The sequence below is a fragment of the Pseudonocardia sp. GCM10023141 genome, from assembly GCF_042653605.1.
The window spans coordinates 1-53,299 of record NZ_JBHSIR010000085.1 but is presented as its reverse complement, the minus strand read 5'-3'; the positions used below and the strand labels follow the sequence as shown (position 1 = coordinate 53,299).

General features: G+C 72.6%; 52 protein-coding genes. 22 read left to right on the top strand and 30 right to left on the bottom strand.

Going from position 1 to position 53,299, the window contains the following annotated elements:
• Positions 1 to 324 precede the first annotated feature (324 nt).
• The 3 genes from ACFPFQ_RS46070 to ACFPFQ_RS46060 all read right to left on the bottom strand — a co-directional run bounded on the left by ACFPFQ_RS46070 (position 325) and on the right by ACFPFQ_RS46060 (position 2,416).
• Positions 325 to 705, bottom strand: a complete 381-nt coding sequence (locus tag ACFPFQ_RS46070) for a hypothetical protein (RefSeq protein ID WP_379629640.1) — start codon at positions 703 to 705, stop codon at positions 325 to 327.
• A 73-nt stretch (positions 706 to 778) separates the two neighbouring features.
• Positions 779 to 1,009 (bottom strand): YlcI/YnfO family protein, encoded by a 231-nt coding sequence (locus ACFPFQ_RS46065; protein WP_379629639.1) that lies wholly within the window; start codon positions 1,007 to 1,009, stop codon positions 779 to 781.
• A 57-nt stretch (positions 1,010 to 1,066) separates the two neighbouring features.
• Positions 1,067 to 2,416, bottom strand: coding sequence for a replication-associated recombination protein A (locus ACFPFQ_RS46060; RefSeq protein ID WP_379629638.1), 1,350 nt, complete (start codon positions 2,414 to 2,416; stop codon positions 1,067 to 1,069).
• Positions 2,417 to 2,513: 97 nt separating this feature from the next.
• Here ACFPFQ_RS46060 and ACFPFQ_RS46055 point away from each other — a divergent pair, with 97 nt between their 5' ends.
• The 4 genes from ACFPFQ_RS46055 to ACFPFQ_RS46040 all read left to right on the top strand — a co-directional run bounded on the left by ACFPFQ_RS46055 (position 2,514) and on the right by ACFPFQ_RS46040 (position 5,347).
• The gene (locus tag ACFPFQ_RS46055) at positions 2,514 to 3,074 is read left to right on the top strand and encodes a Uma2 family endonuclease (RefSeq protein ID WP_379629637.1); all 561 of its coding nucleotides are present in this window, start codon (positions 2,514 to 2,516) and stop codon (positions 3,072 to 3,074) included.
• 126 nt (positions 3,075 to 3,200) lie between these two features.
• Positions 3,201 to 3,809: a helix-turn-helix transcriptional regulator gene (locus ACFPFQ_RS46050; protein ID WP_379629636.1), complete on the top strand. Its 609-nt coding sequence runs from the start codon at positions 3,201 to 3,203 to the stop codon at positions 3,807 to 3,809.
• Entirely contained in the window at positions 3,806 to 4,957 is a 1,152-nt protein-coding gene (locus ACFPFQ_RS46045; protein WP_379629635.1) for an aminotransferase class I/II-fold pyridoxal phosphate-dependent enzyme, read from the top strand. Before ACFPFQ_RS46050 ends, ACFPFQ_RS46045 begins: the two co-directional genes overlap by 4 nt.
• 81 nt (positions 4,958 to 5,038) lie before the next feature.
• On the top strand, positions 5,039 to 5,347 hold the full coding sequence (locus ACFPFQ_RS46040) for a hypothetical protein (RefSeq protein WP_379629634.1): 309 nt from the start codon (positions 5,039 to 5,041) through the stop codon (positions 5,345 to 5,347).
• Here the strand turns inward: ACFPFQ_RS46040 and ACFPFQ_RS46035 are convergent.
• A complete protein-coding gene (locus ACFPFQ_RS46035; RefSeq protein ID WP_379629633.1) occupies positions 5,331 to 5,846 on the bottom strand; it encodes an O-acetyl-ADP-ribose deacetylase in 516 nt (171 codons plus the stop codon). The genes ACFPFQ_RS46040 and ACFPFQ_RS46035 overlap by 17 nt on opposite strands.
• A gap of 113 nt (positions 5,847 to 5,959) precedes the next feature.
• Between ACFPFQ_RS46035 and ACFPFQ_RS46030 the strand changes: the two genes are divergently transcribed.
• From ACFPFQ_RS46030 to ACFPFQ_RS46020, 3 genes are all read left to right on the top strand, one after another.
• On the top strand, positions 5,960 to 6,451 hold the full coding sequence (locus tag ACFPFQ_RS46030) for an Lrp/AsnC family transcriptional regulator (RefSeq protein ID WP_379629632.1): 492 nt from the start codon (positions 5,960 to 5,962) through the stop codon (positions 6,449 to 6,451).
• Positions 6,448 to 7,602 (top strand): aminotransferase class I/II-fold pyridoxal phosphate-dependent enzyme, encoded by a 1,155-nt coding sequence (locus ACFPFQ_RS46025; protein ID WP_379629631.1) that lies wholly within the window; start codon positions 6,448 to 6,450, stop codon positions 7,600 to 7,602. The genes ACFPFQ_RS46030 and ACFPFQ_RS46025 overlap by 4 nt, the downstream gene beginning before the upstream one ends.
• A gap of 95 nt (positions 7,603 to 7,697) precedes the next feature.
• Positions 7,698 to 7,904, top strand: coding sequence for a hypothetical protein (locus tag ACFPFQ_RS46020; RefSeq protein WP_379629630.1), 207 nt, complete (start codon positions 7,698 to 7,700; stop codon positions 7,902 to 7,904).
• A 27-nt stretch (positions 7,905 to 7,931) separates the two neighbouring features.
• On the opposite strand, the gene ACFPFQ_RS46015 is transcribed toward ACFPFQ_RS46020, so the two are convergent.
• The 5 genes from ACFPFQ_RS46015 to ACFPFQ_RS45995 form a co-directional block, all read right to left on the bottom strand.
• Positions 7,932 to 8,780: an SGNH/GDSL hydrolase family protein gene (locus ACFPFQ_RS46015; RefSeq protein ID WP_379629629.1), complete on the bottom strand. Its 849-nt coding sequence runs from the start codon at positions 8,778 to 8,780 to the stop codon at positions 7,932 to 7,934.
• 128 nt (positions 8,781 to 8,908) lie between these two features.
• Positions 8,909 to 10,099 (bottom strand): hypothetical protein, encoded by a 1,191-nt coding sequence (locus ACFPFQ_RS46010; protein ID WP_379629628.1) that lies wholly within the window; start codon positions 10,097 to 10,099, stop codon positions 8,909 to 8,911.
• An 11-nt stretch (positions 10,100 to 10,110) separates the two neighbouring features.
• A complete protein-coding gene (locus tag ACFPFQ_RS46005; protein ID WP_379629627.1) occupies positions 10,111 to 11,052 on the bottom strand; it encodes a DUF389 domain-containing protein in 942 nt (313 codons plus the stop codon).
• Between the two features lie 12 nt (positions 11,053 to 11,064).
• Entirely contained in the window at positions 11,065 to 12,858 is a 1,794-nt protein-coding gene (gene aspS, locus ACFPFQ_RS46000) for an aspartate--tRNA ligase (RefSeq protein WP_379629626.1), read from the bottom strand.
• 31 nt (positions 12,859 to 12,889) lie between these two features.
• Positions 12,890 to 14,926 (bottom strand): intein-containing Rv2578c family radical SAM protein, encoded by a 2,037-nt coding sequence (locus ACFPFQ_RS45995; RefSeq protein WP_379629625.1) that lies wholly within the window; start codon positions 14,924 to 14,926, stop codon positions 12,890 to 12,892.
• A 69-nt stretch (positions 14,927 to 14,995) separates the two neighbouring features.
• On the opposite strand from ACFPFQ_RS45995, the gene ACFPFQ_RS45990 reads away from it, so the two are divergent.
• Positions 14,996 to 15,511 carry a gluconokinase gene (locus ACFPFQ_RS45990; protein ID WP_379629624.1) on the top strand — a complete coding sequence of 172 codons (516 nt, stop codon included), beginning with the start codon at positions 14,996 to 14,998 and terminating at the stop codon, positions 15,509 to 15,511.
• Positions 15,512 to 15,577: 66 nt separating this feature from the next.
• Positions 15,578 to 17,269: a YibE/F family protein gene (locus ACFPFQ_RS45985; RefSeq protein WP_379629623.1), complete on the top strand. Its 1,692-nt coding sequence runs from the start codon at positions 15,578 to 15,580 to the stop codon at positions 17,267 to 17,269.
• 37 nt (positions 17,270 to 17,306) lie between these two features.
• Here the strand turns inward: ACFPFQ_RS45985 and ACFPFQ_RS45980 are convergent, their stop codons facing one another.
• Genes ACFPFQ_RS45980 through ACFPFQ_RS45970 form a run of 3 tightly spaced genes read right to left on the bottom strand, consistent with a single transcriptional unit; the run spans position 17,307 to position 19,877 of the window.
• A complete protein-coding gene (locus ACFPFQ_RS45980) occupies positions 17,307 to 17,849 on the bottom strand; it encodes a class I SAM-dependent methyltransferase (RefSeq protein ID WP_379629622.1) in 543 nt (180 codons plus the stop codon).
• 7 nt (positions 17,850 to 17,856) lie between these two features.
• Positions 17,857 to 19,131, bottom strand: a complete 1,275-nt coding sequence (hisS, locus tag ACFPFQ_RS45975) for a histidine--tRNA ligase (protein ID WP_379629621.1) — start codon at positions 19,129 to 19,131, stop codon at positions 17,857 to 17,859.
• A gap of 56 nt (positions 19,132 to 19,187) precedes the next feature.
• The gene (locus tag ACFPFQ_RS45970) at positions 19,188 to 19,877 is read right to left on the bottom strand and encodes an MBL fold metallo-hydrolase (protein ID WP_379629620.1); all 690 of its coding nucleotides are present in this window, start codon (positions 19,875 to 19,877) and stop codon (positions 19,188 to 19,190) included.
• A gap of 105 nt (positions 19,878 to 19,982) precedes the next feature.
• Here ACFPFQ_RS45970 and ACFPFQ_RS45965 point away from each other — a divergent pair, with 105 nt between their 5' ends.
• Together ACFPFQ_RS45965 and ACFPFQ_RS45960 are read left to right on the top strand one after the other, a co-directional pair.
• The gene (locus ACFPFQ_RS45965; RefSeq protein ID WP_379629619.1) at positions 19,983 to 20,861 is read left to right on the top strand and encodes a peptidylprolyl isomerase; all 879 of its coding nucleotides are present in this window, start codon (positions 19,983 to 19,985) and stop codon (positions 20,859 to 20,861) included.
• A 26-nt stretch (positions 20,862 to 20,887) separates the two neighbouring features.
• Positions 20,888 to 22,495 (top strand): carboxylesterase/lipase family protein, encoded by a 1,608-nt coding sequence (locus ACFPFQ_RS45960; RefSeq protein WP_379629618.1) that lies wholly within the window; start codon positions 20,888 to 20,890, stop codon positions 22,493 to 22,495.
• A 104-nt stretch (positions 22,496 to 22,599) separates the two neighbouring features.
• Here the strand turns inward: ACFPFQ_RS45960 and ACFPFQ_RS45955 are convergent, their stop codons facing one another.
• Entirely contained in the window at positions 22,600 to 23,433 is an 834-nt protein-coding gene (locus tag ACFPFQ_RS45955) for a Glu/Leu/Phe/Val dehydrogenase dimerization domain-containing protein (RefSeq protein ID WP_379629617.1), read from the bottom strand.
• Between the two features lie 79 nt (positions 23,434 to 23,512).
• On the opposite strand from ACFPFQ_RS45955, the gene ACFPFQ_RS45950 reads away from it, so the two are divergent.
• Complete coding sequence (locus ACFPFQ_RS45950; RefSeq protein WP_379629616.1) at positions 23,513 to 23,965, top strand: Lrp/AsnC family transcriptional regulator; 453 nt, start codon at positions 23,513 to 23,515, stop codon at positions 23,963 to 23,965.
• On the opposite strand, the gene ACFPFQ_RS45945 is transcribed toward ACFPFQ_RS45950, so the two are convergent.
• From ACFPFQ_RS45945 to ACFPFQ_RS45895, 11 genes are all read right to left on the bottom strand, one after another.
• The gene (locus ACFPFQ_RS45945) at positions 23,962 to 26,295 is read right to left on the bottom strand and encodes a RelA/SpoT family protein (protein WP_379629615.1); all 2,334 of its coding nucleotides are present in this window, start codon (positions 26,293 to 26,295) and stop codon (positions 23,962 to 23,964) included. The two genes, ACFPFQ_RS45950 and ACFPFQ_RS45945, sit on opposite strands and share 4 nt — an antisense overlap.
• A gap of 109 nt (positions 26,296 to 26,404) precedes the next feature.
• Positions 26,405 to 26,968 (bottom strand): adenine phosphoribosyltransferase, encoded by a 564-nt coding sequence (locus tag ACFPFQ_RS45940; RefSeq protein ID WP_379629614.1) that lies wholly within the window; start codon positions 26,966 to 26,968, stop codon positions 26,405 to 26,407.
• A complete protein-coding gene (gene secF, locus ACFPFQ_RS45935) occupies positions 26,965 to 28,197 on the bottom strand; it encodes a protein translocase subunit SecF (protein ID WP_379629613.1) in 1,233 nt (410 codons plus the stop codon). The genes ACFPFQ_RS45940 and secF overlap by 4 nt, the downstream gene beginning before the upstream one ends.
• A gap of 1 nt (position 28,198) precedes the next feature.
• A complete protein-coding gene (secD, locus tag ACFPFQ_RS45930) occupies positions 28,199 to 29,953 on the bottom strand; it encodes a protein translocase subunit SecD (protein ID WP_379629612.1) in 1,755 nt (584 codons plus the stop codon).
• Between the two features lie 50 nt (positions 29,954 to 30,003).
• Positions 30,004 to 30,456, bottom strand: a complete 453-nt coding sequence (gene yajC / locus ACFPFQ_RS45925) for a preprotein translocase subunit YajC (protein WP_379629611.1) — start codon at positions 30,454 to 30,456, stop codon at positions 30,004 to 30,006.
• A gap of 50 nt (positions 30,457 to 30,506) precedes the next feature.
• Complete coding sequence (gene ruvB, locus ACFPFQ_RS45920) at positions 30,507 to 31,532, bottom strand: Holliday junction branch migration DNA helicase RuvB (RefSeq protein ID WP_379629610.1); 1,026 nt, start codon at positions 31,530 to 31,532, stop codon at positions 30,507 to 30,509.
• A gap of 16 nt (positions 31,533 to 31,548) precedes the next feature.
• A complete protein-coding gene (gene ruvA / locus ACFPFQ_RS45915) occupies positions 31,549 to 32,142 on the bottom strand; it encodes a Holliday junction branch migration protein RuvA (protein WP_379629609.1) in 594 nt (197 codons plus the stop codon).
• Entirely contained in the window at positions 32,139 to 32,708 is a 570-nt protein-coding gene (ruvC, locus tag ACFPFQ_RS45910) for a crossover junction endodeoxyribonuclease RuvC (protein WP_379629608.1), read from the bottom strand. Before ruvC ends, ruvA begins: the two co-directional genes overlap by 4 nt.
• A gap of 111 nt (positions 32,709 to 32,819) precedes the next feature.
• Positions 32,820 to 33,197 (bottom strand): VOC family protein, encoded by a 378-nt coding sequence (locus tag ACFPFQ_RS45905; RefSeq protein ID WP_379629607.1) that lies wholly within the window; start codon positions 33,195 to 33,197, stop codon positions 32,820 to 32,822.
• Positions 33,194 to 33,634 carry a VOC family protein gene (locus ACFPFQ_RS45900; RefSeq protein ID WP_379629606.1) on the bottom strand — a complete coding sequence of 147 codons (441 nt, stop codon included), beginning with the start codon at positions 33,632 to 33,634 and terminating at the stop codon, positions 33,194 to 33,196. The genes ACFPFQ_RS45905 and ACFPFQ_RS45900 overlap by 4 nt, the downstream gene beginning before the upstream one ends.
• A gap of 10 nt (positions 33,635 to 33,644) precedes the next feature.
• On the bottom strand, positions 33,645 to 34,091 hold the full coding sequence (locus tag ACFPFQ_RS45895; RefSeq protein WP_379629605.1) for a helix-turn-helix domain-containing protein: 447 nt from the start codon (positions 34,089 to 34,091) through the stop codon (positions 33,645 to 33,647).
• A 53-nt stretch (positions 34,092 to 34,144) separates the two neighbouring features.
• Between ACFPFQ_RS45895 and ACFPFQ_RS45890 the strand changes: the two genes are divergently transcribed.
• The gene (locus ACFPFQ_RS45890; protein ID WP_379629604.1) at positions 34,145 to 35,275 is read left to right on the top strand and encodes a threonine aldolase family protein; all 1,131 of its coding nucleotides are present in this window, start codon (positions 34,145 to 34,147) and stop codon (positions 35,273 to 35,275) included.
• 108 nt (positions 35,276 to 35,383) lie between these two features.
• Here the strand turns inward: ACFPFQ_RS45890 and polA are convergent, their stop codons facing one another.
• Positions 35,384 to 38,188: a DNA polymerase I gene (gene polA, locus ACFPFQ_RS45885; RefSeq protein ID WP_379629603.1), complete on the bottom strand. Its 2,805-nt coding sequence runs from the start codon at positions 38,186 to 38,188 to the stop codon at positions 35,384 to 35,386.
• Between the two features lie 373 nt (positions 38,189 to 38,561).
• Here polA and ACFPFQ_RS45880 point away from each other — a divergent pair, with 373 nt between their 5' ends.
• From ACFPFQ_RS45880 to ACFPFQ_RS45850, 7 genes are all read left to right on the top strand, one after another.
• Positions 38,562 to 39,137: a TerD family protein gene (locus ACFPFQ_RS45880; protein WP_379629602.1), complete on the top strand. Its 576-nt coding sequence runs from the start codon at positions 38,562 to 38,564 to the stop codon at positions 39,135 to 39,137.
• Between the two features lie 10 nt (positions 39,138 to 39,147).
• Positions 39,148 to 39,867, top strand: coding sequence for a TerD family protein (locus ACFPFQ_RS45875; protein ID WP_379629601.1), 720 nt, complete (start codon positions 39,148 to 39,150; stop codon positions 39,865 to 39,867).
• 62 nt (positions 39,868 to 39,929) lie between these two features.
• Positions 39,930 to 41,099, top strand: coding sequence for an HpcH/HpaI aldolase/citrate lyase family protein (locus ACFPFQ_RS45870; RefSeq protein WP_379629600.1), 1,170 nt, complete (start codon positions 39,930 to 39,932; stop codon positions 41,097 to 41,099).
• Positions 41,096 to 42,436, top strand: coding sequence for a phosphoribosyltransferase family protein (locus tag ACFPFQ_RS45865; protein WP_379629599.1), 1,341 nt, complete (start codon positions 41,096 to 41,098; stop codon positions 42,434 to 42,436). Before ACFPFQ_RS45870 ends, ACFPFQ_RS45865 begins: the two co-directional genes overlap by 4 nt.
• Complete coding sequence (locus ACFPFQ_RS45860) at positions 42,433 to 43,572, top strand: cysteine protease StiP family protein (RefSeq protein ID WP_379629598.1); 1,140 nt, start codon at positions 42,433 to 42,435, stop codon at positions 43,570 to 43,572. Before ACFPFQ_RS45865 ends, ACFPFQ_RS45860 begins: the two co-directional genes overlap by 4 nt.
• Complete coding sequence (locus ACFPFQ_RS45855; RefSeq protein WP_379629597.1) at positions 43,569 to 44,414, top strand: HAD family hydrolase; 846 nt, start codon at positions 43,569 to 43,571, stop codon at positions 44,412 to 44,414. The genes ACFPFQ_RS45860 and ACFPFQ_RS45855 overlap by 4 nt, the downstream gene beginning before the upstream one ends.
• A gap of 28 nt (positions 44,415 to 44,442) precedes the next feature.
• A complete protein-coding gene (locus tag ACFPFQ_RS45850; protein WP_379629596.1) occupies positions 44,443 to 44,898 on the top strand; it encodes a tellurite resistance TerB family protein in 456 nt (151 codons plus the stop codon).
• 76 nt (positions 44,899 to 44,974) lie between these two features.
• Here ACFPFQ_RS45850 and ACFPFQ_RS45845 read toward each other — a convergent pair whose 3' ends face one another.
• The 4 genes from ACFPFQ_RS45845 to ACFPFQ_RS45830 form a co-directional block, all read right to left on the bottom strand.
• A complete protein-coding gene (locus tag ACFPFQ_RS45845; RefSeq protein WP_379629595.1) occupies positions 44,975 to 45,559 on the bottom strand; it encodes a TerD family protein in 585 nt (194 codons plus the stop codon).
• 60 nt (positions 45,560 to 45,619) lie between these two features.
• Complete coding sequence (locus ACFPFQ_RS45840; RefSeq protein ID WP_379629594.1) at positions 45,620 to 46,756, bottom strand: DUF475 domain-containing protein; 1,137 nt, start codon at positions 46,754 to 46,756, stop codon at positions 45,620 to 45,622.
• A 161-nt stretch (positions 46,757 to 46,917) separates the two neighbouring features.
• A complete protein-coding gene (locus ACFPFQ_RS45835) occupies positions 46,918 to 49,080 on the bottom strand; it encodes a hypothetical protein (RefSeq protein WP_379629593.1) in 2,163 nt (720 codons plus the stop codon).
• A 6-nt stretch (positions 49,081 to 49,086) separates the two neighbouring features.
• Positions 49,087 to 50,766 (bottom strand): Hsp70 family protein, encoded by a 1,680-nt coding sequence (locus ACFPFQ_RS45830; RefSeq protein ID WP_379629592.1) that lies wholly within the window; start codon positions 50,764 to 50,766, stop codon positions 49,087 to 49,089.
• A 35-nt stretch (positions 50,767 to 50,801) separates the two neighbouring features.
• Between ACFPFQ_RS45830 and grpE the strand changes: the two genes are divergently transcribed.
• Positions 50,802 to 51,248, top strand: a complete 447-nt coding sequence (gene grpE / locus ACFPFQ_RS45825) for a nucleotide exchange factor GrpE (protein WP_379629591.1) — start codon at positions 50,802 to 50,804, stop codon at positions 51,246 to 51,248.
• A gap of 19 nt (positions 51,249 to 51,267) precedes the next feature.
• On the opposite strand, the gene ACFPFQ_RS45820 is transcribed toward grpE, so the two are convergent.
• Positions 51,268 to 52,020, bottom strand: a complete 753-nt coding sequence (locus tag ACFPFQ_RS45820) for a YebC/PmpR family DNA-binding transcriptional regulator (protein WP_379629590.1) — start codon at positions 52,018 to 52,020, stop codon at positions 51,268 to 51,270.
• A 234-nt stretch (positions 52,021 to 52,254) separates the two neighbouring features.
• On the opposite strand from ACFPFQ_RS45820, the gene ACFPFQ_RS45815 reads away from it, so the two are divergent.
• Positions 52,255 to 53,007: a siderophore-interacting protein gene (locus ACFPFQ_RS45815; protein ID WP_379629589.1), complete on the top strand. Its 753-nt coding sequence runs from the start codon at positions 52,255 to 52,257 to the stop codon at positions 53,005 to 53,007.
• Positions 53,008 to 53,299: the final 292 nt, after the last annotated feature.

Sequence of the window (53,299 nt, the reverse complement as noted above, 5' to 3'; positions counted from 1 at the left end):
GGCATAAAAAACCAATTCATGAAAAAGCTCGACACACTGTTGAGTTCTCAAAAGACACCCGCACACCATCCACCACCGTTAAGCAGTGAGCCGGGGCATGTCCACTACTGTACACCCACCAGATCCAAGCGGATCCGAGGGGCCCGAGTAGCTCACCAGCTGGGCCTGTTGACCGGGCCCCTTAGGGGCTTCGTTCTGTCCGGCGCCTCGCTGACAAGAAGAAAGTTACGCGACCCGTTTTCGGCACTGAACACCGCCCCCTGCATGGTGCGCGGCGATGCCTGTGCTAGGCGATCATCACCGCAGGTCGGGCCACATACGGCGTCAGGGCAACGGCTCGATCTCCACGCCGGACAGGTCCATTCCCGCGTACCGCACGGCGTCGCCCGTGACGAGCGGCCAGCCGCGATCGCGGGCGCAGAGCACCGCATGGGCGTCGGCGAGGTCGCCGCCGACGCCGCCGACGGCACGGGCCCGGGACGCGGTCAGCTCGTCGATGACGGTGGCGGGCAGCCGCAGCAGCACCTCGAGCACCGGGTGGTGCTTGTCCCGCAGGAGTGACCAGGCGGCCGCGGCGGACGTGGCGGGCACGGCGAGGACGAGTCCCTCCTCGACGGCGGTCCACACCAGCGCCGCGGCGTAGACGGACGCACCGGAGGCGAACCCGACGACCGCCGACGCGTCCAGTACCCGGCCACCGATCACCGTGCGCCTCCCGGCCCCGCGGGCAGCACTGCGGAGAGGACTCCAGCAACAGCGGTGGACGCGATGGCGACAGTCACGCCGAGACGATGCCCAGATCGCGCCGGACGGTTTCGAGCACCTCGGTGGGCGGGCGGCCGCCGAGCACCCGCTCCAGCTCCGCGAGCGAGCGGGCGCGAGACAGCTGGGTGCGCAACGCCTGCGCGACGAACGCCGACAGGCTCTCCGCGGCTCCGGCCGCCACCGCCTCGCGCGCATCCTCGAGCAGCTCCGGCGGCAAGCTCACCGTCACCCTCTCCGCAGTCATACCGCGAGGGTAGTTCAGTACTACTGCGCAGGCCAGCGGGCTGGCGCAAGACCACCCTCAGGAACCACCACGCACCGCCCGGCGCAGCCGCGGGAGGCGTTCGGACAGCGTGCGCTCGGCCCCGTGCGGCGTGGGCCGGTAGTAGTCCTTCCCGACGAGCCCATCGGGCGGGTACTGCTGGGCCAGCACGCCGTCGGCATGGTTGTGCGGATACCGGTAGCCCACCGCGTTGCCGAGCTTCTCGGCGCCGGCGTAGTGGCCGTCGCGCAGGTGCGCAGGCACCGCACCCGCCATCCCCGCGCGCACGTCGCTCATCGCCTCGTCGATGCCGACGATCACCGCGTTGGACTTCGGTGCCGTGGCCAGGTGCAGCGTGACCTGGGCCAGCGCGAGCCGGCACTCCGGCAGCCCGACGAGCTGCACCACCTGCGCCGCGGCCGCCGCTGCCGGGAGCGCGGTGGGGTCGGCCAGCCCGATGTCCTCGCTGGCGTGCACCATCAGCCGGCGGGCGATGAACCGCGGGTCCTCCCCCGCCACGAGCATCCGCGCCAGGTAGTGCAGCGCGGCGTCGGGATCCGAACCACGGATCGACTTGATGAACGCGCTGATCACGTCGTAGTGCTGATCGCCCGCACGGTCGTAGCGCACGGTGGCCTCGGTGACGGCCCGCTCGACGGCCTCCACATCGATCACCGTGGCGCCCGTGCCCAGCACGCCGTCGGCCGCCGCCTCCAGCGCCGTCAGCGCCCGGCGGGCATCACCGCCGGCGAGCCGGACGATGGCCTCGAGCGCCTCGGCGTCCAGCTCGACCGCGCCGTCGAGACCCCGCTGGTCGGTGACCGCGCGCAGCAGCAGCGCGCGCACGTCCTCCTCGGTGAGCGACTGCAGCTGCAGGATCAGCGAGCGCGACAGCAGCGGAGCCACCACCGAGAACGACGGGTTCTCCGTGGTGGCGGCGACGAGCAGCACCAGCCGGTCCTCGACGGCGCCCAGCAGCGCGTCCTGCTGCGTCTTGGAGAACCGGTGCACCTCGTCGATGAACAGCACCGTCTGCTGATCGTGGTAATCGCGGCGGCGGCGGGCGTCGTCGATGACCGCACGCAGCTCCTTCACCCCCGACGAGAGCGCCGAGAGCGCGACGAAGTGCCGCGAGCCGACGCCGGCCAGCAGCCGCGCGATCGTGGTCTTGCCCGTGCCGGGTGGTCCGTAGAGCAGCACCGACGCCGCCGCGCCACCCTCGACGAGCCGCCGCAGCGGTGCGCCCGCCCGCAGCAGGTGGGCCTGCCCGACCACCTCGTCGACGGTGCGCGGGCGCATGCGCACCGCCAGCGGTGCCGTGGCACGCGCCTGCTGCGGGGCGGGTGCGGACTCCGGCTCGTCGAGCTCGAACAGACCATCGGTACTCATCGCCACCCAGCGTCTCACCGGGCACCGACATCGGCCGAATCGCCCACGACCGTCGGGCCGACGTGGGACGCTGTGCGGGATCGAAAAGGAGCCCGCGATGTCGCTGTCGTGGCCCAGCCACCTCCTCACCCTCGAGGAGTGGGATGCGCTTCCCGAGGACTCGGCGCTGCGTCTGGAGCTCGTGGAGGGTGTCCTGGTGACGTCGCCGAAGCCGTTGTCGTGGCACCAGAAGGCCGCGACCCGGCTGAGCTACCGGATCGACGAGCAGCTGCCCGACGAGATCACGGCCCTCGAGGAGGTCGACGTCCTCGTCACGGTGGAACCGCCGACGATCAGGAATCCGGACGTCCTCGTCACCCGCACCGACCTGTACCTGACCAACCCGCAGCGGTACCGGGCACTCGATGTCCTGCTCGCCGTCGAGATCCTCTCCGCCGGCACCCGGCGCGTCGATCGCGTGCTCAAGTTCTCCGAGTACGCCGAAGCGGGCATCCCCCAGTACTGGATCATCGACATCGGCCGACCCACCACGCTGCTCGCCTACCGCCTCGACGGCGACACCTACCGGTTGTCGGGCGAGTACAGCGGCCACGCCGCCCTCGACGTCGCGGGCCACCCGGTGGCTCTCGACCTGGACGCGCTCATCCGACGCCGCTGAGGGCGGAAGCGAGCCCGTCGCGCGCCGCCACAGTGACGGCCGGCGGCTTGCCCTGCTACGCCCGCGCTGACTCTCGCGCCGACGCCGAGGCCGACGAATCATCTCGACCTGGATAGAATGTCCACCATGTTGCCGGACTGGGCCCAGCCGCACGTCCCCGTCTGCGCGGCGATCGCAGCCCTGTTCACCCCGCACGCGGAGGTGGCGCTGCATGATCTGGGGACCGAGCGGATCGTCGCGCTCTGGAACCCGATCTCCGGCCGCGCGGTGGGCGAGGACTCCCTGCTCGCCGAGCTGCCCGGATCTCCCGACGACACCCCGGTGCTGGGCCCCTACGCGAAGGTGCTTCCCGACGGGAGCGCGTGCACGTCGGTCAGCGCGGTGCTCACCGACGACCGCGGCCGACCGCGGGGCCTGCTGTGCATCAACGTCGACCGCTCGCCGCTGGACCGGATCGCCGAGCTGGCCACCGCACTGCTCTCGGCCCGCACCGAACGCCCGGCCGCCCTGTTCGAGCGCGACTGGCGCGAGCAGCTGACCCTGCGGGTCCAGGAGCTGTGCCGCGACCGCGGCGTGGAGCGCTCCCGCCTCGACCGCACCGCGCGCCGCGACGTGATCGCCGTGCTCGACGCCGAGGGCCTGTTCGCGGTCCGGCACGCGGCCGAGCTGGCCGCACAGGCACTCGGCGTGTCGCGCGCCACCGTCTACGCGCTGCTCAAGGAGACCCGTTCATGATCGCCGCACCGCTGCCGGACTTCCGCCTGGAGCGCTACTTCTCGCGGTGGGAGTTCGCCGCCACCCATCACCTCACGGCCTCGGACGCGGAGACGCTGACGATCCGGGAGCTGCTGGCGCTGGGCACCGACGCCGACCGGGCGGAGTTCGACGAGTTGGGGCTGGGCTACACCGAGACCTGGGGCGGCGCGCGCCTGCGCGCCGCGATCGCCCGCACCTACTCCGGCTGCTCCCCTGCCGACGTGCTCGTCTTCGCCGGCGCGGAGGAGGCGATCTTCTGGACGATGCAGCTACTCGCCGAGCCCGGCCGGCACGTCGTCGTGACGGTGCCCAACTACCAGGCGATGGAGACCATCCCGCGGGCCGCGGGCGCCGACGTCAGCGGGGTGCTGCTCGATGCCGCCGACGGCTGGCGCCTGGATCTCGACGCGGTCCGGGCCGCGCTGCGTCCAGACACCGCGATCGTCGCCGTCAACTTCCCGAACAACCCGACCGGCGCCGTCCCCGACCAGCAGACGTGGCGCGCGCTGGTGGAGCTGTGCACCGAGCGCGGCATCCGGCTGGTGTCCGACGAGGTCTACCGCGGCATCGAGCTCGATCCGGCCCACACGCTGCCCCAGGCCGCGGACCTCTCCCCGACGGCCGCGTCGATCAACGTGATGTCGAAGTCCTACGGGCTGCCGGGGTTGCGGATCGGCTGGGTCGCCTGCCGGGACCACGCCGTGCTGGAGCGGCTGGAGCGCCACAAGCACTACACGTCGATCTGCAGCGCGGGACCGAGCGAGCTGCTCGCCGCGATCGCGCTGGACGCCGGTGCGTGGATCCACGAGCGCAACCGCGGCATCATCGCGGCGAACCTGCCGCTCGTCGAGGCGTTCTTCGCCCGCCACGCCGACCTGTTCGACTGGTCCCAGCCCGACGGCGGGTGCGTCGCGTTCCCCCGCTACCGCGGCGCCGAGGGGGTGGAGGCGTTCTGCCGCGACCTGGTCGAGCAGGCGGGTGTGCTGCTGCTGCCGGCGAGCATCTACGCGTCCGACCTCGCCGCCGGACCCGTCGATCGGTTCCGGATCGGCCTGGGCCGTCGCGACCCGGCACCCGCGCTGGCCGCGTTCGAGCAGTTCCTGACCACGCGCCGACCCGTCCGGTGACGGGTTCGATGACGGGGCCGACGACGGGGCCCCTCGTGCTCGGTCCCGACGCGATCGTCGCTGCCGGCCGCGGTCGACGCCGTGGCGGCCGCGTTCCGGGCGCTCGCCGCCGACGCACTGGTCGTCGCCGTCGGGGCCGACAGCCCCGGCGAGCGCGAGTGTGACACCGCCGTGCTGGAGCGGGCCACGGCGGTGGTCGCCGACGACCGTCAGCAGTCCCGGCAGGTCGGTGAGCTGCAGCACGCCACGTCACCGCTCGAGATCCGCGAGCTCGGCGACATCGTGGCCCGGCCCGGTACGGCGCCACCGTCGGGGATCCGGCTGTGCGACCTCACCGGGCTCGGCGCGCACGACGCCGCCGTGGCGGCGATCGTCATCGGGGCTGGTTGAGCACCTGCTGGGCGAGCTCGAGCCGGGAGTCGTCGAACAGCACGAGCCGCGCCGTCGCCACCCACGTGTCGGCGGCCCGCAGCGCCGTCAGCGCCTGACGGATCGCATCCTGCACCGGCCAGCCGTAGACCCCGGCCGAGATGAGCGGGAACGCCACCGTCGCGGCGCCGAGCACGTCGGCCACACGCAGCGACGCGACGTAGCAGGAGCGCAGCAGCGCCGAGCGGTCGCTGTCGGCCGCGTACACCGGACCGACGGTGTGGATCACCCAGCGCGCCGGGAGCCGGCCCGCTGTGGTGGCCACCGCCTGCCCGGTGGGGAGGCCGTCGCGCAGCGGCCCGGCCCGCAGCTCGCGGCAGGCCGCCAGTACCTCGGGGCCGCCGACCCGGTGGATGGCCCCGTCCACGCCGGCCCCGCCGAGCAGTCCCGAGTTGGCCGCGTTGACGATGGCGTCGACGTGCCGCTCGGTGATGTCGCCTGCCACGAGCTCGATCTGCATGGACACACCTCAGCATGCGACGGCGGGTCCCGGTCGGGTGATGCCCGACGCGGGAACCACCGGCAGGCGCGGCGGGTCACGGGCACGACGCGGGCACGACGTAGGGTCGCCCCGTGCGGCAGATCCTCGAACTGCTGGAGCGCGACGCCCAGCTCAGCCACGACACGATCGCGACGATGACCGGCATCCCGGTCGCCGACGTCAGCGCGGCCATCGCCGCGTGGGAGGCGTCGGGCGCGATCCGGCGCTACCGCGCGGTGGTCGACTGGGACGCCGTCGACGAGGACCCCACGAGCGAGACCGTCACCGCGTTCATCGACGTGGCACTCGCCCCGGCCCGCGGTGTCGGGTTCGACGACGTCGCCGACCGGATCGCCCGGTTCCCGGAGGTGCGCAGCGTCTACCTCGTCTCGGGCAGCCACGACCTGCGGTGCACCGTCACCGGCCGCACGATCCGCGCGGTGTCGGACTTCGTCTCGCAGAAGCTCTCGACGATCGACCGCGTGCAGTCGACCGCCACCCACTTCGTGCTCAAGACCTACAAGCGCGACGGCGACGCGTTCGGTGCGCCGGAGCCCGACCACCGGCTGCGGGTGACGCCGTGAAGGCCCTCAACAGCGTCATCGCGGCCTGCCCGCCCTCGGGGATCCGCCGGTTCTTCGACATCGCCGCGGAGATGGAGGACGTCATCTCCCTCGGGGTCGGCGAGCCCGACTTCGTCACGCCGTGGCGGGTGCGCGAGGCCGGCATCTACGCGCTGGAGCACGGCTACACCACCTACACGTCCAATGCGGGGCTGCCGAAGCTGCGCGAGCTGATCTGCGACGACCTCGCCAAGCGCTACGGGGCCGACTACGCGCCCGTCGACGAGTGCCTGATCACCACCGGGGTGTCGGAGGGGCTCGACCTGGCGCTGCGGGTGCTGCTCAACCCCGGCGACGAGGTGATCGTGCCGGAGCCCTGCTACGTGGCCTACGAGCCGTGCGTCGCGTTCGCGGGCGGCACCCCGGTGCGGGTGCCCACCCGGTGGGAGGACGGCTTCGCCATCGACGCCGATGTCGTCGCGGCCGCGATCACGCCCCGGACGAAGGCGATCCTCATCGGGTCGCCCGCGAACCCGACCGGCGCCGTCCAGCCGCGGGCGGCGCTCGAGGCGCTGGTGCGCCTGGCCGAGCAGCACGACCTGTACCTGATCTCCGACGAGATCTACGACCGGCTCACCTACACCGGCACCCACACCTGCCTCGGCACGCTGCCCGGGGCCCGGGAGCGCACGATCCTGCTCGGCGGGTTCTCCAAGGCCCACGCCATGACGGGCTGGCGCGTCGGCTGGATCTGCGCGCCCGCGCCCGTGGCCGAGCTGTGCGTGCGCGTGCACCAGTACACGATGCTGTGCGCGCCGCACGTGTCGCAGCTCGCCGCCGTCGAGGCCCTCTCGGGTCCCGACGACGACGTCGAGGAGATGATCGCCGACTACGACCGGCGCCGTCGCGTCTTCGTCAAGGGCCTGCGCGAGACGGGGCTGGACTGCCCGGAGCCGGGCGGGGCGTTCTACGCGTTCCCGTCGATCCGCTCGTCCGGGTTGGACTCGGAGACCTTCGCCGAGCGGCTGCTGCACGCCGAGCACGTCGCCGTGGTGCCGGGCAGCGTCTTCGGGCCGTCGGGTGAGGGGCACGTCCGGTGCTCGTACGCCACCGCGCTGCCCCAGCTCGAGGAGGCGCTGGTGCGCATCGACCGGTTCCTCCGCTCGCTATGAGGTCCGTCTGACACCCAGTAGTCGGACGTCAACGCAGCGCAGGTTTCCCACGCCGTTCACAAGGAGGCAAAGCGCGGCAGCCAGGCTCTACGAGCATGAACAGCTGCCCGCTCTGCGCCCTGCCCCACACCCCGACCGATGCCGCCGGCCTGCACTGGAGCAGCCAGCACGAGTCCGACGGCACCATCACGTGGATCTGCCCCACGTGCACCCGCGCCCAGCTCTGGCTGATCGAGGCGCAGATGGTCGTGGCGTCAGCCACCGCTCCGGCCGCCCCCGCCCCGCTGCGCTCGGCGGCCTGACCGGGCTCACGGCCGACGCGCACCCCGTCAGGTCTGCGGTCGGCGCACCAGCTCCGAGACCAGGCCCTGCACGATCACCGGGCCGAGGTCGCCACCGCGGCGCACCAGCCACGGCACACCCTTGAGCACGAGCCACGCCGCCCGCTGCGCCGGCGTCACGGTCCGACCGCCCGCGCACTGCAGGCTGACGGGCTCGACCACGGCGAACCCGGCCCCGCCGAGCAACCCGGCGAACCCCGCCGCGAGCAGCCGGTGCCCGCGCTCGGACGGGTGCAGCCGGTCGACGGCCCACGTCTCCCGCTCGTAGCTCCCCGCCATCGTGTGCAGGTCGAGCACCCCGACACCGCCGGGATGGGCCGATGCGACCGTGTCGACCACGGTGTTGAGGGCCGCGATGCGCCGCAGCAGGGCCTGGCGCAGCAGGGTCGGGAGCCGGAACACCCGCGTGTGATCGTGGTAGCGCAACATCAGCACGTACGCACCCGCGGCCCGCAGCGCGTCGACGATCGCGAACCAGTCGGCCAGCATCCGCGCCGGATCGAAGTCCGAGCGCAGCGTGTCGTTCATCCCCACCGACAGCACCACGACGTCCGGCGCCGCCGCCAGCGCCAGCGGCAGTTGCTCGTGGCGCACATGAGCGACCCGCGCGCCGGTGCGCGCCGGGTTGAGCAGCGTGCACGGCCCCAGCGCTTGGGCGAGCAGCACGGGGAATCCGCGCCAGCGGCCACCGGGCACCGGGTCGCCGAGCCCGACGGGCGTCGAGTCGCCCAGCGTCACCAGGGTGTCGACGCGGCGGCTGTACCGCTCGTCCTCGGGCGACGGCGTGCGGGCGGGACGGGGGCGCGCGACGGCGGGGGCACTGGCCAGCTCGGTCACACCGACACGATCACCGACGCGGGCTCACCTGCGGTGATCGCCCGGTGACGTGTTGAGGGCAGCTCGGGGAACGCTCGGGGCGCACCGCCGTGACCGGGCTGTGGGATCTGAACACCGGGATCGCCGGTTCAGGCCACCGATCGGAAGGCCGGGTACACCGGCAGCCTGTTGGGCGAATCCGGGAACCGGGCGGCGAGCGCGGCCGCCACGGCGTGTCCCAGCTCGGCCGTTGCCGGGCGCCCGTCCTGCGCGGCCACCGCGAGCTGGCGCCAGTAGTGCGCCAGCGCCGTGCTGATCCGCGGGGTGCGCGTCGGGTCCGCGCCGACGAGCTCGTCGCGCTCGTGGATGCGCGGCAGCATCGTCCAGGTGCAGAGCCAGACCCAGAGCAGCTGGGCGTCGAGCAGCCGCTGCTCCAGGCGACCGGACTCGTCGAGATCGGGCCAGACCGCGGCGATCTCGTTGCGCCAGGCCTCGAGCATCGACTCCGCCATGCCGGGCGGCAGCGCGAAGCTGGCCTCGCAGCCCGGGAAGGGGACCCGGAAGTACGCGGCGTCGAGCGCGACGTCGCGGAAGCAGCCCCACTCGAAGTCGACGAACCGCACGCCGCGGCTCGTCACCAGGTTGTTGTCGGGGCAGGTGTCCGACGGGCTGAACGCGCGGTAGCGCGTGCCACCCAGCAGGCGGGCGGTCTCGCGCGCCTCCGCACCGGCGGCGGCCGACGCGTGCACGCCCAGCTCGGTGCTCAGCAGCGACGGGACCTCGGCGAACGCCGCCCGAGCGTCCTCGGCCATCGGATCGCGCCACGCGCGTTCACCGAGCCTGCGCAGCAGTGCCCCGAAGTCGTTCTCCCGCCCGGCCGTGGCCGCCTGCATCCGGCCCAGTGCACGCGCCCAGCTGACCAGGGTGCGCTGGGCGGAGGCCGCATCGGGACCGAACAGCTTGTCGGCCAGCGTCGAGCTGCGTCCGAGGTCCTCGAGCACCAGGAGGCGGGCCTGCGGGTCGTGGGCCAGCAGCGCCGGGCTGGGCCGGGACTCCGCGGGCAGCGCCGTGAACAGCTGGCAGCTGGCCACCTCGTAGTGGAACGGATCGGGGCGGTCGGGCTCCGGGGGCGTCAGGTAGTGCTTGACGACGAGCGTGCGCGGGAGCGAGAACGGGTTGCGCGCCACGCGTGCGCGAGCGACAACCGACCGGACGCTGCCGCCGAGGTCCTCCGGATCGGCCAGCACGACGCTGGCCCCCGCTCGGCGGGTGAGCAACCGCTCGGCCGCAGCCAGCGCAGCGAGCACCGGCCTGGGAAAACTGCCCAGGTCCCGAACCATTGTGAGGGACACTACCCCGCAGACAGCGGGCGTAACCCCCGCCTCCGGTCCGCGGCGCGGCGCGACAGCAGCAGCACCCCCACAGCAGCGATGACGATGCCGGCGAGGTTGACGACCAGTTGCAGCGCCGACCCGCCCGCCTCCGCCCAGCGACCCTCCACCACCGCCACCGACGCGAACGCCGCGGCCGGCACGGTGGTGACCGAGATGAACACCCCGACCAGCGACGCCGACTTGGCCGACGTCATCGCCAGCACCCCGGCCGCACCGGCCAGCAGCGCCACGATGAACGAGAACGGACCGACCTTGTAGATGAAGTCGACCTGGTCGAGGTGATCGAGGGCTCCAGTGGCGAGCAGCCCGGTGGCGTCGAACAGCAGCGCGGCACCGGCCGTCACGGCCATCGCCAGCGGGAACCCGACCCCGATCGCCACGGCGCCCCGCCGCAGCAGGTCACCGCGGCGCAGCACCAGCCCGACGGCAACGGCGGCGAGCGGCCCGAACTCCGGACCGAGCACCATCGCGCCCACGACCGTGACGGACGAGTTCGTGATGGCCCCGATCGCCGCGAGCAGGCAGGCGATCGTCAGGAAGGCCTGGAAGCTGAACGACAGGCGCGACTCCTCGCCCGTGCGGGCGACCAGCTCGTCCCAGATCACCGCGTCGGACGGATCGCCCGGCGCAGCCTCCTCGGCGGCGTCGGCGGCGTCCGACAGCGAGGTGTCGATCGTTTCGAGGGTGATGCCGCCGGCCCGGTCGATGCCGAGCCCGCACAGCTGCTCGAGCACGGCGTCGACCGCCTCGCGCGTGATGTCGGCCTCCACCACGTCGCCGACCGGTTGCAGGGCGACGCCCGGCAGCACCGTGACATGGGTGGCGCCCGGCTCGCCGAGCAGCAGATCCCGGACCGCGCCGGTGGACTCGATCGGCGCGATCACTCTCATGTGCAGCACGTGGCTGCCGGCTCAGCTCGCCGGGGTTGCCGCGGCCGCGGGTGCCGCTGCCGGCTTCGGCGGCGCGGCGTCGACGCCCGCCTCCTTGCGCTGCGCCGCCGTGATCGGCGCGGGAGCGGAGGTGAGAGGGTCGAACCCGCCGCCCGACTTCGGGAAGGCGATCACGTCACGCAGCGAGTCGGCGCCGGTCAGCAGCATGCAGATGCGGTCCCAACCGAAGGCGATGCCGCCGTGCGGCGGCGGCCCGTAGGCGAACGCGTCGAGCAGGAAGCCGAACTTCTCGCGCTGCTCGGCCTCGTCCATGCCCAGCAGCGCGAACACCCGCTCCTGCACGTCGGAGCGGTGGATACGGATGGACCCGCCACCGATCTCGTTGCCGTTGCAGACGATGTCGTAGGCGAAGGCCAGCGCCTGGTCGGGCGCCTCCTCGAAGCGGTTCATCCAGTCCCCGTTGGGCGAGGTGAACGGGTGGTGGACCGCGGTCCACCCCAGCTCGTTGCCCTTGTCGTCGCGGATGCGCTCGAACATGGGTGCGTCGACGATCCAGACGAACGACCACGCGTTCTCGTCGATCAGGCCGCAGCGCTTGGCGATCTCGCCCCGGGCCGCACCCAGCAGCGCGCGGGCGTCGGACGGGTGGCCCGCCGCGAAGAAGATGCAGTCGCCGGGGTTGGCGCCGGTGGCCTTGGCGAGCCCGTCGCGCTCGGCGTCGGAGAGGTTCTTGGCGACGGGGCCGCCGAGCTCACCCTCCTGGTTGATGGTGACGTACGCCAGACCGCGGGCGCCGCGCTGCTTGGCCCACTCCTGCCAGGCGTCGAACTGGCGGCGCGGCTGGTCGGCGCCGCCGGGCATGACCACCGCACCGACGTACGGCGCCTGGAACACGCGGAACGGCGTGCTCGCGAAATACTCGGTGAGCTCGGTGAGCTCGATCGCGAAGCGCAGGTCGGGCTTGTCGGAGCCGTAGCGGGCCATCGACTCGGTGTAGGTGAGGCGCGCGATCGGCCGCGGGATCTCGTGGCCGATCAGCTCCTTCCACAGCGCGGCGGTGACCGTCTCGCCGAGCTCGATGATGTCGTCCTGCTCGACGAAGCTCATCTCGATGTCGAGCTGGGTGAACTCCGGCTGCCGGTCGGCGCGGAAGTCCTCGTCGCGGTAGCAGCGCGCGATCTGGTAGTACCGCTCGGTGCCTGCCACCATCAGCAGCTGCTTGAACAGCTGCGGGCTCTGCGGCAGCGCGTACCAGGAGCCGGGCTTGAGCCGGGCGGGCACCAGGAAGTCGCGAGCACCCTCGGGGGTGGACCGGGTGAGCGTGGGCGTCTCGACCTCGACGAAGTCGCGGTCGTGCAGCACCGTGCGCGCCACGCGGTTGGCCTCGCTGCGCAGGCGCAGTGCGGCCGCGGGCCCGCTGCGGCGCAGGTCGAGGTAGCGGTGCTTGAGGCGGATCTCCTCGCCGACCTCGCTGTACTCACCGATCGGGAACGGCAGCGGGGCCGACTCCGACAGCACGTTCAGCTCCGTCACCGTGACCTCGATGGCCCCGGTGGCGATGTCGGTGTTCTCGTTGCCGGCCGGACGGGCGACGACCTCGCCGATGACCTGCACGCAGAACTCGGCGCGCAGCCGGTGGGCGCGCTCGGCCATCTCGCCCTCGCGGAAGACCACCTGCGCCGACCCGGAGGCGTCGCGCAGGTCGATGAAGATCACGCCACCGTGATCGCGGCGGCGCGCCACCCACCCGGCGAGAGTGACGGTCTGTCCGGCGTGCTCGGCACGCAAGGTGCCGACGGGGTGGGTGCGCATCACCGGGCGAGGTTATCTGTCGACCGTCGGCGGGCTACAACAGGCTCAGCTGCTCGGCCACCGGGGCCGGTGGCGGTGGGGCCTCGATCTGTGACGCCGGGAACGCGCGCACCATCCCACCGGCCAGCCCGTGGCGGCGCAGCAACGGGCGGGCCCGCGCTGCCAACGCCGACCGGTAGGACGGATCGACGTACGCGCCACGCCGGTAGAGCTGCGCGTAGCGCTCCACGAGCTCCGGGTGTTCGCGCTCGAGCCACTGCAGGAACCACTCGCGCGTGCCGGGCCGCAGGTGCAGGGCCATCACGGTGGCACCGGTGGCACCCGCCGCCGCGATCTGCGCGAGCAGCGCGTCGAGCGCCTCCTCGCTGTCGGTGAGCAGCGGCAGGACCGGTGCGACCATCACCCCGCACGGCAGGCCCGCGTCGGTGATGCGACGGATCATGTCCAGCCGGGCGGCCGGCGGCGGGGTGCCCGGTTCGAGCAGCGCCTGCAGTGGCCGGTCGAGCAGCGCGAGCGACACCCCGAGCCCGACCGGCACATCCCGGGCCGCCGCGACCAGCTCCGGGATGTCGCGGGTGAGCACGGTGCCCTTCGTGAGGACCGACAGTGGCGTGCCCGATCGCGCCAGCGCCCCGATGATGCCGGGCATCAGGCGGTAGCGACCCTCCGCGCGCTGGTAGGGATCGGTGTTGGTGCCCATGGCCACGGGCTCACGCCCCCACCCGGGACGGCGCACCTCACGCTCGAGCACCCGGGCGACGTTGACCTTGACGACGATCTGGCTGTCGAAATCCGCGCCGGCGTCCATGTCGAGGTAGGTGTGGGTGTTGCGGGCGAAGCAGTTGTGGCTGACCACGCCCTCGGCGATGAAGTCGCCCGTGCCCGTGGTGATGTCGTACATCGCCATCTCGACGCCGAGCGGGCGCACGTCGACCACGGCGAGCTCGGCACCGCCCATCACGGCCGCGCCGTCGAGATCGCGGTGCCGGCTCACGGCGGGATCGGCGACCTGCAGCAGGCGCAGGTAGGCCCGCAGGCCACCGTGCAACCGGACGGTGGTGGCGGGACCCGTGCCCGGCTCGACGGCGAACCGGAAACCCAGCCGGTGCAGCGCGCCCGCCACCCGGCCGACGATCTCGTGCGAGGGGTGGCTGATGCGCAGCTCGCCGCGGGCGGCGTCGCCGCGGGCGTCGACCAGCCCGCCGAGGAACCCGGCACACCAGTCCTCCCCCGGCTCGAGCGGCCAGCGCACGACGTCGGCGACCGGCGCGATGCTCCCGCGCTGCGGCGGCGCGATGCGCCCGACGTGCCCGCCACCACCACCGAGGCCGCCCGCATGCGCTCCGACCGGCAGATCGACGATGTGCTGCGCGGCGTCGGCCAGGAAATGGTGGGCGCGGCCGAGCGCCTCGAGCTCCAGGTGCGGCGAGGGGAAGCTGTGCTCGCCGCCGTCGCCGCGGACGAGGCCGCACAGGTAGCCCTGCCGGTACGCGGCGGTGTGGGTGCGCCCGGCCGGACCGGCCGCCATCGGGCCCGGCCCGACGAGTGCGCTGCCCGGGTGCAGCCGCGGGCGCCTGCCCGACCGGCACCACCCGCCACCGACGTGGCGCCACCCCTGCTCGGTGAGAAAGCGGTGCTCGGCGCTCGCGATCAGCTCGGTGCCGCCTGCGAGCCGCACGGCCAGCGCGGGCTTCACCGTGGACCAGTGGGCCAGGACCGTGGTGCGCACGTAGCGGCGGCGACCGTCGACCTTCTCGGTGCCCATCACCGCATCGCCGACGCGCAGCCGGGAGATCGGCCGGGTGCGCCCGTCGGCCAGCAGCACCCGGGTTGTCGGACCCAGGCAGTAGACACAGGCGTGCGAGCAACCCCGGTAGGGGTTGACGGTCCAGCTGAACGGCATCGAGGAGGCGGCGGGCACCTTGTTGAGCGCCGACTTCGCCTCCACCTCGTGGAACACCGTGCCGGCGAACTCCGGGGTGCGCACCGATCGCAGCAGCCCGCGCAGCCCCGGCAACGCCGTGTCCGGCCCCACGCCCTCGGCCTGCACCTGCTGTCCGCTCCATCGCATGCGGTAGAGTCGAACACATGTTCGAGTCAGCGGCAAGCTTTTTCGCAGCAGATGCGCCAGGCTGTCCCCATGACGGTGACGGTGGTTGTCATGGGTCCCAGCGGTGTCGGGAAGAGCGTCGTCGCGGCCGAACTGATCACGCGCACGGGCTGGGCGTTCGTCGAGGGCGACGATCTGCACACCGATGCCAACCGCGCCAAGATGGCCGCGGGCCACCCGCTCACCGACGACGACCGCTGGCCGTGGCTGCGGCGCATCGCGGAGTGGATCGGCGTGCAGGAGGCGGCCGGACTCAGTGCCGTCGTCACGTGTTCGGCGCTGCGTCACGTCTACCGTGAGCTGCTGTGCACCGATCACCCGACGGTGTGGTTCGCCCACCTCACCGCGCCCACCGAGGAGATCGCCGACCGGATCGGCCACCGCCACGGCCACTACATGCCGGCCGCGCTGCTCGACAGCCAGCTGGCCACGTTGGAGCCGCTCACGGCCGATGAGCCGGGTTCGGCGATCGACGCCACCGGCACGCCCGACGAGATCGCCGAGCGGCTGCTGGCCCAGCTCCCGCAGCCGGCCGCCGACCACTGACGTCATCACCCGGTCGGGCGACGGCCACCTCACGCCCACCACCGGGCGCATTGACAGGATGGGTGCGTGCGCGACGACGGGGCGGGCGGCCCGCCCGATCCGGAACGGCCGAACCCCGCGCGCCCCTCAGCACGGCTGCCCGATCCCGGACGACCCGATCCCGGACGACCCGATCCCGGACGACACCGGCACGGCAGGCCGGGCACCACGCCGCCCACGCCGGCGATGGGCTGGCCCGCCGTCCCACCCCGGGGAGGGGGTTCCCGCCACTCCCGGGTGGCCGCGCCCGGGCACGGGCGCCCCAGTGAGAGGCAGGCCAGTGAGAGCCGGTCCGGCCCGCCCGCCGCGCCCGGGTCGCCCCTGCCGTCGCCGGTCCGCGACGGCGCCTTCGGCCCCACCGCCGGCACGCCGCATCCCGCGGGATCCCTGGTCACCACCGCGGGGCCGTCGCACGCCGCCGACCCGACGGACGTCGCCCCCCGGGCCCAGCCCATCGGACCGCCGTCCAGCGTGGACGCGTGGCCGAGCACGGCCGCCCGGGTCGAGGAACCGGCAGCCGCCGTAGTACCCGATCCCACTGCTGGCCACGGGCACGCCCATGCGCACCAGCCGGCCCGCCCGGCCGGTCGGCGGGTCCGCGTGCTCATCGCCGCACTGCTGGTGCCCTGCGGGATCGCCGCGCTGATCGGGCTGGTGCTGCTGTGGCCGGGGAACAACCGCCACGGTGCGCCCGTGGGCACGGAGACACCGGTGCACGCGGCGGTGATCGCCACGAGCGTCGCCGACTGCTCGCCGGGATCGGGTGATGGCAGGTGCATGGCGGTCGGGGTGCGGTCCACCGACGGCCCGCTGCCGGGCGGCGAGGTCTCGCTGATCGTGCCCGTGGAGCCCAGCACGCCCCGGTTCGCGGTCGGCGACCAGGTGGTGCTCGCCTGGAGCGGCGCCGACCCCAACGACCCCGGCTCGTACCGGATCGCCGACTTCCAGCGCGGCACACCCCTGATCTGGCTGGCCGCGCTGTTCGCCGCGGCGGTGCTGGTGCTGGGCCGCTGGCGAGGGCTGGCCGCGCTCGTCGCGCTGGCGCTGAGCTTCGCCGTGCTGCTGCTGTTCGTGCTCCCCGCGATCCTCGCCGGCAGCAACCCGCTCGCGGTGGCCGTCGTCGGGGCCTGCCTGATCATGTTCGCGGTGCTGTACCTGACCCACGGGTTCTCGGCGCGCACCTCCACGGCGGTGCTGGGCACGCTCGCCTCGCTCGCCCTGATCGGCGTGCTGGGCACGGCGTTCTCGGCGGCGACCCGGCTGACCGGGATCGACGACACGGTCGGCAACCTCATCGCCGCGCTGGGTGGGGGCATCGACGCGCGCGGCCTGCTGCTGGCCGGGATCGTCATCGGCGCGCTCGGTGTGCTCGACGACGTCACGGTCACGCAGACCAGCGCCGTCTGGGAGCTGCGCCGGGCCAACCCCGACATGGGCGCGCGGGCGCTGTTCACCTCGGCCATGCGGATCGGGCGCGACCACGTCTCGTCCGCGGTGAACACGCTGGTGCTGGCCTACGCGGGAGCGTCGCTGCCGCTGATGCTGATCTTCAGCTTGTCCGGACGCGGCCTGAGCGACGTCGTGACCACCCAGGAGGTGGCCACCGAGATCGTCCGCACGTTGGTGGGCAGCATCGGGCTGGTGGCCTCGGTGCCGATCACCACCGCGCTCGCGGCGGTGGTGGCGAGCCGGGAGACCCCCGAGTCGCTACGGGTCTGAGCCGTTACGGGTCTGAGCCGTTACGGGTCTGGTGGCGCTACGCGTCTGGTGAGCGTCGTCGACCGACGAGGCTCGCCTCGCCGTCACCCTCGGTATGGGCGAGCACCTCCAGGTCGGCGAAGGCCGCCGGCAGCTCCCCCGCGGGCGCCCGGAACCGCCCGGGCTCCTCACCCACCTCCGACAACACGGTGATCACCAGCAGGCCCCCGGGTGCGAGGGCCGACCGCAACGCCGGGTAGAGCGCGGGATCGCGGAACCGCTGGCACACCACGACGTCGTAGGGGCCGGCGCAATCGGGGGGCAGGCCGAGGTCGAGGTCGTGGTGCCACCACCGCACGGCGTCCCCGGCAGCGGCAGCCGCGGCGGCGAGGCCCGCACCCGAGACGTCGACGGCATCGACGGTGAACCCGTGCCCCGCGAGCCACCGGGAGACACCGCCCCGCCCGCACGCGACGTCGAGGGCCCGGCCACCGGCGGGCAGCAGCGCCTCGCGGCCCCGCAGCGCGTCCGGCGGCATGGCGGCGACGTCGACGACCGCCGCGTGGCGACGGTCCCAGCGGACGCGGGCCGCGTCGCTCACGGGGCGATCATGTGGCGAGCGCCGCCAACAGCTCGTCGACGGCCTTGTCCAGCTCGACGGAGCGCTGCTCCCCCGACACCATGTCCTTGATGCCGATCGTGCCGGCCTCGATGTCGCGGTCACCGAGCACCAGCGTGTAGCGGGCACCGGACCGGTCGGCGGACTTCATGGCGCCCTTGAGCCCGCGCCCGCCGTAGGACAGGTCGACGCGCACACCGGCGGTGCGCAGCGCCGCCGCCACCATGACGAGCACGCGACGGGCACCGTCGCCCAGCGGCACCCCGAACACCTCGCACCGGGCCTCCGACCAGGTGGTGACGCCCTCGGCGCGGCAGGCGAGCAGCGTGCGGTCCACCCCGATCCCGAAGCCGATGCCCGAGAGCTCCTGGCCACCGAGCAGGCCCATCAGCCCGTCGTAGCGGCCGCCGCCGCCGATGGCGGACTGCGCGCCCAGTCCGTCGTGGACGAACTCGAACGTGGTCTTCGTGTAGTAGTCCAGGCCGCGGACCAGGCGTGGGTTCTCCATGTAGGCGACGCCGATGTCGTCGAGGTGCGCGAGCACCGCGGTGTGGTGCTCCGCTGATGCCGGTGAGAGGTGATCGCGCAGCAGGGGCGCATCGGCTACCAGCTCGCGCACCTCGGGACGCTTGTCGTCGAGCACGCGCAGGGGGTTGATCCGCGCGCGCTCACGGGTGCGCTCGTCGAGCGGCAGCCCGGCGAGGAACTCGCGCAGCAGCTCCCCGTACGCGGGCCGGCAGTCGGCGTCGCCGAGCGAGCTGATCTCCAGCCGGTAGTTGCTCAGACCGAGCGCGCGGAAGCCCTCGTCGGCGATGGCGACGACCTCGGCGTCGAGTGCCGGGTCGTCGACGCCGATGGCCTCGATACCCACCTGCTGCAGCTGCCGGTAGCGGCCGGCCTGCGGGCGCTCGTAGCGGAAGAACGGGCCGCCGTAGCGCAGCTTGACGGGCAGGCCCGCGCGGTCGAGCCCGTGCTCGATCACCGAGCGGACGACACCTGCGGTGCCCTCCGGTCGCAGCGAGACCGAGCGGTCGCCGCGGTCGTTGAAGGTGTACATCTCCTTGCTGACGACGTCGGTGGACTCGCCGACGCCCCGCTGGTAGAGCGCCGTGTCCTCGAAGACCGGCAGCTCGATCAGCCCGTAGCCGGCACGGGCGGCGGCCGCGTGCAACGTGTCCTTGACGTGCTCGAACCCCGCGGAATCGGGCGGGAAGTACTCGGGGATGCCCTTCGGGGCGGCGTAGGAGACGGGCTTCTCGCTCATGGTGGCCTTCTTACCGGCGGGCTGCTCGGGTGGCGCGGGGGCGGGAGTGGGTGCGGTCACAGTCCCCGCCCGGGTGCCGGGGTGCCGAGGTCCTGCAGGTACGGGTTGGACGACCGCTCCCGTCCGATGGTGGTGGTGGGGCCGTGGCCGGGCAGGACGACGGCGGAGTCGTCGCGGACCAGCAGCCGGTCACGCAGGCTCGCGAGCATCTGGGCGTGGTCGCCGCCGGGCAGGTCGGTGCGCCCGATCGACCCGGCGAACAGCGTGTCACCGGCGAGGATCACCTCGATGCCCTCGTCGGTGGCGGTGGTGAAGACGACGGAGCCGCGGGTGTGGCCCGGGGTGTGATCGACGCGCAGCGTCAGCCCGGCGAGCTCCAGATCGGCACCGTCGGTGAGCTCGCGCACCTCGCGGGGCTCGCGCAGCTCCATCCGGCCACCGAAGAACGCCGCCGCGTCCTGCGACAGGCCCTTCATCGGGTCGGCGAGCATCTCGCGGTCCTCGGGATGGATCCAGGCCGGGACGTCATGGCCGTCGCAGACCGGCGACACGCTGAAGGTGTGGTCGAAGTGACCATGGGTCAGCAACACCGCCACCGGACTCAGGCGGTGCTGGGCGAGCAGCTCCTCCAGGGGCTCGACGGCGTCCTGGCCGGGATCGACCACCACGCACGCCTCCCCCGGACCTGCTGCCACCACATAGCAGTTGGTCTGGAACGAACCGGCCGGAAAACCTGCGACGAGCACGCACAGAGGGTAGCCGTGGCGCGCACCCCGTTCACGGCCCCTCCGGGTCCTCTCAGGATCGCTGGTTATCCTGCGGCCGATCGGGCGAAGGCGAGGGAGTGCGTGGTGGCGACGAACCAGATGCGGCGTGAGGCGGCCAAGCGGAAGCTGGAGAGGCAGCAGCAGCGCAGGGTGCAACAGGCCAAGCGCCGGCAGCGGACCGCGATCATCGCGTCGGTGTCCGTGGTCGTGGTGGTGGTCATCGGTCTCATCGTGCTGACGAACCTGCCCAGCAGCGCACCGCCGCCTGCGGCAGCGCCGTCCACCGCGGCACCGTCCACGGACGCCCCTTCCACGGCCACCCCCGTGACGCCCGCGTCGATCCCCACGGCGATCACCGCGCTCCCGAAGCGGGCGACGCCGCTGGCGCCGACCGTGAGCTGCACCTACAAGCCCGGTGGGACAGCAGCCAAGCCGGTGCAGCCGCCGGCGGGCACCGACATCAGCACCGTCGGCACCGTCGCGATGAACCTGCAGACCAGTGCGGGGGCCATCCCGCTGACGCTGGACCGCTCGCTCGCGCCGTGCACCGTCAACAGCATCGTGAGCCTCGCGCAGCAGGGCTACTTCACCAACTCGCCGTGCCACCGGCTCACCACCGACCCGGGGCTGCAGGTGCTGCAGTGCGGTGACCCGAGCGGCACCGGTTCCGGCGGCCCCGGCTACACCGTTCCCGACGAGTTCTACCCCGAGATGGCCTACGGCCGCGGAATCCTCGCGATGGCCAACACGGGCCAGCCCGACAGCGGCGGCGGCCAGTTCTTCATGATCTACGGCGACGCCCAGCTGCCCAAGCAGTACACCGTCTTCGGCTCGATCAGCCCCGAGGGCCTGCAGGTCATCGACACGATCGCGAAGGCGGGCCACGACGGCTCCTTCGACGCGCAGGCCGGCGGCGGCAAGCCGATCACCCCCGTCATCATCCAGACGGCCACCCTGAGCTGATCCCGCCTGAGCTGATCCCGACCCGGATGACCCGCCCACGCGGCGCGGCCGTGCTCGCTCTCGCGGGCGCGGCCGCCCTGCTGGTGTCCTGCTCCGGCCCCACCGCTGCGGCCGGCCCGCCGCTGGGCCAGCGGGTGCACGTCGAGCAGGGCGACGTCGTCGGGCTCGACGACGCCGGGACGCTGCGGTTCCAGGGCATCCCGTACGCGGCGCCGCCGGTCGGGGCGTTGCGCTGGGTCGCCCCCCAGCCCCCGGCCACCTGGGCGCAACCGCTGGAGGCCACCGCGCCGGGCGCGCGCTGCGCCCAGCTCGCCGCCCCTGCGGGCGTCGCACACGCCACAGCCGCGAGCAACGCCGAGGACTGCCTGACCCTCAACGTCACCACCCCGGCCACCACGACGGCGAACTCGAAGCTGCCGGTGCTGGTGTGGCTGCACGGCGGCGGGTTCAACGCAGGCGCCGGGAGCGACACCGATCCGCGCCGGCTCGCCGCGGCCGGCCCCCTCGTGGTCGTCACCGTCAACTACCGGCTGGGGATCTTCGGGTTCCTCGGGCTGCCCGGCCTGGCCGACTCCGGGTCGTTCGGGCTGCTGGACCAGCAGGCGGCGTTGCGCTGGGTGCAGCGCAACATCGCCTCCTTCGGCGGTGACCCGCGGGCCGTGACGCTCGCCGGGGAGTCCGCGGGCGCCGACAGCGTCTGCGCGCAGCTGGCGTCACCCGGCGCGGCCGGGCTCGTGTCCCGCGCCGTCCTGCAGAGCGGCGGCTGCAGCGGCGGCAACCTCGTCGACGTGATCCGGCCCGGCACCGGACCGCTGGGCGACACCTGGAAACCACTGCCGCTCGTCGAGTCCGCAGGTAGCACCGCAGCGGGCGCGCTCGGCTGCCCCGACCCGGCCACCGCGCTGAGCTGCCTACGAGCGCTGCCGCCCGACCGGATCGTCGGCGGCGCGGGTGTCTACTGGAGCCCGGCCACCGGCACGGCGACGTTGCCGCGCCGCCCGTCCGACGTCGTGGCCGACGGTGGCATGCCGCCGATCCCCGTCCTCGCCGGTACCAACCGCGACGAGGGCACGCTGTTCACCAGCGCGTTCTTCGTCCAGCCCGGCACCCCGCTCACCGACAACGGGTTCCGGACGTTGCTCGCCGCGGCTGCCGGATCCCGGTCCGGTGCGGCCGGGCGGGCCTATCCGGTGCTGGACCGCTCCCCCGACCGCGCGTGGTCGGACGTGATCACCGATCGGGCCTACGCCTGCTCCGGGCTCGTCACCTACCAGCGGCTCGCGGGGACGGCACCGGTCTACGCCTACGAGTTCGCCGACCCGACGGCCCCGCCGACGTTCGTGGCGCCACCGCCCGACCTCGCCGGCACCGTCACCCACGCCGCGGAGCTGGCCTACCTGTTCGACCTCGTGCCCGGCCAGCCGTCGCTCACCCCCGCCCAGCTGGCGACGGCGGCGCAGCTGGTCGGCGCCTGGGCACGCTTCGCGAGCACCGGTGACCCGAGCGGGGACGGCACGATGTGGCCGCGGTGGAGCGGTGGCGGCGCGGTCTGGACGGTCACAGACCGTGGTGCGACGGTGGTGGCGGCGGGCGACTTCGCGGCGATGCACCACTGCGAGATCTGGGGCTCGTAGGCGGTCGATGCCGACGTCGCACACGTTCTCCGGACCTCGCACGGCGTGGACGGTGTGCGAGGCCCGGGCCCGGTGTGCGACGTCGGCTTCGGTGTGCGCGGCGCTCAGGCGACCAGCGCGTCCGCCACGGCGTCGGTGGTGAGCTGGTTGTTCGCCGGCCCGACGACGAGGCGGGCGTCCAGCCGGGCCACCGACTCCGGGCTCAGCACCCCGCCCACCGCCGCCGGGACGGCGATGTCGACCGGTTGCCGCAGCGCGAGGTCCGGCTCGACCCACCCGAACCCGCGCTCCTGCGCCGCTCGGCGCCGCGCCGCTGCGACGTCCGACACCGTCACGTGCGCACCCGCCGCCGCCAGCGCCGTCGCCAGGTGCGTGCCGACCGAGCCGAACCCGGCCACGACGACACGCAGGCCGGCCACGTCGCTGGTGCCGAACACGCTGCGCGCGCCCGCACGCAGCGCGGCCAGCACTCCGACGGCCGTCGGCCCGCTCGACGAGCCGGTGCCGCCCACCGATTCCGGCAGGCAGGAGACGTGGGGCGTGCCCTCGCGCAGCACGAGCATGTCGTCGGGCCCGGTGCCCACATCCGGACCGGCGAGGTAGCCGCCGCCGAACGTGTCGATCAGGTCCGCGTGGTCGAGCAGCACGTCGTGGCGCTCCTGCGGGCTCAGCACGGTGCCCGGTTCGAGCGCGATCACGCTCTTCGCACCCCCGAACGCGATCCCGGCGACGGCACACTTGGCCGTCATCGCCCGCGAGAGGCGCAAGGCGTCGTCGATGGCCCCGCCGATGTCGGTGTACTCGCGGAGCCGGCAGCCCCCCGCCGCGGGGCCCAGCGCCCGCGAGTGGACAGCCATCATCGTCGTGACCCCCGACCGGCGGCCACGCCGAACCACCAGCTCCTCGTGGCCCCAATCCTCGAACGATGAACGTGTCATGCACTGAAAGTAGGGTGATCCCCAACATGTAGACGTCGCTGCCGAACAACATTCGGCCCGAGGATCGAGAGAGCTACCCGTGGACGAACTTGATTCGGCGATCGTGCGCCATCTGCAGGAGGACGCGCGGCAGTCCAACCGCGACATCGCCCGCAAGGTCGGCATCGCACCGTCGACCTGCCTGGAGCGCATCCGGCTGCTGCGCGCCCGCGGCGTGATCCGCGGCTACCACGCCGACATCGACCTGCCGAGCCTCAACCGCGGTGTCCAGGCGCTGGTCGCGGTCCAGATCCGCCCGCTGAGCCGCGCGGTGATCGACTCGTTCCAGCTGCTGGCCGACCTGCCCGAGGTGCTCTCGGTCTACGTCACCGCCGGCAACGACGACCTGCTCATCCACGTCACGGCGCAGGACATCGACCACCTGCACGGCTTCCTGGCCGACCGGCTCGCCACCCGCAAGGGCGTGGTCGGGCTCCGCACGTCGATCATCTACCGGCACGTGCACAACACCGTGCTCGAACCGCTGCCCTAGCTGGCGCTGGTGACCCGGTAGACGTCGTACACGCCCTCGACGTTGCGGACGGCCCGCAGGACGTGACCCAGGTGCTTGGGATCGCCCATCTCGAAGCTGAACCGGGAGACGGCGACCCGGTCGCGCGAGGTGGTGACCGACGCCGAGAGGATGTTGACCTTCTCGTCGGCCAGCACCTTGGTGACGTCGGACAGCAGGCGGTGGCGATCGAGGGCCTCCACCTGGATCCCCACCAGGAACACCGATCCCGGCGACACCGACCAGGCGACGTCGACGAGCCGCTCGGCGCGGTTCTGCAGGTCGACGGCGTTGGTGCAGTCGGTGCGGTGCACGCTGATGCCGCCGCCCCGGGTGACGAAGCCCAGGATGTCGTCGCCCGGCACGGGCGTGCAGCAGCGGGCCAGCTTCGTGTACAGATCGGCGAGGTCGCCGTTGACGCCGTCCTCACCCTTCACGACCACCCCGGAGTCGCCACCCGCACGGCGCAACCGCACCGTGGACGGCGTGGCGCGCTCGGCGAGATCCTCCTCGGCCTGCTCCACCCCGCCCAGCAGCGCGACGAGCCGCTGCACGACGTGCCGGGCGCTGACGTGCCCCTCACCGACCGCCGCGTACAGCCCCGACAGGTCCGGGAAGTGCAGCTCCCGCGACAGCGCGGCCATCGCGTCGGCCGAGACCAGCCGCTGCAGCGGCATCGAGGTGCGACGCGCCTCGCGGGTGATGGCCTCCTTGCCCGCCTCGATGGCCTCCTCGCGGCGCTCCTTCGCGAACCACTGCTTGATCTTGGTCTTCGCCCGCGGCGACTCGGCGAACGCCAGCCAGTCGCGGCTGGGCCCCGCACCCTCCGCCTTGGACGTGAAGATCTCGACGACGTCGCCCGACTCGAGCTTGCGCTCCAGCGCCACGAGCTTTCCGTTGACCCGCGAGCCGATGCAGCGGTGCCCGACCTCGGTGTGCACGGCGTAGGCGAGGTCGACGGGTGTTGAGCCCGACGGCAGCGTGACGACATCGCCCTTGGGCGTGAACACGAAGATCTCGGGCGAGGCGAGGTCGTAGCGCAGCGCCTCGAGGAAGTCGCCGGAGTCGGCGGCCTCCCGTGACCAGTCGAGCAGCTGGCGCATCCACGACATCTCGTCGACCTCGACGAGGCCGTTGGCCACGCCGTTGCTGCCGCGCGTCTCCTTGTAGCGCCAGTGCGCCGCGATGCCGTACTCGGCGGTGCGGTGCATCTCGTGGGTGCGGATCTGCACCTCGAGCGGCTTGCCGTCCGGTCCGATGACCGTGGTGTGCAGCGACTGGTAGACACCGAACCGCGGCTGCGCGATGTAGTCCTTGAAGCGCCCCGGCATCGGCTGCCACAGCGCGTGGACCATCCCCATGGCGGCGTAGCAGTCGCGCACCTCGTCGACGAGGACGCGCACGCCGACGAGATCGTGGATGTCGTCGAAGTCGCGGCCCTTGACGATCATCTTGCGGTAGATCGAGTAGTAGTGCTTGGGCCTGCCCTCGACGGTGGCGTTGATCCGCGCCGCGTCGAGCTGCTGCATGACCTCGTCGATGACCTGCTTGAGGTACGTGTCGCGCGACGGCGCCCGGGTGGCGACCAGCCGCACGATCTCGGAGTACTTCTTGGGATGCAGGATCGCGAAGGACAGGTCCTCCAGCTCCCACTTCACCGTGGCCATGCCGAGGCGGTGCGCCAGCGGGGCGAGCACCTCGAGCGTCTCGCGCGCCTTCTTCGCCTGCTTCTCCGGCGACAGGAAGCGCATCGTGCGCATGTTGTGCAGGCGGTCCGACAGCTTGATCACGAGCACCCGCGGGTCGCGGGCCATCGCGACCACCATCTTGCGGATGGTCTCGGCCTCCGCGGCGCTGCCCAGCTCCACCTTGTCGAGCTTCGTGACGCCGTCGACGAGGTGGGCCACCTCCTCGCCGAAATCGGCGCGCAGCCGCTCCAGGGAGTAGTCGGTGTCCTCGACCGTGTCATGCAGCAGCGCCGCCACCAGCGTGGTGGTGTCCATGCCGAGCTCGGCGAGGATCGCGGCGACGGCCAGCGGGTGGGTGATGTACGGATCACCCGACTTGCGCTTCTGACCCTCGTGCTTCTCCTCGGCCACGTCGTAGGCGCGCTGCAACAGCGCCAGGTCGGCCTTCGGATGCAACGTGCGGTGCACGCTCGCGAGCGGCTCGAGCACGGGCCCGACCACGGCGACCCGCTGCGGCGTCATCCGGCGGGCGATGCGCGCACGGACCCGGCGCGTGGCCGAGGGGCGGCCGGACCCGTCCGGCCCGGGGGCCGGGGGCGCCGGCGACTGGTGCACCTCGGTCATGCGTACACCTCGGTCATGCGTGCGGGGCCTTCACCCCGGCAAGGATAGTCCCGCCATGCCACCGCCCGCGTCGCCCACCCGTGATTCGCCCTCAGGTGGGTGGCCGCGCTCAGGTCTGGAGAAGGGTGTGCACCGGCACCGGAGCGAGCCGCTCCCGCCCGCCGAGAGCCGTCAGCTCCAGCAACGCGGCGAAGCCGACCACGTCGATGCCGGCGTCGATGAGCAGCCCGCAGGCCGCCGCCGCGGTGCCACCGGTGGCCAGCACGTCGTCGACGACGAACGCGCGCGCGCCCGGTTCGATCGTGTCGGCCGGGAACTCCAGCGTGGCCGTGCCGTACTCGAGTTCGTAGGTGCGCGAGCCGGCCACCCGTGGCAGCTTGCCGGCCTTGCGCACCGGCACGATCCCGGTGCCCGCCACCAGCGCCACCGCGGCACCGATCAGGAACCCGCGGGCCTCGACACCGATGACGACGTCGGCCTCGCCCACCAGCGAGGCCAGCTCGGTGGCGATCAGCGCGAACGCCTCGGCGTCGGCGAGCACCGGGGTGACGTCGCGGAACAGGACGCCCGGTGCCGGGTAGTCCGCGACGTCGCGGATCAGGCCCAGCACCCGGGCGAACGACGGATCGGCGTCCAGATGGTCCGGGGCGTCGGGGTCGTCGAGCTGGGTCACCTGTTGCGCTTCCCGCTGGGCCGGGCCGACTTGGCGGCGGGACGGGCGTTGCGGCCGGTTGCGGGCCTGCGCTCGCCCGCCTTGCCCGGGCGGGCCGGCGCGCTCGACGCGGCCGACATGGCCCGCTCCCGGCGCAGTTCGGTGTCGAGCACGGCGTCATCGGTGAGGTCGACGTCGCCGTCGGCATCCACCGCACCGGCCTGGAGCGCCGCGTTCTTGCGCCGCCGCAGTGCGACGCGATGGGCCTGATCCCGGAAGCGCGGGTCGCGCATCTTGAGATCCACCAGCAGCGGCGTGGCCAGCAGGAGCGACGACAACGCCCCGGCGACGATGCCCACCATCTGGACGAGCGCGAGGTCGGCGAGCGTGCCGACACCCAGCAGCCCGACCCCGACCACCATCAGCCCGATGACGGGCAGCACGGCGATCAGCGACGTGTTGATCGAGCGCATCAGCGTCTGGTTGAGCGCCAGGTTGGCGGCCTCCGCGTACGTGCGGCGCGTCAACCCCAGCAGCCCGCGGGTGTTCTCCTTGACCTTGTCGAACACCACGACGGTGTCGTAGAGCGAGAAGCCGAGGATCGTCAGCAGGCCGATGACCGTGGACGGGGTGACCTCGAACCCGACGATCGAGTAGACACCTGCGGTGACGAGCACGTCGTGCAGCAGCGCCACGAGCGCCGAGAGCGCCATCGACCGTTCGAAGTAGAACGCCAGGAACAGGGTGACGAGCACCAGGAACACCGCCAGCGCGATGATCGCCTGCTGGGTGATCTGCCCGCCCCAGCTGCCGCTGACGGCGCTGTCACTGATGGCCGCCTGCGCCGGCGCGTCGCCCGGGTTGGCCGGGTGGAACGCGTCGAACAGCTCCTGCTTGAGCTTGACGACCTGGGCGGCGTCGAGCGGCTGCGACCTGATCTGCACCGTGGCGGAGCCGCCTGCGCCGACCGTCTGCACGGCCTCCGGCGGCAGGCCGATGGCATGGTCGTAGACGCGGGTGACCGCGTCCTGCGTGGCCTGCTCCGACGCCGGGAACTGCAGCTGCGTGCCGCCGGTGAAGTCGATGCCGAGGTTGAAGCCGCGGAAGATGATCGACAGCAGGCAGACGAGCATGAGCAGCCCGAACCCGATGTACCAGACCTTCTTCTTGCCGACGACGTCGAAGGCGCCCGTGCCCGTGTAGAGCCGGGACAGGACGCTGCCGCGCCGGGCAACTGTCATGTTCGCCATCTCAGGCTCCCTTCGAGGCGCCGGCGGACGCTGTTGCACGTTTGCGATCGGCACCGATCCGGGCGACCGCGCCGAGCCCGGACATCGACGGGCTGCCGAACACCCGCGAGTTGGACGCGAGAGCGACCAGCGGGTGCGTGACCAGGAACACGACCACGAGGTCGAGCACCGTGGACATGCCGAGGGTGAACGCGAAGCCCTTCACCTGCCCGACGGCGAGCAGGTAGAGCACCGCTGCCGCCAGGAACATCACCGCATCGGCCGACAGGATGGTGCGCCGGGCCCGTACCCAGCCGCGGGGAACCGCGGAGCGGAACGTGCGGCCGTCCCGCATCTCGTCCTTGAGCCGTTCGAAGAAGATCACGAACGAGTCGGCCGTGATGCCGATGGCCACGATGAAGCCGGCGACACCCGAGAGATCGAGGGTGAAGCCGATCCAACGCCCCAGCAGCACCAGCGTGGCGTACACCAGCGCGGCCGACAGCCCGAGCGACAGGATCGTCAGCACACCCAGCACGCGGTAGTAGAACAGGCAGTAGACGAACACGAGCGCCAGCCCGACGGCGCCGGCGATCAGGCCGGCCTCCAGGGAGGCGAGCCCGAGCGTGGCCGAGACGGTTTGCGCCTCGGACTGCGCGAACGACAGCGGCAGCGAGCCGTAGCGCAGTGCACCCGCGAGCTGCTGGGCCGTGGTCTGGTTGAACTGGCCCGAGATCTCGGTGGTGCCGTAGATGGCGGTGGTGATGGTGGGCGCCGAGACGACCTCACCGTCGAGCACGAACGCGGCGTTGCTACCGATGTGACTGGCGGTGTAGTCGCCCCAGATCGTGGCGCCCGCGCTCTTGAACGTGAGCGAGATGACCCAGCCGACACTCTGCTGGCTCTGCTGGGCCTGCGCCCCGGAGATCTGCGTGCCGTCGAGGAACGACGGGCCGAGCACGTACTTGGTGTTGCCGTCCTGGCTGCACGTGACCAACGGCTGGTCGGCGAGGTCGTAGCCGCGCAGCGGATCCGCGGCCTTGCAGTCCAGCGCAGCGATCGCCGCCTGCTGGACGTTGGGATCCGAGCTCTGCCGGGTGGCACGGGCGGCGGCGACCTCGGCCTGCAGCTGCGGATCGGCAGGCCCGGGGGCCGCACCCGCAGCGGGCGCGGGCGTGGGTGCCGGGGTGACCGGCGGCGGCGTCGGGTCCTGCAGCGGCTGGGCGAACGCGACCGGGCGGACCGCCTGGTCTGCTGCCGCGGGATCCGCCGCACCCTGCGGGGTGCCTGCCGGCGGTGCGGCGGGCGCCGTCGTGGGCGCGGGCGGCGCCGCCGGAGCCGTGGGTGCACCACTGCCCGGTGTCGCGGTGGGATCGCTCGCCGGCGGCGCGGGGTTCGCGTCGACGGCCCCGACGACCGGCCGGAACTGCAGCTTCGCCGTCTGGGCCAGCGAGCGGGCCTTCTCGCCCTCCTGACCGGGAACGGTGATCGTCAGGTTGTTGCCGTCGAGCACCACCTCGGCGCCACCGACACCCAGCCCGTCAACACGCTGCTGGATGATCGCCTGTGCCTGCAGCAACTGCTCCCGCGGCGCCGGGTCACCGGTGTCGGTGCGCGCCGCGAGGGTGACGCGGGTGCCGCCCTGCAGGTCGATGCCCAGCTTGGGCGTGGGACGGCCGTCACCGGTGAGGAACACCAGCGCGTAGAGCACAACGACGATACCGGCGAATGCCGCAAGGTAGCGCCAGGGGCGGATCAGCCCCGGGGTGGTTGCCACAGCAGTGGGATCTCTTTCGGTTCAGGAGCGCCCGGATCGCAGGATCCGGATCAGGAACGCGGGGTGCTGCCGTTCGTGGTGTCGTCCTTCTCCAGCGAAGGAGCGGCCTTCTCCAGCGACGGTGCGGCCTTGTCCATCGACGGGGCGGGGTCCAGCGACGGGGCGAGCTCGGTGAGGGCCGCCGGGGCGTCGAGCGCGGGGGCGTCATCGGTGTCGATGGCGGGGGTGGCGTCCTCGGCAGGGACGGCGACCTTCTCGCGCACGGCGGCCCGCACCCAGGTGGTGACGACACCCTCGGCGATCTCGAGGTCGATCGTGTCCTCGTAGGAGGCGTCGACGACGGTGGCGCGCAGGCCCGAGGTGGTCATCACGACGTCACCGGGCTCGAGTGCGGTCTGCAGCTCCTGCATCTCCTTCTGGAGGCGGCGCTGCTTGCGGCCGGACAGGAAGATCGGGATGAAGAGCAGCAGGATGAGCAGTGGGAACAGCAGTGAGAGGTCCATGTCTCCGTATCTCCGCACGTCGTAGGCCAGACGAGTCTGCCAGCCCGACCTCAGAACATTGCGGGAGGGCCACCCTGGAGCGCCTCCGGCGGCGGAGTGATCCCGAGATGGGCCCACGCAGCCGCGGTGGCCACCCGGCCCCGCGGAGTGCGCGCCAGCATTCCGGCACGTACGAGATACGGCTCACAGACCTCCTCGACGGTACCCGGCTCCTCACCGACAGCGACGGCCAGTGTCGACACACCGACCGGTCCGCCGCCGAACGACCGCACGAGCGCGCTGAGCACGGCGCGGTCGAGCCGGTCGAGGCCCAGTGCGTCCACGTCGTAGACGGCCAGCGCGTCGCGGGCGATCTGGCGGGTGACCTGACCGTCGGCCCGGACCTGCGCGAAGTCGCGGACGCGGCGCAGCAGCCGGTTGGCGATGCGGGGCGTGCCGCGGGAGCGACCGGCGATCTCCTCGGCACCGTCGGGTTGCAGCTCGACCCCGAGTATCGGCGCGGCGCGGCGGAGCACGAGCTCCAGCTCGGCAGGCTCGTAGAACTCCATGTGCGCCGTGAAGCCGAAGCGGTCACGCAGCGGCCCGGTCAGCGCACCGGATCGGGTGGTGGCACCGACGAGCGTGAACGGCGCGATGTCGAGCGGGATGGACGTGGCGCCGGGGCCCTTGCCGACGACGACGTCGACCCGGAAGTCCTCCATCGCCAGGTAGAGCATCTCCTCGGCGGGACGGGCGATGCGGTGGATCTCGTCGATGAACAGCACGTCGCCCGGCACGAGGTTCGACAGCATCGAGGCGAGGTCGCCCGCCCGCTCGAGCGCCGGGCCGCTGGTGAGGCGGATCGAGGCCCCCAGCTCGGCCGCCACGATCATCGCGAGGCTCGTCTTGCCCAGGCCCGGTGGCCCCGAGAGCAGGATGTGGTCGGGCGGGTCGCCGCGGCGCCGCGCGCCCTCGAGCACCAGCTCGAGCTGTTCGCGCACCCGGGGCTGCCCGATGAACTCGGTGAGGTTGCGCGGGCGCAGCGTGGCGTCGACGAGCAGGTCCTCGGGTTCGGCCTCCCCCGTCAGCTCACTCACCGCTCACCCCCACGGGTCACCGGGAGCGTCCCAGGCTGCTCAGCGCGGCGCGCAGCAGGACGGCCGCGTCGGCGTCGGGGGTGTCGGCGAGCGCCTTGTCGACGGCCAGCTCCGCAGGCTTGGCCGTGAACCCGAGCCCGACGAGCGCCTCCACCACCTGGTCGCGCTGCGGGCTCGCGACGTGCGCGAACGTCAGCGCGGACGGCGCGGGGGCGTCGACCTTGTCGCGCAGCTCCAGCACCAGCCGCTCCGCACCCTTGCGCCCGATGCCCGGCACGCGGGTGAGCGCGGTCAGGTCGCCGTCGACGAGCGCGCGGCGCAGCGTGTCCGGGTCGAGCACCGCGATCGTGGCCAGCGCGATCCGCGGGCCGATCCCGCTGACGGTCTGCAGCAGCAGGAACAGCTCGCGCTCGTCGGCGTCGGTGAAACCGAACAGGGTCAGCGAGTCCTCGCGCACCACGAGGGTGGTGGCGAGCCTCGCCTGCTCGCCGCGGCGCAGCCGGGCCAGCGTCGCCGGGGCCGCCTGCACGGCGAGCCCGACGCCCCCGACCTCGACGACCGCGTGGTCGAGGCCGATCTCCAGCACCTCGCCGCGTACCGAACTGATCACGATCGTGTCTCCTTCAGGGCGGCCGCGAGCCGGGCCCGGTGCACCCGCGCCAGCTCGTCGGACCTGATCTTCGCCTGGGCCATCCGGTCGATCATCGGGGCGCGCCAGCAGTGGCAGATCGCCAGCGCCAGCGCGTCGGCGGCGTCGGCGGGACGGGGAGCCTCCGCCAGCCGCAGCACGCGCGTGACCATGGCGGTGACCTGCTCCTTGCCCGCCCGGCCCTCCCCCGTGACGGCCGCCTTCACCTCGCTGGGGGTGTGGAAGGCGACGGGGAGCCCGGCGCGCGCCGCCAGCAGCGCCACGACGCCGCTGGCCTGCGCGGTGCCCATGACCGTGCGGACGTTGTGCTGGCTGAACACGCGCTCGATCGCGACGACGTCGGGGCGGTACTGCTCGATCCACCGCTCGACGGCGCCGCCGAGCGCGAGCAGCCGCTGCTCGATCGGAGCGTCGGACGGAGTGCGCACGACGTCGACGGCGACACAGTCGACCGCGCGGCCGCCGGCCCCGTCGACCACACCGAACCCGCACCGGGTCAAACCCGGATCGACCCCGAACACCCGCACTGATCCACCCTCCGCGACCGCGTTCTCGCGCGAACAGCTCCTCGCGCGAACAGCCGTTCGAGGGGGAAGGCTACCGGCGTGCCGTCGCGGGGGCGGCAGGGGCGCGCCGGGTCAGGTCCGATCGGAGACGACGAGCTCCCGACCCTCGGGATCGGTGACCCTGATGTAGTCGCCCCAGCCCTCGTGGACGGGATCGCTCACCGTGGCGCCCACCGCCCGCAACTGCACGACGGTGGCGGCCAGGTCCGCGCAGGCGAACGTCATCGGGTACTGCGGGTCGGGCTCTCGACCGAAGTCCTTCGCGGCATCGAGCACCAGCGTCGATCCGCCCTCGGGCGGCGCCACCTCCACCCACCGCGCGCCGGGCCACATCTCGGCGTCGGTGTGCGCCGTGAAGCCCAGCTTCTCCACGAAGAACGCCCGCATGACGTCCTGGTCGGCGACAGCGAGGATGGCCGTCGCGATGCGACCGATCCCGGGGGTGGTCACTGCACCGCTCCCGGCAGGGTCTGCGACAGGCTGAACCAGTTGCCCGAGTCGTCGCGCAGCAGCGCCTCCACCCCGTAGGGCCGCTCGACGGGTTCCTGCGTGAAGACCACGCCGCGTTCGGACAGCTCCTCGTAGGTCCGGCGGCAGTCGTCGGTGGCGAGCACCCCCGGGCCGAGCACGCCCTTGGCCACCAGCGCGCGCAGCTGCTCGGCCGTCCCCGCATCGTGGCCCATGCCGCAGTCGGCGAGGATGATCTCGACGTCGGGCTGCTCCGGCGGGCTCACGGTGAGCCAGCGGAACCCCTGCCCGGCCCCCTCGAACTCCGCGCCCATGGTGACGTCGGTGTGCAGGGTGAAGCCCAGCTTCCCGACGTAGAACTCCTTGGCCCGCTCCTGGTCCAGCACGTAGATGCAGGCGTGTGACATGCGCGTGATCATGCGGTGCAGGCTAGGACGGTGGCCGCTGCGGCTGCTTCTCCCCGATTGCGGGATCGGTGGGCCGTGGCCGCCCCCATGCCTTCGCGAAGCAGCCGGGCACGGGGAGCGCGCCCCGCTCGGCGTGCGTGCGGCGGTACTCCGTCGGCGAGGCCCCCACCAGCTCCGAGAACGTGGCGCTGAAGGAGCCGAGGCTGGAGAACCCGACGGCGTGGCAGACCTCGGTGACGGTGAGGTTCGCCGAGCGCAGGAGGTCCTGGGCTCGCTCGATGCGCCGTCGGGTGAGGTACTGCCCGGGTGTCTCACCGAACGCGGCCCGGAAGCCGCGCGCGAAGTGGAACCGGGAGAACCCGGCGGCGGCCGCCATCGCGTCCAGGTCGAGTGGCTCGGCGAAATGGCGGTCGATCAGATCGCGCGCGCGGCGCAGGTGGAACACGGCAGGTACCGCCGGTCCGGTCATGGCCGTCATTCTCGCGGACGGAACCCGATTGCGGTGCATGTGATGATCGGCCGATGAGCGACGACCGACAGCGACGTCTGGCTGCATATCGGGCCGCGAAGAAGACACTCCGGCGCGACCCGACGGAGGCCCCGCTCGGCGCGGCGCTCTCCCAGCTGTCCGCCGGCGTGGCGGCGGTGCACGACACCGACGCCGCGACCGACGAGTACGGCGACGGCATCGTCGAGGTGCTGGAGGAGCGGGTGGCCACGCTGCTCGGCTTCCCGGCCGCCGCCTACTTCCCCACCGGCACGATGGCCCAGCAGGTCGCACTGCGCGCCTGGGCCGGCCGCACCGGCAACCCCGTGGTGGCACTGCACCCGCTGGCCCACCCGGAACTGCACGAGGCCGAGTCGCTCACGACGGTCTGCGGGTTGCGCACCGTCCACACCACCGATGCCGCGCGGCTCCCGACACCCGCCGAGGTGCAGGGCATCGGTGAGCCCTTCGGCACGCTCATGCTGGAGCTGCCGCTGCGGGAGGCCGGCTTCATCCTGCCCACGTGGGACGAGCTCGTCGCCACCGTCGAGGCCGCCCGGGAGCGCAAGGCGACGATCCACTTCGACGGCGCGCGGCTGTGGGAGTGCACCGCGCACTTCGGTCGCGGGCTCGCGGAGATCGCCGGGCTCGCCGACAGCGTGTACGTCTCGCTCTACAAGTCGCTGGGCGCGATCTCCGGCGCCGTGCTCGCGGGCCCCCAGTCACTGGTGGACGAGGCCAAGGTGTGGCGGCATCGCTACGGCGGCCGGCCCTACCAGCAGTACCCCGCCGTGGTCTCGGCACTGCTGGGCCTGGACCGCGAGCTGCCCCGGCTGCCGTCCTACGTCGCCCAGGCGCGGATGGTCGTGGACGTGCTGCGCGAGGAGCTCACGGAGCTGGTGCCGTGGTTCCGCATCGCCCCGGAGACGGCGCACACCCACCAGTTCAAGGTCTGGCTGCCCCACGCGTCGACGGTGCTGCGCGACGCCGGCGTGGCGCAGGCGGAGGAGACCGGCGTCGTGCTCTTCCGCGGCTGGTGGAGCTCGGGCGCGATGGCGCCGCCCGGCATCGCCGTGACCGAGGTGACGGTGGGCGCCGAGGGGCTGGACTGGTCGGCCGAGGACGTGCGGGCGGCGGTTCGCGACTTCGTGGCGCGGCTGCCCTGACCCTGTGCCGGGGTGGCGCTGGGCACCCCGGCACCACGGCGCCAACCGCTTGGCCACGGCGCCGACGTCGGGACGTCGGCGCGGTGGCCATCAGGTTGGCGCGGTGGATCAGTGGGCCGCGTCGTCCCAGCTGCGCCCGTAGCCCACCGACACCTCGAGCGGGACCGACAGCTCGGCTGCCGCCGCCATCTCGCGGCGCACCAGCGTCTCGACGACCTCGCGCTCGTCGGCGGCGACCTCGAGCACGAGCTCGTCGTGCACCTGCAGGAGCATGCGGCTGCGCAGGTTCTCGGCCTTCAACGCGCGGTGCACGCCGAGCATCGCGACCTTGATGATGTCGGCGGCGCTGCCCTGGATGGGCGCGTTGAGTGCCATCCGCTCGGCCATCTCCCGCCGCTGCCGGTTGTCGCTGGTGAGATCGGGCAGGTAGCGGCGGCGACCCATGATGGTGGCGGTGAAGCCCTCCTTGCGGGCGACGTCGACGACGCTGCGCAGGTAGTCGCGCACCCCGCCGAAGCCCTCGAAGTAGTCGTCCATCAGCGCGCGCGCCTCTTCGGTGGTGATGCGCAGCTGGTTGGACAGCCCGAACGCCGACAGCCCGTAGGCCAGGCCGTAGTTCATCGCCTTGATCTTGGCGCGCTGGGCGCCGCTGACGTCGGTGGCCTCGACCTTGAAGACACGGGCAGCCGTCTCGGCGTGGAAATCGTGCTGCGAGCGGAACGCCTCGATCAGCGCGGTGTCCTCCGACAGGTGCGCCATGATCCGCATCTCGATCTGGCTGTAGTCGGCCGTCATGAGCTCGGAGTACTCGGGGCCGACGATGAAGTTCTCGCGGATGCGCCGGCCTGCCGCCGTGCGGATCGGCACGTTCTGCAGGTTGGGCTCCGTGGACGACAGCCGCCCGGTGGCCGCGATCGTCTGGCTGTACGTGGTGTGGATGCGGCCGTCGTCGGCGACCGACTTGAGCAGGCCCTCCACCGTGACCTTGAGCCGCGTGGCGTCGCGGTGGACGAGCAGGTGCGACAGGAACTCGTGGCCGGTCTGCTCGAACAGCGTCTGCAGGGCGTCGGCGTCGGTGGTGTAGCCCGTCTTGGTGCGCTTGGTCTTGGGCATGTTCAGCTCGTCGAACAGCACCACCTGCAGCTGCTTGGGCGAGCCGAGGTTGATCTCCTTGCCGATCACCCCGTACGCGGACTGCGCGGCGTCCTTGACCTGCGCCCCGAACTCCGACTCGAGCGCGGAGAGCGCATCGATGTCGACGGCGATGCCGGACTGCTCCAGCTCGGCCAGCACGAACTCCAGCGGCAGCTCGAGCTCGGCGAGCAGCTCGCTGCCACCCCGCTCCGCGAGCTCGGCGTCGAGCGCATCGGCCAGCTCCGACACCGCCGATGCGGCGACCATCTGCGCGCCGGCGCGCTTGGCGTCGGCCTCCTCCTCGCCGGAGAGGCCGTCGTCGCCCTCCAGGAGGGAGAGCTGGCCCGTCTCGACCTCACCATCCACGCGCAGCTCGCGGCGCAGGTGGCGCAGCGTGAGATCCGCCAGGTCGAACGTGCGCTGCCCGGGCCGCGACAGGTACGCGGCGAGCGCGGTGTCGCTCGTGAGCCCCCCGAGCGTCCAACCGCGTCCGCGCAGCGCGTGCAGCGCCGACTTGGCGTCGTGGGCGGCCTTGGGCACGGCCGGATCGGCCAGCCACGCGCCCAGTGCCGCCTCGTCCTCGGGGGTGAGCGTGGTGACGTCGAGGTAGGCGGCCTGCGGCACCCCGGCCGTGGCGCCCGCCGCCCTGGCCTCGACGGTGGGCTCGCCCGCGGCCAGGCCGATGCCGGCGAGATCACCCGAGGTGGCGCCGCCGGTGATGCCGTAGAACGACAGCCCGACCCGGCGCCCGTCGCGGGTGTGCTCATCGAGCCAGGTACCGATCGTGCCCGGCTCCAGCGCACCGCCCTGCACCTCGATGCCGCCCTCGGCCTCGGGCTCCGCGCTCTGCAGCGTGGCGAACAGCCGCTCGCGCAGCACCCGGAACTCGAGCTCGTCGAACAGGCGGTGGACCGCGTCGCGATCCCACGGCCGCACCTCGAGCTCGGCGGGCCCGGCGTCGAGCGGCACGTCGCGGACGAGCTCGGTGAGCTGCCGGTTGAGCATCACGCCGGCGAGGTGGGCCCGCAGCGCATCGCCCGCCTTGCCCTTGACCTCGTCGACGCGGTCGATGAGATCACCCAGCGAGCCGAACTCGCGCACCCACTTCGCGGCGGTCTTCTCCCCGACGCCCGGGATGTTGGGCAGGTTGTCGCTGGGGTCGCCGCGCAGCGCCGCGAAATCGGGGTACTGCGCCGGGGTGAGCCCGTAGCGCGTCATCACCTCGGCGGGGTCGATGCGGGCCAGATCCGACACCCCGCGCTTGGGGTAGAGCACCGTGACGCTGTCGCTGACCAGCTGGAACGCATCGCGATCGCCCGTGGTGATGAACACCTGGTAGCCGTCGGCCTCCGCCTGCGTGGCCAGCGTGGCGATCAGATCGTCTGCTTCGAAGCCCGCCACCCCGAACTCGGGGATGGCCAGCGCGCGCAGCACCTCCTTGATGAGGTCGACCTGGCCGCGGAAATCATCCGGCGTGGCGCTGCGGTTGGCCTTGTACTCGGTGAACCGCTCCGACCGGAACGTCTTGCGCGAGACGTCGAAGCACACCGCGAGGTGGGTGGGCTGCTCGTCGCGCAACAGGTTGATCAGCATCGACGTGAACCCGTAGACCGCGTTGGTGGTCTGCCCCGTGCCCGTGCGGAAGTTCTCCGCAGGCAGCGCGAAGAAGGCGCGGTAGGCCAGCGAGTGCCCGTCGAGCAGCATCAGCCGCTTGCCCGTGGACGAGCCTCCCGACGGGGTGGCGGCGGACGGGGCGGCGGAAGACGTTGTGGTGCTCATCGGGGGCGAGTCTAGGACCGACCCCCGACAGTTCCGTGAGCGCGGTTACACCAGCACGCACCCCGGCCCGGGGCTGTTCACGCACACCGTCGGGGGCTGACGCACACCGTGGACGGTGTGCGTGGACCCCTCACGATGTGCGCGAGATCGTTGCCGACCCGGCCGCCGGACCGCGGCAGGCCCGCTACCTGCGGCGCACCGCCGGGCACGTGGTCCGGAAAACTCCCCCGCCCGTCCGGGAACGCTATGCCGGTCTCACCCGTTCCTGGGGGGACAAGCCGCGACAAGAGTCCGGTACGTCCCGTTATGCTCGGCCGCGCTCGGCCCGGGAACGGGTCGCAACCGCGCACCACCAACAGATTCGGAGCAGTCCGTGAGCGTCAGCCTCACCAAGGGTGGAAACGTCAGCCTCACCAAGGAGGCCCCCGGCCTGACGAACGTCGTCGTCGGTCTCGGCTGGGACGTCCGCACCACCACCGGCACCGACTTCGACCTCGACGCCTCGGCGATCGTGCTGGGCGCCGACGGCAAGGTCCTCTCCGACAAGCACTTCGTCTTCTTCAACAACCTCACCACGCCCGACGCCACCGTCGAGCACACCGGCGACAACCTCACCGGTGAGGGCGAGGGCGACGACGAGCAGGTCAAGGTCAACCTGGCCGGGCTGGCCGCCGACGTCGACAAGATCGTCTTCCCGGTCAGCATCTACGACGCCGAGTCGCGCTCGCAGAGCTTCGGCCAGGTGCGCAACGCCTTCATCCGGGTCGTCAACGCCGCGGGTGGGGCCGAGATCGCGCGCTACGACCTCACCGAGGACGCCTCCACCGAGACCGCCATGGTCTTCGGGGAGCTCTACCGCAACGGCGCCGAGTGGAAGTTCCGCGCCGTCGGCCAGGGTTACGCGTCGGGCCTCACGGGCATCGCGCGCGACTTCGGCGTCAACGTCTGAGGTCGGTCTCGTGGCCATCGACTACAGCAAGCGGCCCCAGAAGAGCGCGCCGCCCGAGGCGGCACCGGCAGCGGCACCGACTCCGCCACCTCCGGCGGCAGGCGGCGGAGTATCGCTGTCCAAGGTGACGCTGACGAAGGCCGCGCCGAGCGTCTCGCTCACCAAGCGCGGTGGCGCAGGCGGTCAGCTGCGGGTGAACCTGCAGTGGAGCACCGGCGCACAGCCCGCGAAGACGGGGCTGTTCGGCAAGCGGCGCAACTCCGGCGGCGTCGACCTCGACCTCGCCTGCCTGTGGGAGTTCACCGACGGCAGCAAGGGCGTGGTGCAGGCGCTGGGCAACGCGTTCCAGGCCCCGTACCGCGGCGCGCCGATCATCCGGCTCGACGGGGACGATCGCTCCGGCTCCAACGTCGGCGGCGAGAACATGTTCATCGACCTGTCGCGCATCAACGAGATCAGGCGAATCCTGGTGTTCGCCTTCATCTACGAGGGTGTGCCGAACTGGGCAGCCGCTGACGGCGTCGTCACGCTGTTCCCGGCGGTGGGTCCGGAGATCGAGGTCCGCCTCGACGAGCACGACTCCGGCTCCCCGACGTGCGTCATCGCCATGCTGGAGAACCAGCGGGGCGAGCTGGTCGTGAACCGGGAGGTCCGCTACATCCGTGGCGGGCAGTCCGATGTCGACCGTGCGTACGGCTGGGGGATGGATTGGACACCAGGCCGTAAGTGACCCGCGGGAGTTCGTCCCGCTGGCGGCCACAGCGAAGTGGCGTACGACGAGAGGAACTCACCGTGCGGCATTTCGACTACTTCACCGCGCCCGAAAGTGCGGCGCTGTTCGAGCTGCCACCGGAGCAGATCCCCCGCAACAGCGGGATCGAGCTGCTCTCGGTGGCGCTCGGCGCCACGCTCTACATGCCGGCCGACCGGCCGTCGCTGGCCGCCGACATCACCAAGCAGGCCGCGGCAGGCGCCACGTCGGTGGTGGTGTGCCTCGAGGACTCCATCGCCGACGAGAGCGTCGCCGAGGCCGAGTGCAACCTCGTCGACGCCGTGCAGATGCTGCACGCGGGCGAGTTCCCGGCCGACGCGCTCCCGTTGCTGTTCATCCGGGTCCGCGAGCCTGCGCAGATCCCGGCGCTGGTCACCAGGCTGGGCGCGGCGGTCCGCGTCATCGACGGGTTCGTGCTGCCGAAGTTCTCCAGCGCGAGCGGTCCGGAGTACCTGCGCGCGCTCGACTTCGCCGACCGCTCGGCGGGCACGACGCTGCTGGCCATGCCCGTGCTGGAGTCCGGCGCGGTGCTCTACGCCGAGACGCGTGCTGCCGAGCTCTCCCGGCTGCGCATCCTGTTCGACGCCGAGCGGCACCGCATCCTCGCGCTGCGCCTGGGCGCCACCGACCTGTGCGCGCTCTACGGGCTGCGCCGCTCGCCAGAGCTGTCGATCTACGACATCAAGGTGGTCGCCGACCTCATCGGCGACATCGTCAACGCGCTGGGCCGCGCCGACGGCACCGGGTTCACCATCACCGGGCCGGTCTGGGAGTACTTCGCCGCCCCCGAGCGCATGTTCAAGCCGCAGCTGCGGCGCTCGCCGTTCGACGAGCACAACGAGCCGGAGCTGCGCGGCCGGCTGGTGCTGCGCGCCATCGACGGCCTCATCCGGGAGATCCAGCTCGACAAGGCCAACGGCCTCACCGGCAAGACCACCATCCACCCCAGCCACGTCGCCGTCGTCAACGCGCTGTCGGTGGTATCGCTCGAGGAGTACCGCGACGCGTCCGACGTGCTGTCGGCCGGGCGGGGCAGCGGCGTGCTGGCCTCGGTGCACGGCAACAAGATGAACGAGATCCGCCCGCACAGCGCGTGGGCCACCGCCACGCTGCGGCGCTCGCGGGTGTTCGGGGTGGCCGCCGACGGCGTCTCGTTCGTCGACCTGCTGGCCGCGAGCCTGCCCCGATGACCGCCGTCACGGCCGCCGGCTCGCTCGTCGAGCGGTTGGGGGTGCAGCTGCACCCCCTTCCCGGCGGGGCCGATGCCCGGGAGCTGCTGGGCCTCGCCCTGCGCCGCAACCCGCGCCGCGCGCAGCTGCTGGTGTCGCGGGTGCTGGGCAAGCACATCCCCACCGATCCGCTGCTCGTGCGCGGCTCCGGGCTGCTGCTGGGCGGGCTGGTGGCCGACGTGCTGGCCGGCCGGGCACCCCGCGAGCTGCCCGTCGCGCTGCTGCACGCGGCGGTGCGGGGCGAGCCAGGAGCCGCCCGCGCGTTGCACGACGGTGCGGCCCCGCCGGAGGTGCCCCCGCCCGATGTTCTCGTCCTCGGCTACGCCGAGACGGCCACCGCGCTGGGCCACTGCGTCGCGGAGGGCCTGGGCGGCGCCGACTACCTCCACTCCACCCGACGTCCGGTGGCCGGGTACCGGTCCGCGGGCGGCTTCAGCGAGGAGCACTCGCACGCCACCGAGCACCTGCTGCTGCCCGCCGACCCCGCGCTGCTGCGGGGCGGGCGACCCCTCGTGCTCGTCGACGACGAGCTGAGCACCGGGCGCACCGTGCTGAACACGATCAGGGCGCTGCACGCCACGGCTCCGCGGGAGCGCTACGTGGTGGCGACGCTGGTCGACGCCCGGGGAACCGACACCACGCTCGTGGACGGGGTGCGCGCGCTGGGCGCCCGGATCGACGTGGTCGCGCTGTGCCGGGCGGCCGTCGAGCTGCCCACCGACATCGCCGAGCGGGCCACCGCGCTGCGCGCCGAGATCGATGCCCACGAGGCCGGGCCGACACTGACCGGGGCGACACCCACGGAGCCGGCCCTGGTCGAGCTGGACTGGCCGACCGGTGTCCCCACGGGCGGCCGGCACGGTTTCCGGCTCGCCGACCACACCGCGCTGGCCGCGTCGTTGCCCGCGCTGGCAGCCGCGCTCGCCGACGCGGCCGGGATGCGCCCCGGGGAGCGGACGCTGGTGCTGGGCACCGAGGAGCTCATGGCACTGCCGCTGCGGCTGGCCCAGACGCTCGCCGACGCCGGCCACGACGTCCGGTTCTCCACCACCACCCGCTCCCCGGCCGTGGTCGCCGCCGTGCCCGGCTACGCCCTGACCAGCGGCGTCACCTTCCCCGCCCACGACGATCCCGCCGACGGTCCCGGTCCCCGCTACGCCTACAACGTCGCCGGGGCGTGGGATCACGTGCTCGTCGTGGTCGACCCGCCCGCCGACACTCCCGCCCTGCGCAGCGGTCTGATCGCGGCACTCGCACCGCACACCGCACGGACGACGATCGTGGTGACACCCTCATGACCACTCCGGCTCCACTGCGTGGCCCGGCCTTCGGCAGCTACGCACCCGACGAGGTCGGCTGGCTGCTCACCGACCTGTCCGGCGTCGCGCTGGAGGCGCCCACCGAGGAGCGCGAGGAGGCCGTGCAGAGCGGCGGAGCGCACTACGCCGAGTCGCTGCCGCACGAGTACCAGCCCGACGCCGCCTACCTCGACCTCTACCGCTCCGCGCTGGCCGCATCGGCCCCGCGGCTGGCGCAGGCCGTGGGCACCGTCACCGAGCTGGTGCTGGCCGAGCGCGGCCACGACGTCGTGCTCGTATCGCTGGCGCGCGCCGGCACGCCCGTCGGGGTGCTGCTGCGCCGCTGGGCCGCGGCGCGGCACGGGTTGGACCTGCCGCACTACGCCGTGTCGATCGTGCGGGGGCGGGGCATCGATCCGCTCGCGCTGCGCCACCTCGCCGAACACCACGATCCGGGCCGCGTCGTGTTCGTCGACGGCTGGACGGGCAAGGGCGCCATCACCCGCGAGCTGGCCGCCGCGCTGGACGTGCACGCGGTCCGCACCGGGCAGCGGTTCGACCCCGACCCGGCGGTGCTCGCCGACCCGGGCCGCTGCGTGCGCACGTTCGGCACGCGCGAGGACTGGCTCATCGCGTCGGCCTGCCTGAACTCGACGGTGTCCGGGCTCGTCTCCCGCACGGTGCTGAACGAGACCCTGATCGGGCCCGGCCAGTACCACGGCGCCAAGTTCTACGCCGAGCTCGCGGCCGCCGACGTCTCCGCGGGCTTCCTCGACGCCGTCACCGCAGAGTTCCCCGGGGTCCTGGACACCGCGGCCCCGGTCGACCGGGAGCCCGACTTCGCCGGCTGGGACGCCGTGTCGCGGATCGTCGAGGACTACGGCATCGGCGACCCCAACCTCGTCAAGCCCGGCGTCGGGGAGACCACCCGCGTGCTGCTGCGCCGCGTGCCGTGGAAGGTGCTGGTGCGCGCGGGTGCGCCGGCCGCGGACCTGGCGCACGTGCGCCTGCTCGCCCGGCAGCGCGGTGCACCCGTCGAGGAGGTCGACGGCCTCGCCTACAGCTGCGTCGGGCTCATCCACCCCCACTACACCCGCGGTGCCACCGGTGCCGACGGACTGGCGGCGGCCCGATGAGGGGCCCGGTCGTCTGCCTCGACCTCGACCGCACCGTCATCTACTCCCCCTCGGCACTCGGGCTGACCATGGCCGACGCCGACGCACCCCGGTTGCTGTGCGTGGAGCTCTACCAGGGCGTGCCCCTGTCGTTCCTCACCGAGGTGGGCGCCGGTGCGCTGCGGGCGCTGCAGGAGGTGGCCACGGTCGTGCCCACCACCACGCGCACCCTCGAACAGCTCGCCCGCGTGCACCTGCCCGGCCCGCCCGCGCGCTACGCCATCGCCGCCAACGGCGGGCACCTGCTCGTCGACGGCATCCCGGACGGTGACTGGGCCGCCACGGTGCGCTCCCGGCTCACCGCGTGCGCACCGTTGGCCGAGATCGCCGGGCACCTGCAGCAGCACAGTGGGCCTGCCGTGCTGAAGCTGCGCACGGCGAGTGACCTGTTCGCCTACGCGGTGGTCGACCGGGCGGCGCTGCCGCAGCCCTGGATCGACGAGCTGACGGCGTTCTGCGATCCGCGCGGCTGGACGGTGTCGGTGCAGGGCCGCAAGGTCTACGCCGTGCCGAAGCCGCTCACGAAGTCCGCTGCGGCCCGCGAGGTGGTGGCCCGCTGCGGTACTGACCGGCCCGGGGGCGCCACACTCTACGCTGCCGGGGACTCACTGCTCGACGCCGACCTGCTCGCCGCGGCCGACGTCGCCATCCGACCGGCGCACGGCGAGCTCGCCGACGCCGGCTTCACGCTCGAGCACCTGGCCGTCACCGCCAGCACCGGGGTGCTCGCCGGGGCCGAGCTGGTGCAGTGGCTCCACCACCGGGTGACCGCAGCCGAAATGTCTGTTTCTGGCACGCTGTAACCGACGTACGACGAAAGGACACCACCCCATGGCCCTGTGGGACCAGCTCAAGGATCGCGTCCGCGACATGAGCGCCAACACCAAGACCCAGGTCGGCAAGTTCAAGAACAAGGACTTCGCGAAGGCGTCGATGGCGATGTGCGCGCTCATCGCCGCGGCCGACGGGCACATCGACGCCGAGGAGCGTCGCAAGACCGCCGGTTTCATCAGCAGCAACGACGTGCTGTCGGTCTTCTCTGCCTCCGAGCTGCTGGAGCACTTCAACTTCTACTCGTCGAAGCTGGAGAGCGACTACGACTTCGGCAAGGTCGAGGCCATCGCCACCATCGGCAAGCTCAAGTCCAAGCCGGACGCCGCGCGTGCGGTGATCTCCGTGGGCATCATCATCGGCGGCGCCGACGGCAACTTCGACGACGACGAGAAGAAGGCCGTGCGCGAGGCCTGCAACGCCGTGGGCATCGCGCCCAGCGAGTTCGACCTCTGACAGGCGCCTGACGCGCGAACGGCGCCTCCGCTCGAGTCGATCGAGCAGGGGCGCCGTTCGCGCGTTCGGACCGGTATCAGAGATGGCCCGCCGTGGCCGGCAGCAGGTCCTGGAAGGTGCGGCCCGATGCGATCGCGCCGATCGCCGTCATCGTCCAGTCCCCCGCCGCACCGCGGCTGACCTTCGCCATGATCTGGGCGTTGTGGCGCCCGGATCCGGTGAGGTCGTAGCGGGCGAGCTCCTCGTTGCTGCTGTCGTCCACGAGCCGGCAGAAGGCGTTCTCGATCTGCGAGAAGTCCTGGCCGGTGAACGAGTTGACCGTGAACACGATCTGCGTGACCACGGGCGCGAGGCGCCCGAGGTCCACGATGATCGACTCGTCGTCACCGTCACCGTCGCCGGTGAGGTTGTCGCCGGTGTGCTGCACCGACCCGTCCTTGCTCGTGAGCTGCCGGAACCACACCGCGTCGACGAGGTTGTTGCTCGCGTCGAACAGCAGCGCGGACGCATCGAGGTCGATCGACTGCGAGCGCGACCCGAACAGCCCGCGCTTCTTGACCGCGTCCCAGCCGAGCCCCATGCGGACGCGGCTGAGGGTGCCTCCGCCCCGCTTCGCGAGCGAGACCTTCTGACCCTTCGTCATGCTGACGGACACGCGCATTTCCCTTTCGCCGTGGGACGGTTCGCTGGTTCGAGCGGTGACGTGCCGGACCGATCAGCTCTACGAGTGGTGTTCGGCCTTCTCGGCTGCCAGCTCGTCGGCCGTCTTGTGGGTGTCGATGCCCTCGGCCGCGAGCCGCCGGTTGCGCACGATGCTCGACAGGAACGCCGCACCGATGAACGCGACGCCGATGAGGCCGGTGACGATCTCGTCGACGTGGAAGCCGATGCCCAGCAGCAGGATGATCGACAGCGCGCCGATCGCCCAGTGGGCGCCGTGCTCGAGGTAGACGTAGTCGGCGAGCGTGCCCTTGCGCACCAGGAACACCGTGAGCGACCGCACGAACATGGCGCCGATCAGGCCCAGGCCCAGCGCGATGAGGATCGGGTCGGTGGTGATGGCGAACGCGCCGATGACACCGTCGAAGGAGAACGCGGCGTCGAGCACCTCGAGGTAGAGGAACAGGAAGAACCCGGCGCGCCCGGTGGCCTTGGCCAGCTGCGACGGGCCGCTGCTGGTGCGGATGTCACCGTCGCCGTCCTCGTCGGGGTCGGCCGACTGGTCGAAGAAGTCGCCCAGGCCGTTGACCAGCAGGTAGGTGATCAGACCCAGCGAGCCGGCGATCAGCACCTTCGGCAGCTCGTCGGGAGCGGCCATCGTGTTGGCGAGGATGACGAGCACCGCGATGGCGAGCACGATCGAGAGCCGGCTGAGCTGGCCGATCTTGGCCAGCGGGACCTCGAGCCAGCGCAGCCACTTGACGTCGCGCTCCTCGAACGTCCAGTCGAGGAACAGCATGAACAGGAACATGCCGCCGAAGGCCGCGATCTCGGGGTACGCGTGGTCGAGCAGGGCGGCGTAGGACGTGGGGTCCGACATCGGACGCTGCTCCAGCGCGAGCGTGAACGCCTCGACCGGGTTCAGGTTGGCCGTGACCCCCACGATCAGCAGCGGGAACACCAGCCGCATGCCGAACACGGCGATGATGACGCCGATGGTCAGGAAGATGCGCTGCCAGTAGGCGTCCATCCGCTCGAGCACGGTGGCGTTGACCACCGCGTTGTCGAACGACAGCGAGATCTCCAGGATGCCCAGGATCGCGCAGAGGATCAGCCCCTGGACACCGCCGTAGAGAAACGCTGCCACCAGCGCCACGGCGGTGACGGCATAGGACGCGCCGAATATCCGAAGGTTCATGTCCCCTGTTCCTGTTGTTCCGTGGAGCTCCCCGACCGCACTGCGGTTTTCCGGGGCCACCGTAGTACGCGGGTGATCTCTGCCGGAACGGCGCCCGGTACGCGCCGTTTGCGACCAGTCTGCCCGGAAAGTCCCGCGCGCGTCGCGAGGCGACGAAACGGTCACATCCCGGCGGACAGCACCTCCACGGAGCGGGCGCCGCCGACCGCCGCGCTCACCCCGTAGACCGGGATGACCTCGGGCGGGGCGCCACCGTCCTCGATCGACGTGGAGTGGGTGCGGCCGATGACCCGGAACCGGCCGCCCGGTTCGAGGCATCGCACGCGGTACTCGACGTCCGGGCCGCCCGAGGCGCTCCACGAGATCCGCACCGACCCGCCCGCGATCCGCTCGGCCCGGACCTGGGTGGGCGCCTGGGTGGTGGGCGACTGGGACCCGGCCGTGGCCGGCGGCGCCGCCACGGGCGCACGGGCGGTGGCCGGCTGTGCGGTGCTACGCGCTGCTTTCCGGTACACCGGCCGGGTTGCGGCGGCGGGCGTGACCGGGTGCGCGGGCGCAGGCGCCGCATCGGATCGCATCTCGGCCGAGGTGCGGCCGGGCTGCAGCGCGGCCACGGCGTAGACGGGCGCCTCGGCGCCGGGTGGGGCGCCGCCGTCCTCGATCGAGGTGCCGGCGACCCGACCCAGCACCTGCCACGAGCCGTCGGGGCGCTGCCGGCTCACCCGGTAGCTGACCTCCGGCGTCACCGAGGGCGCCCAGAGCACCATCACGACATCACCGCGGGGGTCGCGCACGGCGTTGACCCAGGCCGGCGGGGCGAGCGGGATGCGCTCGAGCGCGGTGCGCGCGCCCTCGTGGTCGGCGCAGTCGGCGAGCACGGCGAGCAGCACCCGCACCCGGTCGGCGGCCGGGCCGGACTCGGCCGCCGCGACGGCGCGGTCGGCGTCGGCGACGACCCGGCGGGCCTCGGCGAGTCGGGCTTCGAGGTCGGGCCCAGCGCTGTCGGTGGCGGTGCGGGCGAGGTGTTCCAGGTGCTCCAGCGCCTCGGCGTACCGGCGGCCCGCCAGGGCCGCCTCGACGGCCCGGCGGCGCAGCTCGGCGTCGGCCAGCACGGCGTCGATCTCGTCGGCGACGGCCCGGATCGGCCGCGCCGCCGCGCCTCCCGGGTCGGCGGCCAGCCTCCCGGCCTCCTCGACCAGGCGCCGCGCCTCCCGCGGCCGACCGGCCCGCAGCGCCGCCCTGGCGGCCTTGAGCGGCTCCTCCCACTCCCGGGTGCGCGGCGGCGACAGCGGCGGCGGTGGGGATGGGGACGTGCGCTGCGGGCGGGCGTCCTCGATCGTGGTGCCCAGCTCGGCCGCGAGCGCGACGAGCACGGCCACGGCGCGGCGCTCGTCGAGCCCGCGGTCCTGCGCCTCGGCGAGCAGGTGGGCGTGGTCGTCGGCGACGAGCCGGTCCTCCACGAGCACCGCGGCGCGCACCCGGGGCCGCAGGAACTCGGTGACGTCGGCGGCGACGGCGTCGAGGTAGACCTCGATGGCCACGCGGCCCGGTTCGAGCAGCTCCTCGACGTGCACGAGCAGCTCGTCGACCACCGCACGCAGCCGGTCGGGCGGCAGCTCACGCGCGCGGGACCGCCACGCGGACGCCCCCGCCCGGACCTGCTCGGGTGAGGACCCGGGGGCCAGTCCGAGCAGCGCGAGCAGGGTGGGCGGCGCCGGGACGTCGGTGAGGCGGCCGAACTCGTCGAGCAGCGAGCGGATCTGCAGGCGCCGCGACGCGCTGATGCCGGGTTCGCGCGGCGCGGGCTCCGGCACCGCGTCGGGGGCCAGGTCGATCACCTTGTGGCGGCGCAGCCGAGCGGCCACCTCCGCCTTGTCCAGCCCCGCGAGGGCGCCGATCTCGTCGAGGCCCTCGACCTTGTCGCGCGGGATGGCGCCGTAGCGCTGCACGAGCCGCGAGACCGCGGCGTCGAGCAGCTCGTAGCGGGCGGAGTCGCGCTGCTCGCGCTGCAGCCGCACGCGCGCCGCCGCCAGCTGCCGCGCCGCCGCCGTGCGGAGCTCGGCGCTGCGCTCGACGTGGCCCTCCACCAGGGACGCCACGAGCACGCGGTACTTGGGGTGATCGCGCTGGCGCTGCCAGAAGCCCCACACCTCGTCGATGCGCGCCGCGACGTCGGCATCGTCGAGCTGTCCGTCCGCCGCCGCGTCGAGGGGCAGGTCGTAGAGCTCGAACGCGTCGGAACCCTCCGGGCCACCCCGCTTCTCCACGGCGGCGAGGACGCGCTTGCGGTAGTCGTTGGGGTCGAACGGGGGCAGCCCGGTCACGCCGGCCTACTCACGGCGACGCGTCCGGCCGAGCTGGTCGCGCTCGCGCGCCACCTCGGCCTGCGACAGCGTGGCGCCGGTGGTGGCGGTCAGGGTGAGCGGCAGGTCGGCGTCGACGTGGTAGGCGGTGACGTGCAGGACGCCGTCGAAGCCCATCTCGAAGGTGACCCGCACCTCGCTGCCCTCGTCGTAACCCGGCGGGATGCCGGTGATCTCGCCGACGATCAGGACCTTGGCGTCCTCGGGGCGGCTCGACTCCGCCTGCCCCTGCTGCTCCACGACCGTCAGCTGGATGACCTGCTGGTCGGGGCGGATCGTGCCGTAGGAGCGGCTGGTGCGGATCGGGAGCCGGTCGTTGCGGTGCACCAGCCACGACGTCTCCAGCCGGCCGCCCCCGGAGTCGACGGCAAGCACGCCGAAACCGCGGGAGACGACCGTGTCGACCTGGATCTCGACAGCGCGGCGCACCTGCACCAGCGGCACCCCGTAGGCGTCGGCGACGCGGCGGCAGGAGGCGTCGAGGTCGGCCGATGCGGCGTCCTCGAGCGGGGTGCCGTCGCGCAGCCTGCCGCGGGTGCGCAGGTCGGCGGCGACCATGCGCTCGAGCTCCTTCTTCTCCCCGAACAGCGCGGCGCCGCGCGCCACCGCGAGGTCGGGGTCGTGCAGGCGCGGGTCGAGCTCCAGCTCGCGGCGCAGCGCCTCGGCCACCGCCGGCATCCGTGACGAGCCGCCCACCAGCAGCACCTTGTCGACGCGGTGGACGCCGCGCCGGGCGGCCTCGGCCAGGCAGGCCCGGGTCAGGTCGACCGTGCGGCGCAGCAGCGGCGCGGTCATCTCGGTGAGCTCGGCGCGGGTCAGCCGCACGGTGGAGCGGGCACCGTCGTGGGCGACGATGACGTCGGTGTGCTCCGCGTCGGACAGCTCGTGCTTGGCGCGCTCGGCCGCGAGCACGAGCGCCTGCGCGCCGCCCGAGTCGTCGAGGGGATCCTCGGCGTTCGGGTTCTCGGCGCAGAACGCCCGGGAGAGGTGCAGCGCGATGCGCTCGTCCCAGTCGGCGCCGCCGAGCTGATGGTCGCCCTCCACGGCGAGCACGGAGATGCGCCGGTCGGCCAGCTCGATGACGGTGGCGTCGAAGGTGCCGCCGCCGAGGTCGTAGACGAGGACGGTCTCCGTGGGTGCCTTCGACATCTCCAGGCTGCCGTCGAGGCGCCCGAACCCGTAGGCGAGCGCGGCGGCGATCGGCTCGGACAGCACGTCGACGACGTCGAGGCCGGCGTAGCTGCCCGCGAGCACCGTGGCGCGCCGCTCCTCGTCGCCGAAGTAGGCCGGCACGGTGATCACCGCGGCCGTCGGCTTCTCCCCGTCGGCGAAGGCCGCGTCGGCCGCCAGGCTCTTGAGGATCAGCGCCGAGACCGCGGGTGCCGACCAGCCCTTGCCGTGGGCGACGAACCGCCACTCGGCATCGCCCATCCGGCGCTTGACCAGCGCGCACACGTGCTCCGGGTCCAGGCGGGCCTCCCGGCGCGCGCCCTCCCCCACCACGTGTTCACCCGGCGACGCGAACAGCACGACCGAGGGTGTCGTCGGCGCGCCGGACATGCCGGTGAGCACCTGGGGCAACCCGTCGGGCCCCGTGCGGGCGATGGCGGAGTTCGTGGTCCCGAGATCGATTCCATGGACGGCCACGGCACGAGCCTATCCAGAACCCATAGGGTGGCCGTGTGCCGGATCCGACGCTTCAGGAGATTGCGGACAAGGTCGACGACGTCGCACGGATGCTCACGCGCCAGGCGGCCACGCTCGGCAGGCTCGCCGAGCCCAAGGCGGTCGTCGACACCCCGGACGGGCCGCTGCTCGTGGAGCTGCACGCGCTGCTCGTCGACACGCTGACCTGCGCCGGAACCGCCAGAACCCGCCGGGAGCGGCAGGCGTTCGAGGCGATCGGGGCCGGGCTGGACCGGCTGCTCGCCGGCCGGGGCGCCACCGTGGTGGCACCGGCGGCGGGGGAGCCGTTCAGCGGCACGACCATGGAGGCCGTGGAGGTGGTGGCCACCGCCGACCCCGAGCAGGACCGCACCGTGGCGGAACTGCTGATCCCGGGGCTGCTGGTGGGCGGGCGGTCACTGCGCCCGGCGCGGGTGGCGGTGCGACGCCACCGCCCCACCTGACGACGCCCCGCCTGACGACTTACGCGTCGACCTCGGCCATGACGTCGTCGGAGACGTCGAAGTTGGCGTAGACGTTCTGCACCTCGTCGCTGTCCTCGAGCGCGTCGATGAGCCGGAACACCTTCTTGGCGCCCTCGGCGTCGAGCTCGATCTGCATCGACGGCAGGAAGGTGGGGTCGGCCGAGTCGTAGTCGATGCCGGCCTCCTGCAGCGCGGTGCGCACCGGGATCAGGTCGGTGGCCTCGGAGACGACCTCGAAGCTCTCGCCGAGGTCGTTGACCTCCTCGGCGCCGGCGTCGAGCACGGCCAGCAACAGGTCGTCCTCGGTGAGCGCGGCCTTCGGGACGATCACCACGCCCTTGCGGCTGAACAGGTACGACACCGAGCCCGGGTCGGCCATCGCGCCGCCGTTGCGGGTCATGGCCGTGCGCACCTCGGTGGCGGCCCGGTTGCGGTTGTCGGTGAGGCACTCGATCAGCACCGCGACACCGTTGGGGCCGTAGCCCTCGTACATGATCGTCTGGTAGTCGGCCCCGCCGGCGTCGAGACCGGACCCGCGCTTGACGGCGCGGTCGATGTTGTCGTTGGGGACCGAGCTCTTCTTCGCCTTCTGGACGGCGTCGAACAGCGTCGGGTTGCCGTCCAGATCACCGCCGCCCATGCGGGCGGCCACCTCGATGTTCTTGATCAGCTTGGCGAACATCTTGCCGCGCCGGGCGTCGATGACGGCCTTCTTGTGCTTGGTGGTAGCCCATTTGGAGTGGCCGCTCATCGCCCTAATCCCTTCCCGTACTGAAATCCACTCGATGTTACCGGCGCCGCACTCATGCGCCCCGGCGCCCCGGGGACCCGTCGTTCTGGACTGCTCCATTCGGAGTGGTGGTGGACGCGATCCTGCACAACGCGTCGAGCGTGGCAGTGGTGGGCAACAGCAGCGGGCTCATCCGCTACCGGCTCGCCCGAGCAACTGAGGGTACCCTCAGTTGAGGTGTGGTGGACTGCGTCCATGCCGTCCCCCGCGACCGCGCCTGCCGGCTTCGTCCGCAGCCGGCTCTTCGTCAGTTCGACGATCACCGAGATCGAGCAGGTCACCCCGCACATGCGGCGGATCCGACTCGCCGGACCGCGCCTGGAGGGCCTCTCCTGGATCCCCGGCCAGCAGATCCGCGTCGAGGTCACCGACTTCGGTGCCGCCATCCGGCGGCTGCGTCCGAACGAGGCCGTGCGCACCTACTCGATCTTCGACGGCGACCCGGTCGCCGGGTCACTCGATCTCGTCGTGGCCCAGCACGAGGGCGGGGACGGGCCGGGGGCCGCGTGGGCGCGCGCCGCCGCCGTCGGGGACGCGGTGTGGTTCATGCGCCCGCAGGGCGACTTCACCGCCGTCGCGGGCGCGGCCTGTCACCTGTTCGCCGGCGAGGAGACCGCGTCGGTCGCGTTCGCCGCGATCCTGCGCTCGCTACCGGCCGCCGCCACCGTCCACGGTGTCGTCGAGGCGGCCACCGCGGCCGACCACCTGCCCCTCCCCCGTCCACTGACCCGGATCGAGCGGGGCACGGCGTCGGCGGTCCGGTCCCAGCCACTGGTGGACGCCGTACGAGCACTCGACCTGCCGGCCACCCCGGGCGTCGCGTACCTGGCGGGTGAGGCCCGCACGATCCAGGAGGTGCGGCGCCACCTCGTCGGGGACCGCGGCTGGAACCGGCGCGACGTGCGCACCAAGCCGTTCTGGACACCGGGCAGGCGCGGGATGGAGTAGGGCGAGGCCCTCCGGGAGTACGCCTTGCAGGAAAGCCACTTTCCTGCAACGTCGTTGCGGGAAAGTGGCTTTCCTGCAACGTGGGGATCGGTGCCCCGGCGGCGCGACCCGCCGGTGACGGCGCCAACGCGTTGGCCTCGGCGCCAACGAATTGGCCTCCGCGCCGATGTCGGGACGTTGGCGCGGCGGCCAACTGGTTGGCGCGGTGGCCCGCCCCGGGCGCCTCAGAGGGTGTTGTCGAACCTGGGTGATCAGTCCGTGAGGTCTTCTGCTAACCGGCGGGCGGCCTCGG

Excerpts from the sequence above, each read along its gene's own strand:
- ACFPFQ_RS46065 (WP_379629639.1), bottom strand. The coding sequence starts at position 1,009 with ATGACTGCGGAGAGGGTGACGGTGAGCTTGCCGCCGGAGCTGCTCGAG.
- ACFPFQ_RS46060 (WP_379629638.1), bottom strand. The coding sequence starts at position 2,416 with ATGAGTACCGATGGTCTGTTCGAGCTCGACGAGCCGGAGTCCGCACCC.
- ACFPFQ_RS46055 (WP_379629637.1), top strand. The coding sequence starts at position 2,514 with ATGTCGCTGTCGTGGCCCAGCCACCTCCTCACCCTCGAGGAGTGGGAT.
- ACFPFQ_RS46050 (WP_379629636.1), top strand. The coding sequence starts at position 3,201 with ATGTTGCCGGACTGGGCCCAGCCGCACGTCCCCGTCTGCGCGGCGATC.
- ACFPFQ_RS46045 (WP_379629635.1), top strand. The coding sequence starts at position 3,806 with ATGATCGCCGCACCGCTGCCGGACTTCCGCCTGGAGCGCTACTTCTCG.
- ACFPFQ_RS46035 (WP_379629633.1), bottom strand. The coding sequence starts at position 5,846 with ATGCAGATCGAGCTCGTGGCAGGCGACATCACCGAGCGGCACGTCGAC.
- ACFPFQ_RS46020 (WP_379629630.1), top strand. The coding sequence starts at position 7,698 with ATGAACAGCTGCCCGCTCTGCGCCCTGCCCCACACCCCGACCGATGCC.
- ACFPFQ_RS46010 (WP_379629628.1), bottom strand. The coding sequence starts at position 10,099 with ATGGTTCGGGACCTGGGCAGTTTTCCCAGGCCGGTGCTCGCTGCGCTG.
- ACFPFQ_RS45995 (WP_379629625.1), bottom strand. The coding sequence starts at position 14,926 with ATGCGATGGAGCGGACAGCAGGTGCAGGCCGAGGGCGTGGGGCCGGAC.
- ACFPFQ_RS45990 (WP_379629624.1), top strand. The coding sequence starts at position 14,996 with ATGACGGTGACGGTGGTTGTCATGGGTCCCAGCGGTGTCGGGAAGAGC.
- hisS (WP_379629621.1), bottom strand. The coding sequence starts at position 19,131 with ATGAGCGAGAAGCCCGTCTCCTACGCCGCCCCGAAGGGCATCCCCGAG.
- ACFPFQ_RS45960 (WP_379629618.1), top strand. The coding sequence starts at position 20,888 with ATGACCCGCCCACGCGGCGCGGCCGTGCTCGCTCTCGCGGGCGCGGCC.
- ACFPFQ_RS45955 (WP_379629617.1), bottom strand. The coding sequence starts at position 23,433 with ATGACACGTTCATCGTTCGAGGATTGGGGCCACGAGGAGCTGGTGGTT.
- ACFPFQ_RS45945 (WP_379629615.1), bottom strand. The coding sequence starts at position 26,295 with ATGACCGAGGTGCACCAGTCGCCGGCGCCCCCGGCCCCCGGGCCGGAC.
- secF (WP_379629613.1), bottom strand. The coding sequence starts at position 28,197 with ATGGCGAACATGACAGTTGCCCGGCGCGGCAGCGTCCTGTCCCGGCTC.
- yajC (WP_379629611.1), bottom strand. The coding sequence starts at position 30,456 with ATGGACCTCTCACTGCTGTTCCCACTGCTCATCCTGCTGCTCTTCATC.
- ACFPFQ_RS45900 (WP_379629606.1), bottom strand. The coding sequence starts at position 33,634 with ATGATCACGCGCATGTCACACGCCTGCATCTACGTGCTGGACCAGGAG.
- ACFPFQ_RS45895 (WP_379629605.1), bottom strand. The coding sequence starts at position 34,091 with ATGACCGGACCGGCGGTACCTGCCGTGTTCCACCTGCGCCGCGCGCGC.
- ACFPFQ_RS45890 (WP_379629604.1), top strand. The coding sequence starts at position 34,145 with ATGAGCGACGACCGACAGCGACGTCTGGCTGCATATCGGGCCGCGAAG.
- polA (WP_379629603.1), bottom strand. The coding sequence starts at position 38,188 with ATGAGCACCACAACGTCTTCCGCCGCCCCGTCCGCCGCCACCCCGTCG.
- ACFPFQ_RS45865 (WP_379629599.1), top strand. The coding sequence starts at position 41,096 with ATGACCGCCGTCACGGCCGCCGGCTCGCTCGTCGAGCGGTTGGGGGTG.
- ACFPFQ_RS45860 (WP_379629598.1), top strand. The coding sequence starts at position 42,433 with ATGACCACTCCGGCTCCACTGCGTGGCCCGGCCTTCGGCAGCTACGCA.
- ACFPFQ_RS45855 (WP_379629597.1), top strand. The coding sequence starts at position 43,569 with ATGAGGGGCCCGGTCGTCTGCCTCGACCTCGACCGCACCGTCATCTAC.
- ACFPFQ_RS45850 (WP_379629596.1), top strand. The coding sequence starts at position 44,443 with ATGGCCCTGTGGGACCAGCTCAAGGATCGCGTCCGCGACATGAGCGCC.
- ACFPFQ_RS45845 (WP_379629595.1), bottom strand. The coding sequence starts at position 45,559 with ATGCGCGTGTCCGTCAGCATGACGAAGGGTCAGAAGGTCTCGCTCGCG.
- ACFPFQ_RS45840 (WP_379629594.1), bottom strand. The coding sequence starts at position 46,756 with ATGAACCTTCGGATATTCGGCGCGTCCTATGCCGTCACCGCCGTGGCG.
- ACFPFQ_RS45820 (WP_379629590.1), bottom strand. The coding sequence starts at position 52,020 with ATGAGCGGCCACTCCAAATGGGCTACCACCAAGCACAAGAAGGCCGTC.
- ACFPFQ_RS45815 (WP_379629589.1), top strand. The coding sequence starts at position 52,255 with ATGCCGTCCCCCGCGACCGCGCCTGCCGGCTTCGTCCGCAGCCGGCTC.